The following is a 57671-nucleotide window of genomic DNA, read 5'->3' as shown; positions in this document are numbered from 1 at the left end:
TTTAAAATGTTTTACATTGAGCATAGCCATTAGCTTTTTGCTGTTTTGCTCTGTAGTAAATGCAGCAGCTATTAAAGGTGAGTTTAAGCAATATAAGCAATTTAATGGATTTGCTAAGCCTTTTATTTCGTCGGGTGTTTTTTCGTTAATTGATGAAAAGCTAATTTGGCAAGTGAAAATGCCTGTTGAGAGTATGCTCATAATAGAAAACGGCAAAGTGCTTGCACAAAATGCCAATGGTGAGTTAATACCACAACCCGGTAGCGAGCAATTTGTAGGATTACTGAGTGACTTACTTAGCGTAAATATGAGTGCTCTGGAAACACGTTTTGACATTGCTAAAATGCAAGACAGTTGCACACAGTTAATACCAAAAGAAGCGATGCTACAGCAATTATTTAGTGATTTTATTTTATGTGAAACTGCTAAGCAAGTGAGCAGTATTACACTAAATGAGCACTCAGGAAATAACACAAAAATTGAGTTTACTTATTCCAAATAAAATTATGTTTTTAAATAATGCAGTGGTTAATTAAGGGAATAGTGCAGTGACAAAACGAATTACCGTTATTGTAGGGTGGTTTAGCAGTTTAATTTTACTTTTTGCTGCAGCTTTTTGGCTGTCTAAACCAACGTTTAGCGCCGATATGTTTAGCTTATTGCCAAAGTCGCACTCCCAAATTGCACATGCGGAAGATGTTTTTTTTCAGCAAAATGCTAACCGTATTATGTTCTCGTTTGCAGGAAATAATAAAAATAAAGCATTTGATGATTTCCAAAAATGGCTCGACGATAATGCAATTAAAAGCACATTTAACTTTCCGTCCGTTAACGATTTAGCGCAAACATTCTCACCTTTCAAACATGCGTTATTAAGTGATACTTACAAGCAAACATTAAGCAAAAAAACAACGTTTGAACATTATTACCTTGAGCAATTAAATCAGTTAGGCAACCCATTTGTAAGTGCTACCTTAAGCAAAGATACAAGTTTGAGCCTAGCGGCATTTATAGAAGATAACTTAAAACAAAGCCAATTGTTTACGCTTGAACAAGGTCGTTTAACTCGACGTTTAAAAGGCGTTGAATACCGTGTCATTTTGGCAAACTTAGCGCCCGAAAATTTAGGGGTTAATAAATCAATTGATTTAGCTGGCGCGATAATTAAACAGATCAATATACTTAATAAAACCTACCCTGATTTAAGCATTACTTACTCTGGTGTGCTATTTCATACGGCTGAAAATGCTAAACAAGCTAAATACGAGATGAGCCTGTTTGGTGGCATTAGCTTATTAGCCCTTATTGCTATGGTATTTTGGGTGTTTAGGCGTTTAAACAGTATTTTATTAGCAAGCTTTACCGTACTGAGTGCACTTATTGGCGGCGCTATCGCTATGGTGTTGCTGTTTAATACTATTCATTTATTAACGCTTGTTTTTGCAGTTACCTTGATTGGTATTGCCATTGATTATGCATTTCATGGTATGACTGATTTAGCCAAAAAAGAGCATGAAAAAGGCTACAGCAAAGGGACACAATCTGCGCTTTTATTGTCTCTTATTACGACTACGTTGGGTTATTGCTGCTTACTAGGTGCGCCACTAACGTTATTATCTCAAGTTGGTGTGTTTGTTATTGCGGGTTTAGTGAGTGCTTGGCTATTTACAGTTTTAGTTTTGCCATTGTGGCAATCTACACTCACGTTATCGCCTTCGAGTTTATTGATGAGTCAAAAGCTCATTAAGGTTTTTTTATACTGCAATAGTTTAAAAAAACCAATACTCATTACGTTATTAGTCCTTATAAGTGCGTTATTTTTAATAAAACCTATTAGCTTTAATGATGATGTAAAGCTATTAAATGCAAGCTCCGAACATTTAATGCTAAACGAAAAAAAGCATTTGTTATTACTTGGGCAATGGGACACCCAAGTTGTTTTTATGTTTGCAGATAGCGACGAAGCGCTATTACAAAAGCAAGAACAGTTTTTAAAACGCTTAACCCAACTAAACCCTAATTTTAAACATAATAGCATTAGCCATTGGTTGCCTAGTTTACAAAAGCAGAGCGATAACCAAGCCTTGTTTGAACAGGCTAAAAACAAAGGGACTTTGGATATTGCAGAGCGCGTTACAGGGCAAGCGTTAGTAAGTACAAAGGCACCGTTACTCACTTATGAAACACTCGCCACGAGTACATTTAAACCATTACTGCTTTCTCAAATGGTTGTTGAGTCAGAACAATCGATAACGTGGGTGTCTATTTCGGGTATTTCATCTGATCAACTAATTAATGAGGTTGAAAAAAACAATGGAATTTACCTTTATAATAAACCTAAACAAATTAGTGCTTTATTAAGTGATTACCGTGAATATTTACTATTAAGCCTAGTGCTTGCGGGTTTTATTAGTTGGCTGCTTTTTAGTTGGCGATTTACGATTAAGATAGCGCTGCTGCAGGTGACCATTTTATCTGTTGTGGTGTTGAGCATGCTTTGGGTATGTAATGCGATTCAAGGTAGCTTGTCGTTATTTAATTTACTCGGTGCGTTACTTGTTATTGCCTTAGCAATTGATTACCTCGTTTTTTATCAAATAAATAAGTTAGAGCCCAAAAATGTGTTAGCGATTAGCTTATCGGCTGCGTCATCAATGTGGGTATTTGGCATGTTGAGTGCATCTGATACACCCGCTATTTTTAGCTTTGGGTTGAGTGTAATGGTAGGGATTTTAGCTATTTACTTTTTATCACCGCTGAGTGTTTTAAAGCCTCAAAAGGAACAATAATTTGAATAACCTTGAGCAGTACGATGTTGTTGTTATTGGCGCTGGGCCTTCGGGTGCATTGGCTAGTAGTCTTTTAGTTCAAAAGGGATGGCGGGTACTGGTACTTGAACAGCAGGTGTTTCCACGTTTTTCAATTGGTGAAAGCTTACTGCCGCAATGTATGGCGTACTTAGAAGACGCGGGTTTAATCGATACACTACATGACAATGCAGCGGCTTTAGGTTTTCAGTTTAAAGATGGCGCTGCTTTTCATCGGGCAGGGCAAAATACAACTATAAATTTCACTGAAAAATTTACTAAAGGCCCAGGCACTACGTATCAAGTGAAAAGAGCCGACTTTGACAAATTATTAGCAGACAAAGCACAAGGACAAGGCGTAGAAATCAGATATAAGCACACGGTGGTTGACTACTGTGATGAGCCAAATGGTGCATCATTAGTGGTACACAATGAACAGCAGCAAGCTTATCGCGTTAATGCCCGATTTGTATTGGACGCAAGTGGCTTTGGGCGTGTATTACCAAAATTGTTAGATTTAGAGCTTCCTTCTAACTTTCCTGTTCGAAGCGCTTATTTTAGTCACTTTAAAGACAATATTAGTGATACAAGCTTCGATCGAAATAAAATTTTGATTACCGTACACCCTCAATATTCAGACGTGTGGTATTGGCTTATTCCCTTTAGTGATGGTACTGCGAGTATTGGGGTTGTGGCCCAGTCAGAGCGTTTTAATGATGATGAATCTAGCGATTTACTAAATCAATTTATAGAGCAAGACCCTTATTTAAAAACACTATTAGCACAGCGTGAGTTATTAACTCCAGCAAAAAATATAAAAGGCTACTCGGCAAATGTGAGTAAGTTATATGGTAAGCACTTTGCTTTATTGGGTAATGCGGGGGAATTTTTAGACCCGGTATTTTCATCAGGTGTAACAATTGCACTCAAATCTGCAAATTTAATTGCCCCACTTGTTGATCGCTATTTAAAAAACGAAGTCGTCGATTTTGACGCTCACTACGCACAGCCATTACAAGCTGGGGTCGATTGTTTTAGAACATTTGTAACAGGGTGGTACGATACGCGTTTTCAGGATGTGATATTTTACTCTGAACAAAATACTCAGGTGCGAGAAATGATTAGTGCTATTTTAGCGGGTTACGCATGGGATACAAATAACCCATTTGTTGCACAAAGTGAACGCCGTTTAAATGTGTTGGCTCAGTTATGTCAAAATTAATTAAGTATGCGGTGTGTAGTGTATTTATATTTGCTGTATTGAGCGCATGTACGAGTTTTACAGCATCTAAAAATAGAGTGTATCTATCACCTAATATTCAATTAAATATTAATAGCGTGCCAGCACAAATGTTTGATAAGTCTTGGCAGCATGTTTTGTATATTACGAATCAGCAAAAAACACACACTGTATTTGCCCAATTAGCTATAAATGACAAAGGTGCAATTAAGTTATTGTTAATGACAGTGCAAGGCTTTCCGATTATGGAGCTTGAAAAACCTTTAAATGGCCCAGTAAAAACACGAAATATGCTGGCGGTAGAAGGGATAGACCCTCATTATATTTTGGCGGATATTGCATTAGTACATTGGCCAGTAGCATTTTTACAAAAGCAGTTAGAGGGTGCTTTAATAGATCAGGTTGGCTCTAATCGGCAGGTATTTAACGATGAGGGTACATTTATCACCATTGACTATAGTGATGAGTCGACAACGTTGAACAATATTTTACATCAGTATCAAATAACATTTAAAAAGGTAGAACAGTGACATATTGGCTGAATGATTTAGGCATTGTGAGTGCGATGGGCATAGGCCAAGATGCAACCACAACAAGCTTAAATAAATATAACCCTGCAACTCCTTTATTAACTTTAAATAAAAGTTTAAGTGCTGAGCAAACTCCGCTGTATGTCGGGCAAGTTCAGTCTATTGCTTTATCAAATAATAAACGTATCAATACATTTATTGATCTAGCTTTAGAGCAGATTAAGCCAACCTTAGATAAACTTTCGCATATTAATAAGTCGCGTATCGCAATTGTAATGGGTACTAGTACATCAGGTATTCATGATGGCGAAAGAGCGCGTAAAAGCTATGAAAGTACAAAACTCTGGCCTGATGACTTTAGTTACAGTGATCAAGAGTTAGCAACACCCGCTCATTATATTGCACATAAAATAGGGGCTCTAGGGCCTTGTTACAGTATTTCTACTGCGTGCACGTCGAGTAGCAAAGCGTTAATTAGCGCCCGAGCTTTGCTAAATGCTGATTTAGCCGATGTGGTAATTTGTGGTGGTGCGGATAGTTTGTGCCAATTAACAATTAATGGCTTTGACTCGCTCGCTTCTTTAAGCTCGGGTTTATGCCAGCCTTTTTCTAGCACCAGAGACGGCATTAATATTGGTGAAGGGGCCGCTTTATTTGTAATGACTAAAAATAAGCCAATAACAAATAACGGCGTTATGTTACTAGGCAGTGGCGAAAGCTCAGATGCGCATCATATGTCAGCCCCCGATCCTAATGGGATGGGCGCCCAAGCCTCAATGGAAAAAGCACTAAAAAGCGCAAAGTTATCCTGTGGTGATATTGATTATATTAACGCTCACGGTACGGCTACTGTAAAAAATGACGAAATGGAAGCACTTGCAATTAATCGCGTGTTTGGCAACAATACCCCGCTTAGCTCAAGTAAGCATTTAACAGGGCATACTCTTGGTGCTGCAGGTGCCATTGAAGCCGGTATATGTTGGTTATTATTAAAAGACAGCGGCCAACATATGCTGCCGTATAATGCGATTAAAGAAGGCAGTGATTTGGCTGATATAAAAATAATAAAACAAGCGTTTAAGCCCGCTCTTAAATACTGCTTATCTAATTCATTTGCGTTTGGCGGTAATAATGCCAGCTTAATATTGGGAGTTAACGTTGACTAATTACCCTATAGAGCAAGTAGTCCCGCATGATGCGCCTATGATTTTAATAGATAGCCTTTTAACACACAGCGAAGATGAAGCTCAATGCGGCGTTACTATCACTGAGCAAAGCCCTTTTTTTAGTCCTGTAATTAACGGCGTACCTAGCTATATTGGTGTTGAGTACATGGCGCAGTCTATTGCCGCTTACGCTGGTGCGTTAGCGAATGATGAAAATAAACCTGTAAAAATTGGTTTTTTAATTGGCACGCGAAAATATCAAACTTATCAACCGTGTTTTAAAAACGGCAGTAAGCTGACTATTGAAGTGAAAAAGCTATATCAAGAAGAGTCAGGTTTAAGTGTATTTGAATGCCAAATACTCGCGTGTGAAACTCTACTTTGCCAAGCAAAAATCAATGTATTTCAGCCTGAAAACCCGTTGGAATTTATAAGAGAAAATCAATGACAAAAAGAATTTTAGTTACGGGTTCAAGCCGTGGTATTGGTAAAGCTATTGCGTTAAAACTTGCTGAGCAAGGGTTTGATATTGCAGTACATTGCAGAGCGGGTGTTGAGCAAGCTCAAGCAACATGCGATGAAATTAATGCATTAGGTAGAGCCACCAGTTTATTACAATTTGATGTATGTGACAGAGAGCAGGCCAAAGCACAAATAATAGAAGATATAGCTCAGCATGGCGCTTATTATGGCGTGGTGTGTAATGCAGGTATTACTAACGATATGGCATTTCCTGCTATGCAAGGGGAAGACTGGGATTGTGTAATACGTACAGGCCTAGATGGGTTTTATAATGTAGTACACCCAACTGTAATGCCTATGGTACAAAGCCGTAAAGGTGGGCGAATAATTACAATGTCATCGGTGTCAGGTATTGCAGGTAACCGAGGACAAGTAAATTATAGTGCAGCAAAAGCCGGTATTATTGGGGCCACTAAAGCACTTGCATTAGAATTGGCAAAACGCAAAATCACAGTTAATTGTGTGGCACCTGGTTTAATAGAAACCGCGATGACTGATGAATTACCTATTGATGAAATGATGAAAATGATACCCCTTAAACGCATGGGGAGCGTTAAAGAAGTTGCGGGAACAGTCGCTTTTTTAATGTCTGATGATGCAGCTTACATAACACGCCAAGTAATTTCGGTTAATGGTGGTATGGTTTGATTAAACGCGTTGTAGTAACAGGGATGTCAGTGGTCACTGCACTAGGCGATGATTGGTCTGAATTCAAACAAGCCTTAATTAAAGGCGAAAATGCTGTTGTTACTATGCCAGAGTGGGATATAGCTGACGACCTCAATACTCGTTTAGCCGCGCCAGTTAAACACTTTGAGCGACCAAGTCATTACAAACGAAAACAAATCCGTTCAATGGGGCGAGTGTCACTTATGTCAACTCGTGCTACTGAATGCGCACTTGAACAAGCCAAACTACTCGAGCACGAAAGTCTAACAGATGGCTCTACGGGTATAGCGTATGGCTCATCTACTGGCTCTACTGAGCCATTACTCGCCTTTGCAAATATGATGGAAACGGGGTCGATGTCAGGTGTAACAGCCACGAGTTACATTAAAATGATGGCGCATACTGCCCCTGTAAATGTTGGTGTGTTTTTTGGTTTAAAAGGGCGTGTTATAACAACAAGCTCTGCTTGTACATCGGGATCTCAAGGAATAGGCTTCGCCTATGAAGCGATTAAGTTTGGCCGACAAAAAATAATGGTGGCTGGTGGAGCAGAGGAATTATGCATCACAGAGGCTGCAGTATTTGATACGCTTTATGCAACATCCACAAAAAATAAAACACCAAAACAAACTCCAAGACCTTTTGACAAAAATCGTGATGGCTTAGTGATAGGCGAAGGCGCTGGAACACTTATTCTAGAAGAATACGAACATGCCAAAGCTCGCGGAGCAACAATACTAGCTGAAGTTGTTGGCTTTGGCTGTAATTCTGATGGACAACACGTTACTCAACCAACATCAAAAACGATGCAGTTAGCCATTGAGATGGCACTTCAAGATGCCAATTTAAAGCCTGAAAAAATTGGATACGTTAATGCTCATGGCACATCAACAGATAAAGGTGATATTGCTGAGTCTCACGCTACGTTTAACGCATTAGGTCGCAAACCTATTAGCTCGTTAAAAAGTTATTTGGGGCATACATTAGGTGCTTGTGGTGCAATAGAAGCATGGGCAAGCATTAATATGATGGCTGATAACTGGTTTGCACCAACAATTAATTTAGATAACGTTGATGACGAATGTGCTCAGCTTGATTACATAAGGCATCAAGGGCGTGAGATTAATACCGATTACGTGATGAGTAATAACTTTGCGTTTGGTGGTATTAACACCTCTTTAATATTTAAACGCTATAAAGTAGATTAAACACGTTAAAAGATAAGTTATGACTAACTGTTAGCTCGTTTTTACTGTATAATTTGCGACCCTTGATAATGTGGCCGTAGGTTATACAGCATGAATTTTAAATCTTTTAGTTTCGCTCCTGAAATCATCCAGGCGTTGGACGAACTTAACTATCACACCCTTACGCCCATTCAGCGCGCAGCAATTCCTGCTGTTCGTAAAGGTAAAGACGTTTTAGCCAGTGCACAAACTGGTACCGGCAAAACTGCCGCGTTTGCTTTACCTATCATCCAAAAATTGGTTGAGTCTGAACTCAGCACAACTAATGCACCTCATGCATTAGTACTTGCTCCAACGCGTGAACTTGCAGAACAAATTGCAAATAATTTTAGAGATTTTGCAAAGCATACATCACTTAAAGTCGTTAGCTTATTTGGTGGTGTTAGCACTGCCGGCCAAGCAAATGCTTTAAAAGAAGGTGTAGATATTGTTGTTGCAACGCCAGGTCGTTTATTTGATCATATTCGTTTAGGTAACTTAAGCCTTGCAAGTGTTAAGCACCTTGTTCTTGATGAAGCTGACCGTATGCTTGATATGGGCTTTATTGAAGATATGCAAAACGTTATTAAAAGCTGTGCAGAAGAGCGCCAGATTTTACTTTTCTCTGCTACATTCCCTGCAGCAATTAAACAATTTGCATCTAAAGTATTGAAACAAGCTGAAATAGTGCGTGTTGATCAAACTAACAGTACAGCAAGCACCGTTGAGCATGTTGTTTACCCAGTTGAAGAACGTCGTAAGCAAGAGCTACTTTCTGAATTGATTGGTAAGAAAAACTGGCAACAAGTGCTTGTCTTCGTAAACATGAAAGAAACAGCTGATGAGCTTGTTAAAGAGCTTAACCTTGATGGTATTCCGGCAGGCGTTTGCCACGGTGATAAATCTCAAGGTAACCGTCGTCGTGCTTTACGTGAATTTAAAGAAGGCAAGGTACGCGTATTAGTGGCTACAGAAGTCGCTGCTCGTGGTATTGATATTGATGGCTTACCTCGTGTAATTAATATTGATTTACCTTGGCTTGCAGAAGATTACGTTCACCGTATTGGCCGTACAGGTCGTGCTGGTCGCCAAGGTCAAGCAATCTCATTTGTTAGCCGTGAAGAAGAAAACACTTTGTTTGAAATTGAAACGCTAATCGGCCAAAAAATCAAACGTGTATATTTAGAAGGTTATGAAGTAAGTAACCGTGAAGTACTAATTGATAAAATTGGTAAAAAACCAGCGCATTTACGCCGTACACGTTCTAACAAGTTATCAGGACAAGCAACCGGTGAAGCGAGAGCAGTAAATCGCTCACGTATTTCAAGCGTTCGTAAAAGCTTAAAAGGCGAAAAACTGTCACTTAAAAAGTCATAGTTAACGCCGTTTAGTTTAAAAAAACCTGAGTTTACTCAGGTTTTTTTGTGCCTGGTGATAACACCTCATCAATAATATTTGCGTATAAATAAGCCGCTTGCTCGTCCTCTTTATTTGCTATTATGGACAAACCAACCGGTAAACCACTTACTTTTCCGACTGGTAGGGTTATGTGCGTTGTGCCAGCAATAGCAGATAACGAACTACTACTGCCATTAAAATTATCACCATTAACTAAGTCAGTTTTCCAGGCGGGGGATACTGTAGGCGCTATAACAATATCAAGCTTGTTGTTTTTATATACATTAACAATGGCTGTCGTTGCTAAAGTGCGATAGCGTTCTTTAGTCTCTTGGTATTTTTGTTTGTTAGTTAAATCAATAGCCTGTGATTGAACTAGGATATCTTGCTCAAAATGGGGCATTTCTGTTTTTTTATTTTTAATATTAAAATTAATAAGTGCTTTTAGGCTTTTAACAGCCACTTGTGTTGGAGTGCTTGCGAGGTAGTGATTAATTTCGGCTTTGAAGTCATAAAGTAAAATATAGTATTCATCAACAAATAGCGTATCTAAGTTATCAGTAATATCTACATTTATAACAGTGTGTCCAGCCTGTTGTAATGCTTGTAACTGCTTGGCATAAAGGCGCTGCGTTTCAACTGTAAATTTGTCGCTAGGTAGTGCACCAATAATAAGTGACGATTTTGATTTTATATTACCTGTTTTTAATTCAAACCCTGTAGTTGTCGCATCAAGGGAGTCTTCACCTTGCAAAACAGATAAAACCAGCAGCGAATCTTTAAGTGAATGCGCCATCGGCCCTACTGAATCTTGGCTACTTGAAAGAGGCACAACGCCTGAGCGTGATACTTGGCCCATACTCGGTTTTATTGCATAAACTCCATTTACTGAGGCAGGGCACGTAATTGAACCGTCTGTTTCAGTCCCTAATGCTATAGGCGCAAAGTTAAGTGCTACCGCAACAGCAGAACCTGCGCTAGAACCACATGGGTTACGTGTTACATCGTGCGCATTATGTGTTTGTCCGCCTACGGCACTCCAGCCTGAAGATGAATAGGATGAACGAAAATTTGCCCACTCACTTAAATTAGCTTTACCTAAAATTATAGCGCCCGCATTACGTAGTTGTTTAACAACAAAAGCATCATTATCAGTAACGTTATTTTTAAGTGCTAAAGAGCCAGCCGTTGTGGGAAGTGTGCCTTTAGTTTCTATATTATCTTTAAGAAGTACAGGTATTCCATGTAATGGCCCAGCCCAAGTTCCTTTGACGGCAAGTTCATCTAACGTTTTAGCTTGAGCAATAGCTGTAGGCTCTAAACTAATAACCGCATTATAGTGTGGATTAAGTTTATTAATTCGGTCTATATAATTTTGGGTGAGTTGCTGTGCATTAATAGAATTATTTTTATATGCACTGTGAATTTCATCGATGGTTTTTAGCTCTTGTGCTTTAGCGTTAAAAATTGCTAATACACTAAGCAACGAAAAGGTAAATGTTTTGATCATTGTTGAGGTGCTTGAGGTGTTATTATTTTCTATACATTTAGCACAAAAAAGCCTCACAAAGTGAGGCTTTTCGATAAACGGCTTAAAAAAGAGGTTTAAGCGTTTTCTAACATAGACAGTGCGACCGCTTCAGCCGCTTTAATACCATCAATACCCGCTGATAAAATACCGCCAGCGTAGCCTGCGCCTTCACCTGCAGGGTAAAGCCCTTTGGTGTTAATACTTTGGAATGTTTTATCACGCTTAATACTAATAGGCGACGAAGTACGTGTTTCAACACCGGTTAGTAAACCGTCGTTAGTTGAAAAGCCGCGAATTTGTTTATTAAACGCTGGTATCGCTTCGCGAAGGGCATCAATAGCAAATTGTGGTAGCACTTTACTCAAGTCAGTTAACTTAATACCGGGTGTGTAAGAGGGTTGTACTTCACCTAAGTTTTCTGATGATTTACCTTTCAAAAAGTCGCCAATTAACTGGGCTGGTGCATCGTAGTTGCTACCACCAAGCTCATACGCTTGCTCTTCAAGTTTACGTTGTAAGTCTATTCCAGCAAGTGGATTACCTGGGAAATCTTGCTCTGGAGAAATACCTACCACAATAGCGCTGTTAGCGTTGCGCTCACTTCGTGAATATTGGCTCATACCGTTGGTAACAACGCGGCCCTCTTCAGAGGTTGCAGCGACTACTGTGCCACCTGGGCACATACAAAAGCTGTAAACTGTGCGGCCATTGTCGCAATGATGAACAAGTTTATAATCGGCAGAGCCTAAAATTGGGTTTCCTGCATTTGTACCAAAACGACATTCATCGATCATTGATTGTTTATGTTCGATTCTAAAACCGACTGAGAATGGCTTTGCTTCAACATAAATCCCCTTTTTGTGGATCATATCAAACGTGTCGCGTGCGCTGTGACCAACGGCTAATACAACATGGCGAGTGTTTAGTTGCTCGCCATTTGAAAGCGTTAAACCTGTTACTTGCCCGTCGTCTAAATGAATATCGTCAACACGTGTGCTAAAGCGAATTTCGCCGCCTAGTTCTATTATACGAGCGCGCATTTTTTCAATCATGGTGACAAGTTTAAACGTACCAATGTGTGGCTTACTTACGTATAAAATTTCATCGGGTGCGCCTGCTTCTACAAATTCAGTAATGACTTTACGACCGTAATGTTTTGGATCCTTTACTTGGCTGTATAACTTACCGTCTGAGAATGTACCTGCGCCACCTTCACCAAATTGTACATTTGATTCGGTATTAAGTGTGCGTTTACGCCAAAAGCCAAACGTGTCTTTTGTACGTTCACGTACCTCTTTACCGCGCTCTAATATAATGGGATTAAAGCCCATTTGAGCAAGTAATAAGCCTGCAAATAAACCACAAGGGCCAAAACCAATCACAACAGGGCGCTCTGTTATATTTTCGCTGGCTTGGGCTACAAATTTATAGTTTGTGTCTGGCGCTACTTTTACATGTTGGTCTTTTTCAAATGCCGCGAGTAGCTCGGCTTCGTTATCAACTTCTATATCGAGTGTATAAATCAGTAAAATAGCTGATTTTTTACGTGCATCATAACCACGCTTAAACACATTAAAACTGTGCAATTGTTCTGGTTGGATTTTTAGTTTATTTACAATTTCTTGACCAATTGCATCTTCGTCATGATCAAGTGGCAGCTTTATTTCGGTTAAACGTATCATTTATATCTCTTTTAGGTGTCATAGCGGGGTATTATTACCGCTCACAATAAGGGGATGCAGGGCACAACGGGTGTGCAAACATAAGGCGCGTATTTTACGTTAAAATAGGGTGATATGGCACTTATTTATTGTATTTTTGGAGTGGATGGGTATGATCCACAACTGTTGTTTAAAATCTTAGGTATTAAAATAGTATGGCGTTTGTAGTCACCGAAAATTGTATAAAATGTAAGTACACCGATTGCGTATCAGTGTGCCCAGCAGATGCATTTTTTGAAGGCCCTAATTTTTTAGCAATTAGCCCGATTGATTGTATCGATTGTGGTTTATGTGTCCCTGAGTGTTCAGCTGATGCTATATACCAAGAAGATGAATTACCAGAATCTCAAAAAGAGTTTACTGAATTGAATGCTGAACTTGCACTGGTCTGGCCGCGCATTACAGAGGTTAAACCTGCACCAGAGGACGCTGATGTATGGAATGGCATAGACGATAAACTTAAACTACTCGAAACATAATACGTAACAATTAGTTACTCCTTTATCATTAAATAGTTAATTTTTTATTTCAAAGTATTAACAAATGTACCTGGATAAATTACAATCCCCAGCTTAAGTTACTCCCTATGAGTAATTACAGTCTAAATGGATGTTTATGCAGTACTTTATAACTATAATAAAAAAGTTTACCTTCCTATTTTTAAGTTTCGTTTTATTACTCTCAAGCCTTGATGTAGCGGCTAGTAAACAGCAAGTATCCTTATCTCGTATTGATTCAAATATCACTATTGATGGTGTTATGGATGAAGCGCACTGGCAAAATGCGACACGTATACCTCTACTCTACCAAGATGAGCCTAACGAAAAAGGCACACCTCCTGTAAAAACTGATGCCTTTATTTACGAAGATGGCACAAACTTATATGTTGCCTTTATTGCAGAGGATCCAAACCCTGAACAAATTCGTGCATCACTTCGTGACCGCGATACGCTATGGGAAGACGACGTAGTCATTCTTGTTATTGATACATTTAATGATGAACGCAGTGGTTATGAATTTCATGTAAATCCCCTTGGTGCACAAGGCGATATAAGAATGACCGATACCGATGGATGGAGCTCAGATACCTCATGGAATGCTATTTGGGATAGCGCGGGACAAATTAACGACAAAGGTTACGTTGTTGAAATGCGTATTCCTTTTAAGGCACTGCGCTTTCCTGAAAATAAAAAAGAGCTAACGTGGGGTTTTTCAGTAATGAGAAACTACCAACGTGATGTTTTATATCAGCTATCAAATATGGGATTTGATAGAAATATAAAATGTAGCCTTTGTCAGTTTGATAAGTTAGTGGGTTTTAGCGATATTGAATCGAGTAAAAATATTCAATTAACACCTACATTGACAGCACTTCGTAACGATAATAAATCTGAATTACCGGGTAACTGGGATAATGGCGATATAGATACCGAAGTGGGCTTAGATTTGCGCTGGGGTTTAACCAAGGACGCTGTTTTAAATGCGACTATCAACCCAGATTTTTCGCAAGTAGAAACAGACTCTTTAGAGCTCGATGTAAATACAACCTTTTCTATTTATTATGCTGAAAAACGTCCTTTCTTTTTAGATGGAGCTTCTTACTTTAAAAGCAGCTTATTTGAGCTTTTATATACACGTACAATTGCAGAGCCTACTTTAGGTGCAAAATTAACGGGTAAAACGGGTGATCATAGTTATGCGTTAATGCTCGCTGATGACGATAATAGTAATATTTTACTGCCAACGAATCAGGGCTCTGGCTTTGCAAGCTTAAACGAAAAAACGAATACGGCCGCAGGGCGTTATCAATATGACCTAGGTCAGCAGGGTACTATTGGCCTTTCAAGCACGCACAGAGAAAGTGATGACTATCACAACACTGTATTATCAGTGGATGGTAGCTACTGGTTTAATCAATCCGATACTCTTTTGTATCAAGTATCATCTGCTGATACACGTAACTCTGAATTTTTAATTCAAAATTATAACTTATCTGAAACTCAGTCAGATGAAGCATATGCCCTGGAACTTACCCGCGATAAACGTGATTACAAATTATTTGCATCTTATGAAAATATTGGGCAGGACTACCGAACTGATTTAGGTTATCAAGCTAAAGTCGATTATGAAAAAGTAGGCTTTGGTGGCGGACAAACATGGTACAGAGATGAATCTGATTTACTTACCTCATGGTCATACGAAGCTGACTGGGATAAAACGTGGGCGCAAAACGGCGACTTACTTGAAGAAGAATACGAAGGCTTTTTAAGCTTTAAAGGCCAAAAACAATCTATTTTTGAAATTGGTTTAGTACACCGTTATGAAAATTATAATGACAATTTTTATAATCAAAATATTGGTTTTATTTATACGGGCTTTAAACCCACTAAAGATTTAAAGCTTTCGTTATATATTGAATACGCTAGCCGCATTGATTATGCAAATGAGCAATTAGGCGATGCGTTTGACACCCAAACCCAAATGGTGTGGGACATTAACGACCATTGGCAGCTCGATGTAAAGCATAACTACAGTCAATTAGATAACCCGCAAGGGAAGCGGGTTTTTACTGCTAACTTGGTCGACTTTAGACTTCATTATAAATTTAGCATGCGTTCAATTCTTAAATTAATTTTACAATTTGAAGACATTGATAGAGACGAAAACGCCTACTTTTACCAAGTGAGCCAAATCAATAAAGACTATGGCAGCCAGCTTGTTTACTCATATAAAATTAATGCGCAAACACTGTTTTATTTGGGTTACTCAGATAGAGGTTACCAAGACGATTCTCTTAAAAATATTGAGCGGGATCAACGTACATTTTTTACAAAAGTTAGCTATGCATGGCAGCTTTAAATATTAAAAATAAAAAAGGAATAAATATGAATACGTTAAAAATAACGGTTGCAGCAGCAATGGTTGCCACCTTGGCCGGTTGTGCTGCAAAGCAAGACATTACTCGGTTTGAAACAAACTTACCTAAAACAGTATGTATTGCTGAACATAAGGCTGTTAAAACTGGTGTTATAGATGCAATGAAAAAAGGTTTTGCAAAGCATGATGTTGAAACTCGGGTAATTCCAGCCAATTATGTATTGAAACACCAAGACTACCAGACCGAATTACCAGGTGCAGATACGACAGGATGTAATGCAGTGGCTTACTACGTAGCAAATTGGCGTTGGGATATAGCGCTCTATATGGCATACGCAAATATTTGGATTAAAGACGTTGAAACGAATGAAAAAATAGCACAAGCATCTTATCGCACCGGTGGTGGATTGGATAAGTTTATAGACGCTGAAGAAAAAATTATAGAGCTTATTGACGGTATGTATTAAATTTTAAACAATTAGAACCTTTTTGTTTATTTTTGTTAATCCCACCTATACTATATATCAAATATAATTAGTTAATCCGTTATTGTTACAATTTTTTGTTATTCTAATGGCTTAGGATTATATCAATGCTTGCGTAGTACTAAATGCAAGCGATATAATCCGCTTTTGGTAATAGGTTTGATAGGAGAAGCAAAGTAGATGGATTTTTTTTATGAGTAAACTTAAGCCGCTCGGTTTTATTTTCCTAATCATAATTCTATTTTGTTTTTGCATAAACATAGAGTTAACGAATCAGATTAATCGTATAAATTTATTTAGTACCAGTATTGATATACGAAATTTCGAAATAACGAATACCACCCTTGATATGGCTCCTTGGTATAATCCGATCTTAAATGGCCACTATATAATTGAGCAGCCCACTGCTGATTTTTTGCTTATTAAAACCACTGACACTCAGTTTGTAGCTGCTGATTCAAGTAAGTTAATTATAATGACACTTGCATCACCTATTAATTTTTTACTTTTATGTATCTTAATATTTGGTTCTGGCCTGTACTTACGCAGAGAGCGTAGAAAGCGCCATTATAAAAATCAAATAGCGGAGCTTAATCTTCAAGCCAATAGCTTACTCACTGCATTTAATTTGCAAGTAAAACCGGCAGAGAACCCTTTGGGTGTAAGCAGCTTAAGCCAATCAATAAATAGTTTAAATACGCATGTGGCTAATTATGTAAAACAAACTCAAACCAGTATATGCCAAGATAAACTGACGTTATTAATTGACCGTCATGCATATATTGAACATATCGACAGACAAATTAATCATGCTAATCAAGAAGATCTCAAGTGTGCGCTCCTGTTTATAGACCTTGATGGTTTTAAACAAGTAAACGACTCGTTTGGTCACAGTTTTGGTGATGAAATATTAGTTCAAGTTGCTAGCCGACTTGCGAATGTATTACGCCACCATAAATTAAGTAACATAAATAGTGCTAACCAATTAGAGCAAAACTTATCAAGGTTAGGAGGGGATGAGTTCTCCATTTTTATAGAATTACTTGATGATAGCGACAGAGTCGTTGAAATTGCTAAGCATGTGCTAAGTGAGCTTGAAAAAGACTTTGTGCTTGGCAATAAAATAGTAAAAATTAGTGCCAGTATTGGTATTGCGGCTTACCCAGAAAGTGCATCAACGCCTCAAGCGCTTTTACAATTAGCCGATGTAGCTATGTATAGAGCTAAAAGTGATGGTAAGGGAATATTTAAAGTTTACTCGCCAGAAATGGGTAACAAAATGCGCCGTTACCATTATTTACTTGAAGAGCTGCGTTTAGCGGTTGCGTGTAAAGATTTTTACTTATCTTTTCAGCCAATTGTGCATGTTGAAGATTGTATGATTGATTATTTCGAAGCACTTACCCGATGGGACCACCCAGTTGAGGGCATGATCCCCCCTTCAGAATTTATTCCAATAGCAGAGGAGTCTAATTTAATATTAGAACTTGGCGATTGGATTATGCTTGAATCATGTAGGCAAATGGCTGCATGGCACAATGCAGGTATGCGTAAAGTAAAAATATCAGTAAATGTTTCGGGCATTCAATTAAAGCACCGTGACATTTATGATTGGATAATGAAGAAGCTCAAAAAAACCGGTTTACCCGCTACGTCTTTAATGCTTGAAATTACAGAATCAACATTCATTAAAGCCAGCCCTAAAATAATTAAAGAGCTGAGCAGGCTAAGAGAAGAGGGCATTACTATTGCTATTGATGACTTTGGTACAGGTTTTAGCTCGTTGAGCACATTAGCAGATTTACCAATTGATGTTATTAAAATTGATCGCTCGTTTATAGCTCAAGCTAATAAAAGCCAAAAATATAATGATATATTAAATACAATTAGTGAGCTTGGACAAAAACTTGGCCTTAAAATTGTAGCTGAAGGCGTTGAAGAAATAGGGCAGTTTGAACTTGTTAAAAAAATGGGTGTGAGTTCTGTTCAGGGTTATTTAGTAAGCCGACCTGAGTCATCAGCTAATGTAGGTAATAAAGTATTACGCAATAACACCAGTAACCTTTCAGCATCGGGTACAAGTGCTTGGGATATTGTTAGTTAGTTAGTTAGTTAGTTAGTTAGTTAGTTAGTTAGTTAGTTAGTTAGTTAGTTAGTTAGTTTACAAATAAAAATGCCACTCTAAGTAGAGTGGCATTTTTTGTTTAATCAGTAATTATTGTATTAAAGATCAAATGTGCGTGAAACAGCAAGTACGATACGCTCATCAGCATAATCGTAATCTAAGCTTGTGTTTTCAGCGGCCACTTCAATACCAAACCCTTCATAACTAGTTTGATATGCTAAACGGTAATGGTTGTATGATTTTTTCTCGTTTACGTCCCACGCCCATTTTTGTCCATCAAGCGAGTTTGAAATATCAAAGCTTGCACGTAGTGCATGATTTGGAGCCAGCTCATAGGTGTGTGCAATCATTGAGATTACATGGCCTCCACCTTGACCAAAGTAATCCCAGCTGTACCAAAAATTAAGCTCAGTTTGGCCGTACTCACTTGCGAAACCAAATTTAGTGTAAGCCTCAGCGTAGTTGCCATCGCTGTTATTACCTTGATAAGTGTAATACGCAATACCGTAGTCAACGCTAAATTGCTCATCAAGTTGTACATACTTACCTACATAGGCATCAAGCTCAAAATCAGTGTCGTCACCAAAATCTACATTTGAAGCCCATACACCTGCGTAAACACCACTATCAAAGGCATAGTCTAAGCTACCTTGAATTGCAGGATCGTTATCTGTTTGAGTTACACCGTTAAAAGTGTAGTCAGACGCTGCCGTGATTGTTGTTGACCAATCAGCTGCTGCAGTCGTTGATAAAAGTGCAAATGGTAGTGCTACTACAAGTTGTTTTAGTTTGTTATTCATTATTAATCCCTAGTGTACTGTGTCTATTTTTGTGTAATCAATTACGTTTGCTTTTGGTGAGCTATCTATATTCGTTACTGTTTTAAATTTACTGTAACCAATGAAGCCAGCACAGATAAAGAACAAGCCAATAACTAATGCGCCTACCCATTGAATTTGTAAAAATTCTAATTTAAACAATAGTGTAAGTAGTGATAGGGCAACAACATTTCCGATTATGTATTTCATTTTGCCAAAACGCTTTACGGTAAAGTTTAGGTTATCTGTATATAAACGCACTAACGAATCGAGAGAGTTAATTACAAATATGATACCTACAAATACCATGGCAAAGTTTTTAATACCTTGAGTAGGGATGCCCGCCTCATGGTAGTGATAAAGTACGCTAAACCAAATCGCAATCGGAATAGAAGGGAAAATCAACATCGCACCCAATACTTGGTATGTTTTAAGTCCACCAACAAAGCGTGATGTAAATTGACCAATCATTATGCTCCACGCAAACCACCAGAATAAGTAAAACTCATGGTAATCATTAAGCGGTAAAACAAATTCATTAATGTTGGCAAAGTAAGTACCAATAGAGCCTAAGTTATTCGTAAATGCTGACATTTGACTATCACCAATTACAAATGCGCCAGCCCACATAAAGGCGATTAAAGCTAAAAATAACCACGTAGTAGAAATACTTAAAATACGCACATATTTAATATCAGTACTTGAGTAAACCGCAAAACAGATAGCCGCAAACACAATTAAATAAAACTCAGAAACTATGCTTGTTCCATCACCTAATTCGGGTAAATACCACGGTAGGTTTGTAAGCAGTAAATAAGCGGTAAATGCACATGTACCAATAATTACAACATTATTGATAAATTTAACCCAAGGAATTTCGAAAAATTTCACTTTAGGTTCTATTACACAGAAATAAAAGCACGTAAGAAAGTAAAATCCCCAGATCAAAAATCCCCAATAGCCAAACTCAATAGCCAGTGGATTTGCAAACGCGTATTCTGGGCTTGCTTTTATGTCTGCATAACCTGCAAACTCAGTTAAAGGAAACATAATAAGGCCAACATCAAGGCCAGAAGTAAATAATATTGCTATAAACGTAAAGGTTCGAACTGGTGTTACACCTACTACGCGAACATTACCCCATTTAATTAAAATAGTGATAATGGCAAGTAAGGTAAAAATGATGCCTGCATTAAGCCAAATAGTCATTGTTACCCTCCAGTAATGAATAAAAATAATTCATAAGCACTCCGTATTTTATTGTTTTATTCTCGCATTAACACAACGTAACCTATTTACATCGTGTGCCACTGCAAGGCACGCACAGGTTTAGCCCGACGAGACTAAACCTAAGCATGTGGCTAAAGTTAGATCTCCGAACTACGTTGTGTGTCTTGCCAGTTTGTTGTTATGGCAACATTCACATCCGATTTCTGTAATGGGTCTTTACCTAAAATTATGTCAGCTGCTTTTTCGGCAACCATGATAGTAGGCGCATTCAAGTTTCCGTTAGGAACTGTTGGGAATATAGATGAGTCAACAACACGTAATCCCTCAATACCATGCACTTGGGTATTAGAGTTAACAACGGCCATATCATCTTCACCCATTTTGCACGAGCAAGAAGGATGGTAAGCACTTTCTACGGCTTGGCGTACAAAGGCATCTATTTCTTCATCTGTTTGAATATGTTTACCGGGTTGAATTTCTTCATCGCGGTATTCATCAAAGACACTTTGTTCGATTATGTCGCGTGTTAAGCGAACGCACGCTCTAAAGCCTTCAATATCGTCTTGATGCTCAAGGTAATTAAATAAAATGGTTGGTGGTTGCTCAGGATTCGCAGAAGCAATAGTGACGCTACCACGGCTTTTTGGTTTGTTATGACCCACATGTACCTGAAAACCATGACCTGCAAATGCACTTCTACCATCGTAACGCATTGCCGCTGGTAAAAAGTGATACTGAATATCTGGCCATTCAACACCTGGTTTTGAGCGAATAAACGCACACGATTCAAAATGATTCGTTGCACCTAAACCCGAACGCGTTAATAACCAGCGTGCGCCAATCAACCCTTTTGAAACAATGCCTAGCTTGCCGTTAAGCGTGATAGGTTGCTTACACTTGTATTGAAAGTAAAACTCAAGATGATCTTGTAAGTTTTGACCAACACCTGGTAGATGATGCTGTACTTCAACGCCTGCTTTTTCAAGCGCTTGAGTATCACCAATACCAGAGAGTTGTAAAATATGTGGAGAACCAATTGGCCCTGCACTTAGTACAACGTCTTTTGCAGCATGTGCAGTTTTAATGTCGCCATTTACTTTGTATTCAATGCCAGTGGCTTTTTTGCCATCTAAAATCACGCGTTGTGCTAGTGCACCTGTAATAATTGTTAAATTACTACGCGATTTAACAGGGTCTAAATACTCACGAGAAGCAGAGCTGCGCACGCCGTCTTTTACGGTCATGTGCATTGGGCCAAAACCCTCTTGCTGCGACGCGTTGTAATCATCTGTTGAGGCGTAACCAGCTTGTACACCTGCTTTTATAAACGTGCGATAAAGCGGGTTTTGCATTTCGTTGCCGTTATTAACGCCAAGCGGGCCTTTGCCACCACGGTAAGTATTTTCACCAAGGTAAAAGCTTTCTGCCTTTTGAAAGTAGGGTAAACATGATTGGTAATCCCAATCGTTTGCACCGTGTTGCTGCCATTCGTCAAAATCTTTTGCGTGGCCACGTACATATACCATGCCATTAATAGATGACGAGCCGCCTAATACTTTGCCACGAGGACAATGCATTTCACGGTTATCTAAATGAGGCTCAGGCTGCGTATGAAACTGCCATGCGTATTTGTCACTATTCATAGGAATAGATAACGCAGTTGGCATTTTTATAAAAATACTTTTATCGCTACCGCCGGTTTCAAGTAGTAACACGCGGTTACTTGAATCTTCAGATAAACGGTTTGCTAAAACACAACCCGCCGAACCCGCGCCAACAATAATATAGTCGTAATGATTACTCATAGTAGGGCGCCTTAAAATGGGCTTTCTATGTCGGCCATACCAACATAAATAGACTTAGTTTGCGTGTATTGATCAAGAGTTTGTATACCATTTTCACGGCCAATACCCGATTGCTTATAACCGCCAACTGGCATTTCAGCAGGTGAGTTACCGTATGCATTAATCCAACAAATACCGGCTTGTAACTTATGAATCACGCGGTGCGCACGTTTAATATCGCTAGTAAATACGCCTGCAGCTAAGCCTAGGTGAGTCCCGTTAGCGCGTGCAATAACATCGTCTTCGTCGTCAAAAACAAGCACGCTCATTATAGGGCCAAATATTTCTTCTTTAACGATAGTCATATCGTCATTACAATCAATAAACACAGTCGGTGCTACAAAATAGCCATTAGGTGCAGATTTAGGTGAAAGCGTTGTACCACCGGTTAATAGCGTTGCACCTTCTTCGATGCCTTTATTAACGTAGCTCATTACTAGTTCTTGGTGCTTTTTAGAAATAAGTGCGCCAAAGTTAGTATTTAAATTTTGTGGGTCGCCAGCAATAATGTTTTTCTCAGTGCGCGCTTTAAGCTCATCAATAAACTGCTGATATACATTTTTATGAACGTAAATACGTGTACAGTTAGTACAAATTTCGCCTTGCGTATAAAAGTTACCTAACATAGCCGCGCTAACCGCTTGCTCAATATTGGCATCATCAAATACTAATAATGGAGATTTACCACCGAGTTCCATTGTTACATCTTTTAAAGTGCCCGCAGCGCTTGCTACTACTTTTTTACCTGTGCCTACTTCACCCGTAAACGATACTTTATCAATGTCGCTATGCTGTGTTAGCCACTGACCTACATCGCCAGCACCTTGAACAACATTAAACACACCTGCAGGTACGCCAGCTTCAAAAAACACTTCAGCAAGCTTAATAGCGCCAAGTGGTGTTTCCTCAGATGGTTTAAATATAAATGCATTACCAGCAGCAAGGGCAGGGCCCGACTTCCAACATGCAATTTGTAGTGGGTAGTTCCATGCACCAATACCCGCACAGATACCTAGTGGCTCTTTACGTGTGTAATAAAAGTCATCACCCACCATTTGCTGTTGGCCTACTTGTGCAGGCGCAAGGCCTGCAAAGTATTCAATTACATCAGCGCCGGTTTCAATATCAACACAATTTGCTTCTTGCATTGGTTTACCGGTGTCGAGTACTTCTACAAGTGCTAGCTCATCATTGCGCTCGCGTAAAATAGCCACTGCTTTTAATAAAATGCGGCTGCGTTCAATGGGTGTCATCGCTGACCACTGAGCAAAGCCTTGCTTTGCACTGGCAATGGCTGCGTTTTGAATAAATTCGTCGGCAATCTCTACTGCGTAAATAACCTCGCCCGTAGCTGGGTTTGTTACATCAAATGTTTTGCCGCTCTGGTTTGCAAGAAAATGGCCGTTAATAAAATTTTGATAGACAGGTGTAGTCACGCTAGGCTCCATATTGCTTGATAAGTGAAAGTACATAGCTTTTTGCTAACTTTTCACTGTGTTTAAACTGATTATTGTCTGATTTACTCAGCACTGCTCTTAACCATAGGCCATCGATCATTGCGGCGCTAAGTTCTGCAGCTTGCTTTGCTTGCTCAATAGGCATTAATTGCTTAAAAGAAAATGCTAAATTACTTTGCAAGCGTTTACTGTTTACGTTTTGTAGTCTGTGTAATTCTTCATCATGCATCGATTGCGCCCAAAAACTTAACCACGTTCGGGTTGTATCATTACGCTGTTGTACAAGCGCAAAGTTGGCTTCGATAATAATCATTAAACGTTCAATGGCATTCGTTTGGTTATTTACTTTACTTATTAAGCCTTGTTTTAAGCTTGTTAGTAAGTATCTAACAGTGGCTTCAATTAACCCCTGCTTACCACCAAAATAATGACTAATAATGCCTGACGATAAACCGGCATTTTTACTAATGCTGTTTATAGTTGTGCCTTGTAGTCCATTAGTTGCAACTGACTCTATAGTCGCGTCAATTAGCTGCTGACGTCTGACAGGTTCCATTCCGACTTTAGGCATAATTTTTATTAATTGAACGTTCAATAAACATAAGCTTAAGGTAATAGCTCTAACAATTCAAGGCTGAAGTAAATATCTAGATGCCAAAATGTAGATTAATCATTAATAAAAGCGCAACTAATTCGATAAAGAAGATAAGGTTTTACTTTGTTTTATTTTATTTAAAACAAAGGCTTGTGAATTTTATTTTGAAATTAAATAATAGTAATGATTTGTTTACAGCAATAAATGAATAAAATGATCAATAATCATTAGTGCAGTAATAGTTAGAGTACTAATAGTATTAAATTAATACAAAAGCGGTCTAAACCTGCAATTGCTTAGTGCTCTAATAAATTTATATAGAGAGTAAACTTTGTGGTTTTATCGTTTTAAAGGGCTTGGTTTTGAAAGGTCAGGCATTATTAATAACGCCTTTAAAAAGTAGGGGGTAACGTCTTAGTCTATTGCCAATATAGTCATCAGCTAAAATTTGCTGGCAAATAAAGTCTATATCTTTGCTTGCTTCAAAAACCCAATCAAAGCGCTCTATAGCCAGTAAAAAACCACGCTTTAGATGAGTTTGAGCACGGTACTGTTCTAAATTTTCTTGAATAATTGAGACTTTGCTTGGATCAGCTCTAAGCTCTTCTACTACTTGGTTTATAAAAGTAGTATTGAGCTTACTGGTAGGGCGGTGTCTGCGTTTTCGTGGTTGCATTAGCTCTCGTTTGCAATGTTATATAATTTTTTCAAAAAGTCGTCTTTATGCTTTTCATGTTCGTAGTCAAGGTGGTAAGTATTATGAAAACCAAAGCGCAGTTCAACGCCGCTACCTTGTAAATATATCGTATAGCCATCTACGTCTGAATAAGCTGTAACACCCTGATAATATTTACCTTCATTAGTCATTTCACCTTTTTGGATGATACGTTCATACACAGCCAAAATCTGTTTGTTATCGATTTCGTTTTTCATGTTTTATGCCCTTCCTTTAGTAACTCATACGATACAGATATGAGGGTCGATCATCTTAAAAACAATAGCTAAAAAAGTGTGATATTACTTTGTAATTTCGCTTTTTTAAATTATGCTCAAAACTCATTTATTGTTGAGCTTAGAGCATGATAGACAAGGCGTTACTACTAAAAACTCGTGAGTTATCGGATCAATTAATTGCATTGCAAACTCCAATTAGGATACTCGATGCTATTAATTGGGATAAACAAACTAAAGAGGAGTTTTTTAGACAGAAATGTCAAAAAAACCCACTCATCGATCGTGCATATTATCAACAGCGCGACCTTGGTTTTGTACCTAGCGAGTTACGCCAAGCATTTTCTACTTTGCACCGTAACATTATTAACCAATTGGGGCAGTTAAATCCGATTGCTCAATATATGGGAAAAATGTGCACCGAGTATAAAACGGTATTAAGTATGCTTGAGTATCGTGGAACGCCAGAGTTTCATGACTTATCGGTGGAGTTATTTGGTCACCCTAAAGACTTATTCCATGCTGGTGAGCCCTCACTTTCTGAGCTAGCTAATATGCTAGATAAACCGCTGCAAAATTTACTTATAGCCGACATACTGCCTGACGACCCTAAAAATATTGATGCTGTTGATGCTGTGCGTATTTTGTCTGAGCAAGTAAATGCCAGTATGACAGGGATAAACGTAGAGGTAATGCTTAGCGATGGTATTGTTAGTGATGCAGCCGCAGGTGCTAATAATATAAAGCTTAATCAAGATGTTAAGTTTTCTCAGCGTGAACTTGATATTTTAGAAGTTCACGAAGGGTGGATACACGTAGGTACCACTCAAAATGGTTTAGCACAGCCGTATTTAACATGTTTGAGTAAAGGCACGCCTAGCTCAACTATTACCCAAGAAGGCTTAGCAGTATTAACCGAAATTATTACTTTAAAATCGACACCAAGGCGTTTATCTAAATTAGTTAACCGTATTCAAGCGGTTACAAAGGTAATAGATGGCGCTGAATTTGTAGATATTTACCGTGACTATGTAGCGCAAGGTTTATCAAAAGATGACAGCTACACACTCGCGCAGCGTGTATTTAGAGGCAGTACGCCAACAGGTTTGCCTTTTACAAAAGATATTGCTTACATTAAAGGCTTTGTATTGGTTTATAACTTAATACGCGTTGCAATACAGCTTGGTCGAATAGATAGACTACCTTTATTACTGGTAGGTAAAATATCAATAGATGACTTTAGATTAATTTCGCAGCTTCATGATTTAGGTGTAATAGAGAGCCCACAATTTGTGCCTCCACACTTTAAAGACTTACGCGGTTTGGCAACTTGGTTGAGCTTTGGCCGCTTTATTGGCGATTTATCGTTTGAAAAGTTAGAAAACGATTATAAACCGTTATTTTTATAATTAATCAACATAACCTACCGACATAAAAAAAGCCCATAACGGGCTTTTTAAATAAAGTACTTTAGGTTTTGCTATCGAGCATTGGTGCTTTCAAATATTTTGTCAGCTGAGGCTGCAACAAAACCAGTATAAAGCTCACCGTCGGCTTTAGGGTAACGAATAGCAAACTCATAAAAACAGCTAGGGATGCTCATATCACCGTCACTAAAGGTAACAGAGTATTCATCAGCAAGTGTTGACGATTGCTCTAGTAACACCTCTGGTGAGCCTTTAACTTCACCGCCTGACGTATTAAGCGAAAAGCCGGCGTCTTTTAGGGCTTGGTTAACATCATGAATGTTATCAAACTTAGCAAGCGTATTAATATTTACTGTAAAGTGATTGGCGCGGTAACCCCACGCCGACATCCACGCTGCATACTCGCTTTCAGCTAGCAGCTGCTTATAAGTATCGGTGCTTACTTGCCAATGCGTGCCTGAATACAAAAAGTTATCAGCAGTAACAGCACTTTCATCAATTTTATCAACCATGTCGGTTACGATGGCTTGTAACTCAGGCGAGCATTTTTCTACTAGTAGCTCAGAGATAAACACTTTTGGCTGATTCGGATCGCTATGCTCGTAGTGCTTTGCGTAAAGTTTTTTAGCTTCAAAGTGGTACTCACCACATTCTTTGTAACCAATAGCTAAAAAGTGAGCAGCGAGCTTTTCAAGACCCACTTTTTCAATATTAAACGTACGCAGCGCAATATGATCGTTAATAATGTCATCTTTTTGCGTTGACCCTAAAAGGTCATGAATTTTGTCTGCCGATGGTGTTACGTTTAAGTAGTTTTTCCAAAGGCTCTCAAATAATGTGTTTACATCAGTATGCATGTTAAATCCTTAAATCTAAAATTTTGGTTTTATTGCTTATTCAATTACCAAGCCTGGCGCTAGGGTTTGCGGTAAGCTCACTTTGTCTGACTCAACAGATGCCACAGGGTATGCACAATAATCGGCGGCATAATAGGCACTTGCTCTGTGATTACCACTGGCGCCAATACCGCCAAATGGAGCCGCGCTAGAGGCACCCGTAATAGGGCGGTTCCAGTTAACAATACCTGCACGAATGCGCTTTAAGAAGTGAGTGTAATCATCTTCACTGTCGCTAAGTAAACCTGCAGATAAGCCAAAGCTTGTGTTGTTAGCTTCAATAATTGCGCTGTCAAAGTCGTTGTAACGATACACTTTAATAAGCGGTCCAAAATGCTCTTCATCTGGCATGTCGGTAATGTTTGTTACATCAATAATACCTGGGCTTACAAAACCGGTGCCTGATTTTAATTGCTTAAGTTCAACAAGGATTTGCGCGCCTTTTGACACTAATTCACTTTGCGCAGCGACCATACCCAGTGCTGCTTTTTCGCTTATCATTGCACCCATAAAAGGCTGCTCTGTAGCAAAACTGTCGTCTACAACTATGTTTTTAGTCGCGCTTATTAGCTTTTCTAAAATAGCATCGCCATTGAGCGATTTTTCAATAAATAAGCGGCGTGCACACGTACAGCGCTGACCTGAGGTAATAAAGCCTGATTGAATAATATCGTGCACAGCAGCGCTTACATCACTCACGTCTTTTACAATAAGAGGATTATTACCGCCCATTTCAAGTGCTAAAATTTTGCCAGGGTGCCCTGCAAATTGCTTATGTAGTAAGTGACCTGTGTTTGAGCTACCGGTAAAAAACAATCCATCTATATCTTTATGAGAAGCAAGCGCTTTGCCTGTTTCAATTTCACCTTGGACAAGGTTAATAACACCCGCTGGTAAGCCCGCTTTTAACCAAAGTGAGAGGGTGAATTCTGCAACGTGCGGTGTTAGTTCTGATGGCTTAAATACTACGGTGTTGCCTGCTAAAATTGCAGGAACAATATGCCCGTTTGGTAAATGCCCCGGAAAGTTATACGGGCCAAAAATAGCCACAACGCCATGCGGTTTGTGTCTAATAAACGCTTTAGCACCGGGCATTGGGTTTTCGGTTGTACCGGTACGCTCATGGTACGCTTTTACAGATATAGCTACTTTGCCTGTCATTGCGCCCACTTCGGTACGGGTTTCCCATAATGGCTTACCTGTTTCGCGTGCAATTATGGTCGCAAATTCTTCACTGTGTTCTTTTAATTGAGCTGCGAAGTTTTCAAGAATGGCTATACGCTCTTCAAGCGGCTTATCTGCCCATTGTACCTGTGCTGCTCTGGCTGCTTTTATAGCTGAATCTACTTGATCAGCGTTTGCGCCATTACCTTGCCATACCACATCGCCATTACTTGGATTGATTGACTCAAATGCTGGACCTTGCCCTGCATGCCACTGGTTATTAATTAGGTGTGTATTCATAAATAATTTACAGGCGGAAAAATCGCGCTGCATCTCCTTGACTTAAATTAAGTGCTTTAGCCACATCTTGGCTAATGACGAGAGTATGTTTTGCATGATTGTAATGTGCGTCTTTGGTAAATGTTGCTCTAAAGCCACTTACGCCTTGATTACATACAGCCAGCGTATCAGAGCTATTTTGTGATATGTGATCAAGCTCACCAATAGTAATAGGGCAAACTTGAGAGTCGCGAATGCTGCGAATATTACCAAGCTTTGCTTCAACCGTTGGGCCTGCGTCAAATAAGTCAACGTAGCCTCTGTGCTCAAAACCTTCTTTTTCTAATAATTTTAGCGCAGGTTTTGTTTTTTCATGCACATGCCCAATAACTGCTTGGGCTTTCTTGCTAAGCAAGTTCACATAAATAGGGTATTTAGGCATTAACTCGCTAATAAATACCTTATCGCCTAAGCCAACTAAGTGATCAGCTTCTGGAAATTCAATACTAAAAAAGTGCTCTTGCAGCCATTGCCAAAAAGGAGAATGGCCGTCTTCGTCGCTAACACCGCGCATTTCTGCGATAACAGTATCGGCAAAACGCTCGCTATGCTGAGCCATAAACAAAAAGCGTGAACGCGATAAAAATCGACCCGTTAAACCTTTACGGCTATTTTCGCGCAAAAATAATGTGCATATTTCAGAGCAACCTGTGTAGTCGTTACACATGCTTAAAATATCAACGGTGTTATATACATTTAAAGTAGGCGAGTGGTGTACTGTTTTACCTAAATGATAATGATATAAAGGCACCGATAAACCTACTGCGGCTTCTATAGCGGTTGTGCCAATAACGTCACCTGTTTCACTGTCTTCTAAAACAAATAAATAGCTTTCATCAAGTGGCTGGTTAATGTTTTTGGCAAAGCTTTTTTCAGCACGTTCAATTTTTTCTTTAAGCTGTGCATCGTCCACAGGTAAAGAGGTAAACCCATGACCGGATTCAATCGCTATTTGTTTAAGCGCGTCAAAATCATTGGCAGTAATAGGACGTAATACTTGCATTTATTGCTTGCTCCAATAGCACGCCAGTAGGCGTGCTAATTTAAACTATATTAACCGTTTACTACATCGCTAACGGCTTTTTCAAAGCGCGCTAAGCCTTCTTTAATATCTTCAAACGGGATAACTAAAGACGGTGTAAAGCGAATTACATTCATGCCCGCTACAAGGTTCATTAAACCATTATTAGCACTGGCTACTAAAAAGTCGCGTGCACGTCCTTCAAATTTGTCATTTAGTACTGCGCCAATTAATAAGCCTTTACCACGTACTTCGCTAAATACGTTGTATTTTTCGTTAATTGCGTTTAATCCGTCACGGAATAATTGCTCGCGCTCTTTAACACCGTTTAGTACGTCTGGTGTATTTACTGTATCAAATGCCGCTTCAGCAACAGCACAAGCAAGTGCGTTTCCGCCATAAGTAGAACCGTGAGTACCAATTTTTAAATGCTCAGCAATTGGTGTACGAGTGATCATAGCGCCAATTGGAAAACCACCACCCAATGCTTTTGCCGTTGTTAAAATGTCAGGAACAACGCCTAAACCTTCATAAGCGTATAAATCGCCTGTGCGACCAACACCCGTTTGTACTTCATCAAAAATAAGTAACGCGTTATGTTTAGTACAAAGTTCACGTACTTTTTTAGCAAATTCATCTGTTGGTGAAATAATACCGCCTTCACCTTGTAATGGTTCCATCATAACAGCACATGTTTTATCGCTGATCAGCGCTTCAAATGCTGCTATATCGTTAAAATCACAATGTACTATGTCAGCAGGTTTAGGACCAAAGCCGTCAGAATATGCAGCTTGCCCGCCCACAGTTACTGTAAAGAATGTGCGACCATGAAAACCTTTATTAAATGCAATAATTTGCGTTTTTTCAGCGCCATATACATCCAGTGCATAACGACGCGCTAGCTTAAGGGCTGCTTCGTTTGCTTCTGCGCCTGAGTTTGCAAAGTAAACTTTATCAGCGAATGTTGCTTCAACCATTTTTTGAGCTAAACGAAGTGCTGGCTCATTAGTCATAACATTCGATAAATGCCAAATTTTTTCGCCTTGCTCTTTTAATGCTTTAACTAATGCAGGATGACAGTGACCCAAACAGTTAACGGCAATACCACCAGCAAAATCGATAAACTCGTTATCATTTTGATCCCAAACGCGTGAACCTTCACCACGAACTGGAATGATTGCTGATGGATTATAGTTTGGTACCATTACGTCGTTAAATAAGTCTCTTGTTACTTGCATTTTTACACCTAAATTTAATGGGCTTAGATAAAAGATTAGTTGCTAACTCAAAGAAGAATATAGCCTTTATTCTTCAGCAAACACGTTATTATTTCTTGTAGAGGTCATTATCGAAGGTTAGCTATTAAAATTGCAGTGCTATTTTGTGAAAAATGATTAAAATAAAAGACAAAATAACGAATAAAATAACCATTATGATAACTCCACAAGATGAAAAGCTACTTTCTGTACTAAAAACAAATGCTAGAGCGAGTATTTCTGACCTTGCTCGTATGCTTGACTTATCTCGTTCAACGGTACAAAGCCGTATGCTCAAACTAGAAGAAACGGGTGTAATTAAAGGCTATAGCGTTGATTATGGTGACGACTACCTCAGTAAAATGGTATCAGCTCATGTGTCTATAAAAGTAAGACAAAAATTAACAACTAAAACAAATATCGAGCTTAAGCAAATTGATGCAATTTCGCAGCTCTATGCCATAAGTGGTGAGTTTGATTTAATTGCTGTAGTACAGGCTCAAAATTTAGAGCAGCTTAGCCATTTACTAGACGATATAGGAAATCTGGATGGAGTAGAGCGCACAACATCTTCTGTTATTTTAGAAACTAAATTTAAGCGCTAGAGTCAGTGAGTTTTTGTTTTAGTCGTTAAGTGAACACTCGGTATACTTTAGGTAAGTAATAGAAAGCCTAGGGTTTGTTGATCTTTCAAGGTTGAATTTCAGTAGCCTGTTTAGTATTCAGGCAAGGCAGAGCCTATGCAGTGTGGTTACTCCCCATAAATGGGCGATAACGTAGCATTAATGCCAAACAGGCGCTGCTCAAAGGGTCCTTCCTAGGCGCTATTTACTCTTTGCTCGGTTTTTACTTATTCTTACATGGATGTAAGCCATTAGAACAACGCAGGAGCAGTTATTGAACCCACTAGGTTACAAATCTCGCGCCGCGATTAAATAGCGCCTAGTTTGAACGAATTTTAATCCTCAAAGATCAACAGACCCTAGATATAAATGCATTAATTTAAATATTTAAGTGTACTTTTTATAAGCTAATAGCAGTAGAACATAGATTTAAATATTGAAGCCATTGATAAGATACAAAATTTTGTAAGGAGAATTTATGCTTTTTTAATATGGATGACTATACTCATTTTAATTTGTACAATATTTAGTAATGGATTATGCCTGCATATTTTTTTACCCTCTTATTGGGTTTAACTGAGCCTCTTCAGTTTGGAACAAACTTACCCACCACTGCACCTGATAATGCAGTCAACCAAGTTGAGTGTATTTTATTTGAAATGGGAGCCCCTTTTCAGCTACAAACCTTGCCATGGTTACGTGCACGTCGAGAAGTAAAGTTAGACCGCTTAGATGGTTATTTCACAACTCATTTAATGCCTGAAATGAAGGCCTATGGGCGCATATCATCCCCCATCTTTTTAGAAAGCTGGTACTGGTTTACTCATCCAGAGAGCATTAATAAACCAAAAAATAAAATGCGTTATGGTGCAGTAAGAGGGAGTTATCAGGCTAATTGGTTTAAAACTCAGAATATTATTGCTGAGGTAGAAGTAAATTCATTAGAAGAAATAGTAAATGTTATGCACCATAAGCGGATTGATAGAATTCTACTTGATTTAGACGATTTTGAATTAGCAGCCTCTAAGCTAGGCATTAATGAAGATGAGTATCAAAGAGAATTTTTTAGGTATGTGCCTTTGGGATTATTTGCTTCGCATTCACTTATTAAACGCTTCCCTAAATTTATGCAGCAGTTTGATGAAAATATAAATACTTGCGCGCAGGCTCCATTTTCACTATCAAAAAGTGAAGAAAAGCAAATACTTGATAGGTTGTCCAGTAGTGCTAAAATCTTACTAAACTTACCTAGTTTAGTAGAACAAGTTCAAATAAGTAATGAGTCTCCCTTAAGTGAATCTGAAATTAAAAAACTAGACCGGCTATGGATAAAAGAAAGTAAACAAGTTGAGCACCCTGATGGGTTAACTATGCTTAATTTACCGTTATCTAAAGTATTTAAAAAATGGCAATTACAATTTAAAGGTGTTGTTACTGAGCTGATATTGACTGATAACCAAGGAAAAAACATCGCTATTAGTAAGCTAACCAGTGACTACTGGCAAGGAGATGAAAATAAGTTTACTAAAATATTTAAACAGTCAAAAGATTTTAACTTTGATAGCGTCACATATGATGCATCAACACATCATTTTCAAGTTCAGCTAAGTTTTCCTGTTTTAGATGATAATAATAGTCATATTGGAGTGTTAATTTTAGGTGTTGATGTAGAAAAAGCACTTCATTCGTCAAACGCAAAGAGTAATTAACTCATTACCTTTCACATAAGTTAGCTAAGCTTTAATGCTTCAGCTTAGCTAACTATATGCTATGGAAGTGTTTTTTCTGAAATAGGTTTTTTTCTTATAACTTCTTTTTTGGCTTTATCAAGCTTTATAAAATAAGCATTACCGCCTATGCCTTTAAACTCTTCATCTGTAAATACAATCGTATTGTCATCAAAAAAGGTGACTGCTTCTTTTTGAGTAACAATCCCTAAGTCTATTTTTGATACATCACCAGAGAAAAACTTATCACCTTCAAAGTTTTCAAATAACCAAAGACTTGTTGAATCAAGTAAGACTAATTTTTTACGATCGGGGCTGAGCGCCGCAGAGGTTATCCAGCATAGTTTTTCAAGCGTGGTACACGTTTTAAAAGAGTCAATTAGCTCAGCATCAAAATTTGCTGCATGATCGCCCACTTTATACACTTTAGTAATACCATCGAAAGGTTCTGTGCGGTTTTTAGTAAATAAATATAAATGACGACCTAGTGCTACAAATGCTTCTAAATCAAAATTGCGGTCATTGGGTTTTATTGGACTGCCATCCATTTCAGGGTAGGTAAACTTAATTATTTCGGCTTGGGTTGTGTTTGTTTTTATATCTATAGGGTTTTCTATTTTATAAATAGTGAGCCATCTACGATCATTTTTGTTATTACCAAAATCCCCTAAAAAAAAGTGCCCAAATTTGTTTTGGGTCATGTCTTCCCAATCAATGTTTTTAGCGTTTTCAACCAAAATTTCTTTGGCGATAGAACCATCTTTGTTAAGGCGGTAAAGCTTGGGTTCGTTGCCTCCGTCGTTAATAGCCCATAGACGTTTTTGTTTATCAAATTCAATACCTGAGATTTCTTTTAATTTAGGATCAACTGAGATTTCTTTTTTACTATAAAGGGTATAGATTGAAGAACCAACAAGTGTGGCTATTATTAAAAAGATGATGGCTATAGTTATTAAAATGCTTTTTTTCAACATGAAAATTATGATATTTCAGAGTATTAAGATGCTGTGTATTATCGCTGATGAAAGTACAGAACAAAAGAATTTTATAAATTTAGGCAATACTTTTGGATTATTTAACTTTAAATTCGATTAAATAAATAATATGTGATGTACGCTTAGTTGGTTCAAATATTGCTCTGTACTACTGAGCTTTTTAAAAAAGATTGTTTATATACTAACCGCACTTTTTAAGTGCAGAAAAAATGAATTGTTGCACTGTAATAATGCGTAAATAAAGTTTTGGTTAACTTACAACGTGTTTAATGATTTTGAATGGAATCCACATCGCCTTTTTGTTTAGTTGTATGGCCTGTGGCAAAGATTAAGTACCCTTTTTGGTTTAGTTGGAGCCTGCTATGTTGAATAAACGTTTTTTTAAAACAAAAGATGAAGCTGAAGTAACCTTTGAATTTTCTCATCCAGAGGCAGAAGAAGTTTGCTTACTAGGCGAATTTAATGATTGGCAACCTGTGCCAATGAAGCTTAATAAAAAACAAGGTGTGTTTAAATTTAAGCAACGCTTACCTATCGATCAACAATTTCACTTTCGTTATTTAATAAATGGAGACATTTGGGATAACGACCACCAAGCTGATGGTTATATTGGCAATACATTTGGCACAGAAAACAGCATAGTAAATACTCAACGCATTAATTAAGGCGATTCAATGGATGCTCTTTCGCAGTTGTTTTACCTGCATGGTATTGGCTTTGAATTCACTAAGTATACAGGTGAACAGGTGTTCTTTAGCGAAGACACGCGTAAACGTGCTTTGCAATGTTGCGGTGTTGATACAAATAACGAAGCCGAAATAACTCAACTAACTTATGATTTAGATGCATCGCTTTGGCTGGATTTAGTACCCAGTGTGAGTTTGGTTGACCAAAAAAAATGCGCTTTAAAGCTTCGTATAGACGAACGTCAGCAGTATTTAGCCGCCAACATTAATGTCCCTTCTCTTGGGATTAATATAGCGGTTGAGAACCTTTATAATTTGGCAGTTACAGGTGAATATTACTTACATGGCGTTCGCTATATTGAGCTGGCACTACCCATAGATAATATGCCAATTGGCTATCATGACGCCAATGTTCAGGTAGGTGAGCAACACGCTATTACACAAATTTGGTGCGTGCCTGAGCAAGTCTATCAAGTTGAAGACACAAAGCGCACAGGGTTATCTATTCAGCTTTACACATTAAAAAATAAAGCGCATTTAGGTATTGGCGACTTTGACGATTTACTAACGCTTACAAAATTATGCAGCTCGCAAAATATGGATTACATATTACTTAACCCACTGCATTTGTTATTTGCTGATATGCCAGAGCGTGCAAGCCCTTATAGCCCTAGTAGTCGGGCTTTATTAAACCCTCTTTATATTTCTATAGTATTAAGCGAAGACGCACAAAATAACGCAGTTCTACATGACCTCATGCAACGAGACGATGTAATTACACTTATAAAAAGTAATGATCAATTTATAGATTATGAAAATGTAAGCCGTATAAAGTATGCGTTATTTGATGCGCTTTATAATCAGTTTGAATTAACGGCAAGTGATGAGCGTCGCCAAGCGTTTACTGATTTTTGTAATACTCATTCAACTACGTTAAATACCCTCGAATCAGACAACTTAACATTTGATTATTACCTGCAGTGGCAAGCGCATATGCAATTGGCACTGTGTCAAAAAAGTTGTGCAGAGCGAGGTATGGCTATTGGCTTAATAAACGACTTAGCTGTTGGTTGTGCTGGCGATGGGGCCGAGTTTAAAAATCAGCAGTCGTTGTTTAGCCAAGGTGCAAGTGTAGGCGCTCCACCTGATCCATGGGCCGAAGCTGGCCAAAACTGGGGGCTTCCAGCACTAAATCCTCAAAGTCTTAGTAATAATCACTACCAATTCTATCGCTCGCTCATTCGCGCAAACATGCAAAATGTAGGTGGACTTAGAATTGACCACGTAATGGCTATTAGGCGCCTATGGTGGTGCTTTGAAAGCAATAGTGAACAAGATGGCTGTTATGTTTACTACCCGTTTGAGCACTTACTCGCCATTTTAAAAATTGAATCACATATTAATCAGAGTATTGTTATTGGAGAAGATTTAGGCGTTGTGCCGCCAGAGGTAAGGCAGGCTTTGGCATCTAGCGGTATTTTTTCTAACAGCTTATTTTATTTTGAAAAACAACACAGTGGTGAGTTTTTATCGACTGATGAGCTAGCAACACAGTGTTTGTTAATGATAGCCAATCATGATGTACCGCCTTTTACAGGTTGGTGGCAGCATGCTGATTTAAATATTAAGCAACAATACAAGCTTATTACTTGCAATGAATACGAGCAATTAAAGCAACAACGAATAGAAGAGCAACATAGGATACTACGATTTATTAATCGCCATACCAATACAACCGAGCTTCTATTACATAGTAATTCAGTCGAAGTATATAACGCACTAGCATTATGTTTGGCGGGTTCTCAATCGCGTTTATTTGCAATACAAATAGATGATTTAGATGAGCAGAAGTATCCGGTTAATATCCCCGGGACAGACAAAGAATATCCTAATTGGCGACGTGTATTAACGCATACCAGTGAAGAAATTTTTACCAAAAATGCCTCACTTTTAGCTGCAATCGATTCAATAAGGAAAGGTTAAATGAGCAGTACAATTAATAAAAAATCTTCAGCGCAGGACAGCTCAGAGCTTGCTAATTCATTACAGGACAGCTCAGTACATGAAAATAGTTACGATGCACAAGTACATGCATTAAATACCGGACGATTTAAAGACCCATTTAGCTTTTTAGGGTCACATAAAACGGATGCTGAGGTTGAAATTCGTTTTTACTTACCTTGTGCAATAAGTGTGAGTGTTACATTAAATAATAAAAGTATTAAGGCGCAGCGCTACCAACAAAGTGACTTATTTATAGTCAAAGTTGATGCGCTGCCCACTGCGCCTTATCAATGCATTGCTCAGTACACAAATAGCAGCACTACCTTTTATGATGAATACAGCTTTGAAAGCACACTTGATGCAGAGGCAATGTATTTATTTAACGAAGGCAGCCTTGAACATGCTTACTCTCATTTTGGTGCACATTTTAGCACTCAACAAAATGTAGAGGGTGTGCGCTTTTGTGTATGGGCGCCTAATGCAGCAAGTGTCTCTATTATTGGTGAGTTTAATTTTTGGCAAGCTAATCGCCACTTTATGCGTTTCCATCCTGCAAGTGGTGTATGGGAGTTATTCGTACCAGGTCTTAAAGCCGACATGTGCTACAAATTTGCAATTACCGCCCAAAGTGGAGAAGTACTCGAAAAAGCTGACCCCTATGCATTTAAAATGCAACAAGCACCAGGTACTGCAAGTGTACTGCAGTATAAACCAGAACCTATAACGCTCGGCGCTCAGGCACTTCAAAACCGACAAAAGCGTAATCATATTGATGCGCCAATTAGTATTTATGAAGTGCATTTAGGCTCATGGCAACGCGCTGAAAACAACCGCTATTTAAGTTACACAGAGCTTGCTGACAAACTCGTTAGCTACGCCCTTGAAATGAATTTTACCCACCTTCAACTTATGCCAATAAGTGAATACCCGTTTGATGGTTCGTGGGGGTATCAGCCTGTTGGTTTATTTGCACCTACCAGTCGTTTTGGCGATTACAACAGCTTTAAATACTTTGTAGAGCAATGCCACAAAGCTAATTTAGGTATTTTACTTGATTGGGTGCCTGGGCATTTCCCCAGCGATCCGCATGGCTTACATCGATTCGATGGCACTCATTTATATGAGCATGCCGATAAGCGCCAAGGTTTTCATCCTGATTGGAATACCTACATTTATAACTACGACCGCCCTGAAGTTAAAAGCTTTTTGATTTCAAATGCTATGTATTGGTTACATCAATTTGGTTTAGATGGTCTGCGTGTAGATGCCGTAGCCTCTATGTTGTATTTAGATTACAGCCGAAAAGAAGGCGAGTGGATTGCTAATTGTTATGGCGGGCGCGAAAACTTAGGTGCAATTGAGTGCCTAAAGCAAGTCAATATGCGCAGCTATAAAAACAACCCAGGCATTATGATGGTGGCTGAGGAGTCAACAGCGTGGCCGGGTGTCACCCAAAGTGTTGAGCACAACGGCTTAGGCTTTGGCTATAAGTGGAATATGGGTTGGATGAACGATAGTTTGCATTACATGCAGCACGACCCTTTATACCGTCAGCATCATCATCACGAAATGACTTTTTCGATGGTATACGCTTTTAGTGAAAACTATATATTGCCATTAAGCCACGATGAAGTAGTCCACGGTAAAGGATCGTTAATTGAAAAAATGCCAGGCGATGATTGGCAGAAATTTGCTAATTTACGCGCTTACTACGCATTTATGTGGGCACATCCGGGTAAAAAACTCTTGTTTATGGGCGGTGAAATTGCACAGCGAAAAGAGTGGGGACACGATCATTCTATCGATTGGCATTTACTTGAGCACCAAAGCCATAACGGTATAAAGCACACCGTAAAAGCGCTCAATACCGTTTATAAAAACCAACCCGCATTGTATGAGTTAGATTCGAGCGCGGCTGGTTTTACCTGGATAGATAACAATAATAATCAGCAGAGCATTTTAAGCTTTGTTCGCTATGCTAAAAACGCAAAAGACTTTGTGGTTGTTATTGCTAATTTTACCCCCGCGTCATATGAAAACTACGTTATTGGCGTACCGAGTAAAGGGCGTTATAAAGTTGTTTTAAATACAGACGATACTCAGTTTTTTGGCTCTGGCGTTGAGGTAACTAAAGATTCATCGCAGATAGTTCAGGCAATAAATGAATCAAATCATGGCTTTAAACACAGTATTTCAATTGCCATTGGTGGCTTAACAACTATTTACTTACAAAAGGTTGATGATGAGTAACCAATTTGATGTAGCCCCCGGTAATGTAGAACCGCTAGGTTCTAGTGTTATTAATAATGGGGTTAACTTCGCGCTTTATGCGCCAGGTGCAAGCCAAGCCTATGTGTGTTTGTTTGATAAAAGTGGCCATTCAGAAATCCTAAAAATGGCGATGAATATCAACGAAGGGGGGGGTTGGAGTATTCATATTTCGCCATTAAGCGCAGGCGCACTTTATGGCTTTAGAGTTGAGGGTGAATATAACCCTAAAAATGGTCAACTATTTAACGAAAATAAGCTACTTATAGACCCGTACGCAAAAGACTTGTTTGGTGAGTTTACTTGGAGCGAACGCCATTACGGGCAAATGCCAATTGGCACTAAAAGCACCGTAAATAATGCCATTGATATACCTAAATCAAAAGTAGCGGCTCCTACTTTGTATGCGGATAAAAAGCCAAACCACCGTTGGTCAAACACGGTTATTTACGAGTGTCATGTTAAGGGCACAACGTGTCGTCATCCTAAAATCCCTAAATCTCTTCAAGGAAAGTTTTTAGGGATAAGCCACCCAAGCTTTATTGAGCACTTACAAAGCTTTGGCGTTACAGCAGTTGAGCTTTTACCTGTTCATTCATTTATTAGTGAGCAATTTTTAACAGGAAAAGGGCTGCAAAACTACTGGGGTTATAACACGCTTAACTTTTTTACCCCTCATAAAGACTATTTGGTAAACGACGATATAAACGAGTTTAAGCAAATGGTGCAAGAGCTTCATGCAGCCGACATAGAAGTTATTTTAGATGTTGTTTATAACCATACAGCAGAGGCGGGGGCAGATGGCCCTATATTATCGCTAAGAGGCTTTGATAACTTAGCGTATTACCGCACAGTAGAGGGGCAGCCTGATGTATATATAAACGATACCGGCTGTGGCAATACCATAAATATTGACCACCCTAAAACACTGCAACTTGTACTTGATAGCCTTCGTTATTGGGTTGAGGTAATGGGGGTTGATGGTTTTAGGTTTGATTTAGCGACCATTTTAGGTCGCTCAAAAACAGGCTTTAGCTCCGCACATACTTTTTTACAAGTGGTAGCTCAAGACCCTGTGCTAAACAAGGTTAAGCTAATAAGCGAGCCGTGGGATATCGGCCCTGGTGGCTATCAGTTGGGTGCATTTCCGCCGCCGTGGCGAGAATGGAACGATCAATACCGCGATGTAATTAGGCGTTTTTGGCAAAGTGAAAAAGGCATTATAGCAAGCGTTGCAAAACGTTTGCATGGATCGTTTGATATTTTTGAGCACAGCCAGCGCGGACCACTCAATAGTATTAACTTTATAACGAGTCATGATGGTTTCACGCTTGCTGATTTAGTGAGTTATGAGGAAAAACATAACGAGGCTAATGGTGAACAAAACAGAGATGGGCACAGTGCAAATCATTCGTTTAACTGCGGAGTTGAAGGCTTTACCAGTGACTCAAAAATAAACGCACTGCGTTTGCAACAACAAAAGAACTTTTTACTTACTTTAATACTCTCAAAAGGTGTTCCCATGATTGCCGCTGGCAGCGAAATGGCGCACTCTCAAGGGGGTAATAACAATGCTTATTGCCAAAATAATCGCACTAGCTGGCTTGCCTGGAAAGATTCTCAACTTAATCATTCGCTAACACGATTTATTGATGATGCTTTAAAAATTAGACGCGGGCACAGTGCGTTCAAACACAGTGTATTTTTAGATGATATAGACGAGCGTTTTACCGTTAAGTGGTTTACCGAACAAGGTAAAACCATGACCGACGCTCATTGGCATGAAGATACCAGACAGTTTTTAATGTATAGCTTACTTGATAAGCAAAACAATCATGCATTACTGATGGTATTTAATGCCAGTAAAAAAACAGTTTTTTGCCAAATGCCGCCTTCGCCTATTAATGCGCCGTGGCAAATGGTTTTATCAAGTGTAAATAATGCATCTGTGAGTAGTAATGAAGATGTGATGGTTGAAATTTCAGCACAAAGTAGTTGGGTTTTTAGTGCTAATTTAGAGGATGTAAGTCATGGCTAAACAAAGTGAACAAGTGTGTGTAGTAAAGGGCTGGCAAGAAGGTCCTGTTATAGATGAAAGTACGCTTAAAGATGACTTAACACGGCATTTTTATTATACCCTAGGTCGCGATAAGGTCGGCGAATCAAGACTGTATTTATACCATGCTTTAGCGCTGACTATTCGCGACAGACTTGTTGCCCGCTGCAGAGAAACGAATCAACAAATTAAGCAAGAGAAACGCCGCAAAACGGCTTACCTTTCTCTTGAATTTTTAATGGGACGTGCGCTAGGTAATGCAATACTAAACCTAGATTTAGACGACCAAGTTGCTGCTGCATTACAAGAATACTGCACAACAGTAGAAACGCTTGAAGATGCCGAGCACGACGCAGGTTTAGGTAACGGTGGTTTAGGCCGCCTAGCTGCTTGTTTTTTAGATAGTTGTGCAAGTCTAGCGTTACCTGTCATTGGTTATGGCCTTCGTTACGAATACGGCATGTTTAACCAATCAATCAAAGATGGCAATCAAATTGAGCAACCAGATAATTGGCTACGCGAAGGACACCCGTGGGAGCTAAGCGCACCAGAGCACGCTAAACGTGTGAAATTTGGTGGCTACGTGCAAAGTTACACAGATAAATTTGGCCGAGAGCATCGCCAGTGGATGAGTTCACAAGATGTATTAGCAGTCCCTTACGACGTTCCTGTCCCGGGTTATAAAAACAATATTGTAAATACGTTACGCTTGTGGAAATCAGAAGCGACGGATGAATTTAACTTAACCGAATTTAATGCCGGTAGTTACTCAGAAGCCGTTGCACAAAAAAACCTAGCTGAACAAATTACCATGGTGCTGTATCCAAATGACAGCAGCGAAAATGGTAAGGAGCTTAGGTTGCGCCAACAATACTTTTTATCATCTGCGAGTATTCAAGATGTAGTAGATCAATGGGTTTCTCAACATGGCGAGAGTTTTAGTGACTTTGCTGATTTTCATGTTTTTCAGTTAAACGACACGCACCCAAGTATTGCCGTTGCAGAGCTGATGCGCATTTTAATTGATGATTACGAACTTGACTGGAACGATGCTTGGCAAATCACTACTAAAACAATGGCCTATACAAACCATACGCTACTTCCTGAAGCGCTTGAAAAGTGGTCAGTTTCGTTGTTTTCAAAGCTATTGCCACGTATTTTAGAAATAGTTTACGAGATAAACGCACGCTTTTTAGCACAAGTAGCACAGCAATGGCCGGGTGATGTTGAAAAACAACGTGCCTTATCGTTAATTGAAGAGGGCGACGAGCCGCAAATTCGTATGGCTTATTTAGCCATTGTAGGTAGTTACTCTGTAAATGGCGTAGCAGCACTGCATACCGAACTGTTAAAAGCGGGCTTATTTAAAGAGTTTTACGCGCTTTGGCCAGATAAGTTTAATAACAAAACAAATGGTGTTACCCCAAGACGTTGGCTTGCACATTGTAATCCCGTTTTAAGTAAATTAATCAGCGAAAAAATTGGTCATGGCTGGGTTAAAGACTTTTCAACTATTAGTGACCTACGCCGCTTTTTTGATGACAAAGCATTTCATGGGCAATGGCAAAACGCTAAACGTGAAAACAAACAACGTTTAGTTGATTTAGTTAAGGCGCGCTGCGATGTAGATTTTGATGTATCAATGATGTTTGACGTACAAGTAAAGCGTATTCACGAATATAAACGTCAGCTATTAAACATACTTCATGTGATTCATTTATACGACCGTATTCGCCGTGGTGATACACAAGGGCTTGTTCCTCGCTGCGTTTTATTAGGTGGTAAGGCAGCGCCTGGTTATTACATGGCTAAAAAAATTATTAAGCTTATTAATAACGTGGCAGAGGTTATAAATAAAGATCCGTTAGCGGCCCCGTATTTACGCGTCGCCTTTTTACCTAATTATAATGTAACCGCTATGGAAGTGATTTGTCCTGCAACCGATTTGTCAGAGCAAGTATCTACCGCAGGTAAAGAAGCATCTGGTACTGGCAACATGAAGTTTATGATGAATGGTGCATTGACGATAGGCACGCTAGATGGTGCTAACATTGAAATTAGGGACGCTGTTGGCGCAGATAATTTCTTTTTGTTTGGCGCACAAGCGCATCAAATTGATGATATTAAATCGCGCTATAATCCTGAGCATTTAATCGCGCAAAATAGCGATTTAAATAATGTAATGCAACTACTCGAAAGCGGTCATTTTAACTTGTTTGAGCCGTGCTTATTTGACGATATAACCAATGCAATTAAAAGCCCGCACGATCCATGGCTTGTTGCGCACGACTTTGAAAGTTACGTAGCAGCTCAAAAAGAAGTAGATAAAGCGTACGCAGATCAAACCTACTGGACACAAATGAGTATTTTAAATACGGCAGCCAGTGGAATGTTTTCAAGTGATAGAACCATAAGCCAATACAGTGAAGACATTTGGCATTTAGAACCCCTCAATATTAGTGAAACAGACTTAACGACAACTAAAAGCCATGCCACTAACAGCCTAGACTAAATGGAGAGAGTATTATGCCTAATTATGCAAATCGCTACATAAGTAGCTTAACCCGAGAAACTTACGCGTTAATACTGGCAGGGGGTCGCGGCTCTCGTCTGCATGAGCTAACCGACTGGCGAGCAAAGCCCGCAGTTTACTTTGGTGGTAAGCATCGAATTATCGATTTTCCACTATCAAACTGTATTAACTCGGGTGTGAGACGCGTTGGTATCGCCACACAATATAAGTCGCATTCACTCATTCGCCATGTAAACCGCGCGTGGGGGCACTTTAAAAAAGAGCTGGGTGAGTCGGTTGAAATACTCCCTGCATCTCAGCGTCAAGGCGATGATTGGTACTGTGGAACCGCAGATGCAGTTTTTCAAAATATAGATATTATTCGTCACGAATTGCCTAAATATGTAATGATTTTATCAGGAGATCATGTGTATCGCATGGACTATGGTGCTTTACTGGCTGAACACGTGCAAAAAGGCGCTGATATGACCGTATGTTGTATTGAAGTGCCCGTAGAGGAAGCCGCAGATACGTTTGGTGTAATGACCGTTGATGAGCAAAACAGAGTGTGTCGTTTTGATGAAAAACCAGCCATGCCTAGCTCTGTACCGGGTAAGCCAGGTACTTGTTTAGCATCAATGGGGAATTACATTTTTAATACTGAATTTTTGTTTGAGCAACTTAAAAAAGATTCTGAAAATGAAGGCTCAGGCCGCGACTTTGGCCACGATATTATTCCGGCGATTATAGAAGAGCATAATGTATTTGCTTTTCCGTTTAGAGATCCAGACCAAGAAGGGCAACCTTATTGGCGCGATGTAGGTACGCTAGACTCGTTTTGGGAAGCTAATATGGAGCTGGTAATGCCAGAGCCACAACTCGACTTATACGATCCAACGTGGCCAATATGGACATATCAAGAGCAACTACCACCTGCTAAATTTATTTTTGATGACGATGACAGACGCGGAATGGCATTAGACTCTACCGTGTCGGGTGGGTGTATTATTTCGGGCTCTGCAGTAAGAAAGTCTTTATTGTTTTCTAATGTGCATGTTCGTTCTTTTTGTACCATTGAGCAGTCGGTAATTTTACCTGGTGCAGTTATAAACCGAGGTTGTAAAATTAAGCGTGCAATAATAGATAGAAGCTGTGAAATACCTGCAGGTCTTGAAATCGGTTTTGACAAAAAAACAGATGAAGAAAACGGCTTTAGGGTCTCTAAAAAAGGCATCGTTCTTGTTACCCGTGATATGCTCACTGAGCTTGCAAAAAAGTTAGAGCGCCAAGCGCGTGAGAATAAAAAGCTAGCGTAAAATACGTTAAATATTAAGCACGACAACAAAGCTTGCTCATTCATGAGCAAGCCCACACAGGTCTAAAGGAAGTAGTAAATTAATGCATGTATTAATGGTTGCAGCAGAAAATGACGCGTTACCAGGCGCAAAAGTAGGCGGTGTGGCAGATGTAGTACGCGATGCCCCAAGGGCGCTCGCAAAGCAAGGTATAACGGTTGACGTTGTTATTCCTGACTACGGGTTTGAGCCGCTTGAGCGTATTTATATAGGTGAAGTAACCGTTGCATTTAATGCTCAACCGCATGTATTAACAGTTTTTGAAGTACAACAAGCCCAAAATAATGTAAGCCAAATTGTTATTAGCCACCCGCTATTTAGTGAATCAGGTAGTGTATATTGTAATGATGCACCGGGGAGGCCTTTTGCAACCGATGCCACAAAATTTGCTCTATTTAATGCAGCTGTCTGCGAAGCATTATTACAAGGTGTATTAAAGCGCCCTACAGCGCTACATTTACATGATTGGCACAGCGCCTGCGTTGCAGTTTTACTTAAGTTTGAGCCACGTTATAGCTCACTTAATACCTTACCGATTGCCTACACAGTGCATAATATTGCACTGCAAGGTATAAGACCTTTTAAACACGACGACTCAAGCTTAGAGGCATGGTTTCCGTCACTTAGTTATAATGGCCAGCAACTATGCGACCCGCGTTACCCTCATTGCTTTAATCCTATGCGCAGTGCAATAAATCTTTGCGATAAAATACATGTTGTATCACCAACCTACAGCCAAGAGGTACTTGAACCTAGCAATTACGAGCATGGTTTTTTTGGTGGTGAAGGGCTTGAGCAAGATCTTCAAAACGCAGCAAGGCAAGGTAAGCTTGTTGGTATTTTAAATGGCTGTGAATACCCAAGTAACACTTTAGAAGAGGCTACAATCGCTGATTTTTATAGCCAAGCAGAAAACACATTGTTTGGTTGGATGGCAAATAGCGAGCAGTTACAAAGCGGCTATTATATTGCTCATCAACGACTACAACAATTTAAAGCTGTGGCTAATGATGGGCCACTAGTCACAAGCGTTGGCCGGCTTACAGAGCAAAAGGTTTTGTTATTGTGCCAGCAGGTAAATGGAACTTTAGCGATTGATAAAGTGTGCCAAGTAATTAATGAATATAACGGCAGGCTTATTGTTTTAGGCTCGGGTGACAAAGAACTCGAGAGCATATTTACAAAAGCAATGGCACGTAATTCCAATCTTTTATTTTTGAAAGGTTATGGTCAAGGTGTTGGCGATTTAATGTATCAATTAGGTGACTTATTTTTAATGCCAAGCTCATTTGAACCTTGCGGTATTAGCCAAATGCTAGCAATGCGTGCGGGGCAACCGTGTTTAGTTCACAGTGTTGGCGGACTAAAAGATACAGTTAAACACCACGAAAATGGTTTTAGCTTTAATGGAGATACGTTAGCAACGCAAACGAGTAATTTAATTAGCTGTTTAGACGAAACTCTCTTAATTAAAAAGCAAAATCCTAAAAAGTGGCATAAAATTAAGCACAGCGCAGAGCAAATGCGTTTTTCGTGGCCACAAGTGGCAACTGATTATATAACAACCTTATACCGGTAAATCGTTGCTGTACTTTAAAGTTTAGTGACAAATGTACCTGCTTAGGGTTTAATTACTTAGTATTATATAAAAACTAAGAAGTAGGTAATGTGTCTGTATTTGTTGCAAGGCAAGCAATATTCAATCGAAGTAAAAAAGTAGTAGCCTATGAGCTACTTTTTCGTGATAGTCCAAAAAATTATTTTCCAGATATTGCAGAAGGCCAAGCAACAGCAAGGCTTATTATGGAAAATCAATTAAATTTAGGTACACGCCATATTACATCAGGCAAAAAAGCGCTTATTAATATAGGACCAGAATCATTAAAACTCGATTTATGTGCTTTCCTACCATGCCAAGACGTTGTGATTGAGTTACTCGAAACCATAGAACCCACCGACGATAACTATGAACTATGCCGAGGTTTATTTCATAGTAACTACAAACTCGCACTCGATGACTTTGTATATAAACCACAGTGGGATCGTTTTTTAAAGCTTGTGAAGCTCATTAAATTTGATATTGCAATTACACCTCTTAGCGAAATACAGCCCATAATTAATAAGTTACAAGCGCATAAACAAATAAAAATACTAGCGGAAAAAATAGAAACCCAAGACGATTACAAGCTCGCCTTTGATATGGGATTTGATTATTTTCAAGGCTATTTTTTTGCAAAACCCACCATGATCAAACAAAATGACATTGACTATAACTATGGTTTAGTCGTCGCTATTTACGCCGAAATAATGAAAACAAGTCCAGATATAAAAGCTATATCGGGTCTGTTTGAGCTTGATGCTGCACTTGCATATAAATTGCTGCGTTTAATAAACAGCGGTGTGTTTCCTATACAAAGCCAAATATCGTCACTCAAGCAAGCGCTTGTGTATTTAGGGCATGAACGCCTTAAAAAGTTTGTGAGCCTTATTGTTACTGCTCATACCGCAGGTAAAAAACCGGCAGAGCTAATGCAAGTGTGTGTTGTACGCGCACGTTTTTGTGAGTTATTAGCAAAAAAGGTTAATAAGAGCCAGCCAGGCGAAGCATTTTTAACCGGATTATTTTCACTGCTCGATGCAATCCTTGATCAACCCATGAGCTTACTTGTTGAAAAGCTCCCTTTTCCTGATGAAATAAAAACGGCATTATTAGGGGATAAAAACACACTGTATTATATTTTAAATGTTGTTAAAGCATACGAAACAGGAAGCTGGTGGGCACTTGAGCAAGCGGTACTTTTGCTAAATATAGATAGTGCTATACTACCTCCACTTTACCAGCAGTCAGTCGATTGGGCTGACAGTTATAAGAATAATATTTAACGGATAATAGCTTTAATGCGCAATTATAATATGGACTTTATTCGCGGCGTTGCCGTGCTTGGCCTAGTTTACATGAATGCTTACGCCTTCGGCCTTTTTGAATACGGGTATACCTCTTTAACTAATCCTCCTGTTAGCGACTCAATTATTCACACCTTTAGCAGCGTGTTTGTAGATGGGCGTTTTAGAACGCTGTTTAGTTTGCTTTTTGGCGCCGGGCTTTACATTCAATGGCAACGTTATAAGTCTGAGGTGCAATTAAAAAGTAGGCTTTATTGGTTAATACTCTTTGGTTTAGCGCACGGGTTTTTACTTTGGGCAGGTGATATTTTATTTGTTTACGGTGTATCTGGCTGGTTTGTTATTAAATATTTAGAGAGTGATAGCAACGTACTTTTAAAAAGAGGACTTGAGTTTATTTTGTTATCGGGTGTAGCTACCGTGCTTGTTATATCTAGCGTACCCGATGAAGTGATTTACCGCGATTCAGCACAGTTTATAGATTTATATAACCCACACTATATTGATTACTTTATTAGTAACCTCGCCATGAACACATTGATGCTTGTTATGGTGCCAATAATGATAATGTGGATGTGCGTGGGTCTTATGCTCATTGGTATTTATTTATATAAACAAGATGTTTTTAGTAAAGGCTTAACGACTCAGCAATTAATAATTTGCGTTGCAATAACCATTATTTTTTGTGGTGTTAGGCTTTATGCATCACAGCTTAGTGGCAGCTTAGGGTATGGAGTGCAAGAATTTGTAAATATGTTTGCGGCGCTAGGTATGGCTACGCTTTATATTCATTTAATTGTTAAATTTTGCAATAACAAGGCACACGTCGGCACGCTTATTCAACAAGCAGGGCGCTTAGCATTTACTTTATATATTAGCCAAACACTCATGCAATTATTGTTATATAAAGTGCTATTTACGCACTGGGTACTCAGTTTTGATCGTATTGATTACTGGTTAGTAGCAACGGGTTTAGTTGTGCTGCAGCTCATATTTACCTTTATATACAGCCGCTATTTTAATCAAGGTCCGCTTGAATATGTATGGCGTAAATTAACGAAAGCAAAAATTAGTGCTTAAACGTCTATAAATAGTAAATTAGGGGCGAAAAAATAGTGTGGGTGGTTTACACTACTCGCCTTAAAAATTACTACGCTATAAGTGCCATGACCGAATTAAAACGTTTAAATAAATTTATTAGTGAAACAGGATTTTGTTCACGCCGCGAAGCCGATAAATATATTGAGCAAGGTCGTGTCAGCGTTAATGGCTACTCACCAGGAATGGGCGTAAAAGTAGCCGCTACCGATGTTGTATTAATTGATGGTAAGCCGCTTAAAGCCACGCCAAAGCGCGTTTACATTGCCTACAATAAACCCGTTGGTATAACGTGTACTACCGAAAGTAAAATTCAAAGTAATATTATTCGCGCGGTAAATTATCCTACGCGTATATTCCCAATAGGGCGCTTAGATAGACCGTCTGAAGGGCTTATATTTTTAACTAACGAAGGCGATATCGTTAATAAAATTTTACGTGCGGGCAATAATCACGAAAAAGAATACGTTGTTACGGTAGATAAACCGCTTAATCGTCAGTTTGTTACAAAAATGGCGAATGGCGTGCCTATCTTAGATACCGTTACTAAAGAATGTAAAGTAACGCAAAGTGGCCCCAAAGAATTTAAAATAGTACTTACTCAAGGTTTAAATCGTCAAATACGCCGCATGTGTGAATACTTAGGCTACGAAGTGGTAACCTTAAAACGTACGCGCATAATGAACGTAACACTTAAAGGTTTAAAAGTAGGGCAGTGGCGTCACTTGTCAGATATTGAAATGGCGCAAATAAACGATTCGATTTCTGATTCTGGCAAAACCCAAGAGCACTCGGTTGATACTAATAAGCAATCAGAAAATAATGCACCTTTAGCACCTAAAAAACGTGATTTTCAGGGCGAAAACCCTCGACGCTTTAATAATGGTGATCGAAATAATGAGCGTAGTACTGAGCGAAATACAAATCGTAACTCTGAGCGCAGCAACGCTAACGGAGAGCGCAAAAATGAGCGCAGTAATACTCCTTACCAAAAGCGTTCTACAACGTATGTGGGTAAGCCAAAAAGCATTAAAGAGAACAAGTCGTCTAATGCTAAATCAGACTCAAAACCAAGTTCGGACCGTATTCTCAGTCTAAAAAAATAATGTGCAGCTAAGTGGTATTCTACTACCACTGTATTTCTTGTACTATATTACCAAGTGGGCTTTTAACGCCCACTAAGTTTATGTTGTTATTTTGCAAACTCACCAATCTACCTTTATCTAAATACCATCTAAAAGTGTGCTTTTTATAGCTTTTTAAATCCAGTACAGTCAGTTTTGCGCAACTGTATTCATAATCAGTTGGGCAAGTACCTACTTCGAGTAACTGATATTCTTGCTGCCATATATTATCGCCGTATTTATTAGCCAGTAACTTTACTGAAATACATACTGACGTCCACAACCATAAGTAAATTAAAATAGGTAAACCGATTGGTATAAATACTGAACGGAATTTCCCGTGCTCAACAATATAATCTTTAACCGTATGTTTAAATTCAAAGTTATTATTGTATTTTTTATATAAGTGCCTAAATAAAGCAACCGATAACACGATCGTCATTATTGGAAATAACGTAAATGTTAAGGTGTTATATATACCGTTGGGAATAAAAGCGGGATCGGCTTGTTCATCCCATGCAAGTAAAACCAGCGGAGGTGCTGTTACTAAAAGTAATAAGGCGCTGTTGAATAGTTGTTTAAAGGTCACAGGTATTCACTTATAAAATGCTGCTTGTATAAAGCCCAAATTAGCGCTTAATGTTTAGCTATTGAATGCTAAAGCCAATATAAAATAAGAGTATACCTAAATAAATTGTAATCGCCGATAACGAGTTTTTAGAGCGCAGGCGCTTAACAAGGTCGCGTGTGCCATCAACCATACCGGAAATAACCAGTAGTATGCCCCCTGTAAAACGGTAGTTGTTTAAGTTCACGTTACCACTATCGTCAGTTATAAAGCGTAAATAACCAAAAAGTATAAAAAGACTGCCTGCTATTAGTACTGCAATTTTAAAGTTTTCCAAGGCTTTTCCATAATATTGAGTTAGATATTAAAACGCCACTGAGTCTAGTCAGTGGCATTTAACTATATTACGAATTTAGTATTTATCCATATTTACTTTGCAAAACCACCTAGAGGCTTTAATAGAAGTGGTGACAGTGCAGCATGTTTATCGGTTAGTTCTTTAGGTAAATCACCCAAATGAACCATACGTGTTGGTGTTGCTGCAGCAATCCAGCGCTCTGCATGATCATCCCAGTTTTGAATGTGGATATGCGATGCTTCTAAATCTCTAAAGCGCTCATAAACCATAATATCGCCATCGTCAGACATGTAATATTGGTAATTTAGTGTACCAGGCTCTGTTTTTGCACGTTCTACTTGTGAATTCATTACTTCACGAAAGGCATCTAACTGGCCAGGGTTTAGCTTGGCTTCAACAATCCAGCCAAAATTATCAAATGTCGTATCACCGTTTTTGTTAATTTGACTCGTTTGTTCTTCTTCGCGAGAAAAGCCACCAAATGGTTTTAGCCAAAGAGGGCTTAAAGCCGCATGACGCTCACGAACATCATCAGGTAATTCGCCTAAATGCACCATGCGTGTAGGTGCAGCCGCCGCCATCCAACGTGCTGAATGATCGTCCCAATTTTCAATATGTTCGTGTGAAGAGTCTGCATCAGCAAAGCGTTCGTAAACTAAAACATCGCCAGCATCAGACATATAATATTGATAATTTTTAGTGCCAACTTCATTAAGTGCGCGATTAACTTGTGAATTCATCACCGCTTTAAAGTTTTCAAGTTCACCAGCATTAAGTTTAGCTTCTACTATCCATCCAAAATTTTTAAACATGACTTTCTCTACTTAAATAAATTGCCTCTGTATAAGTGAGGCTAAAAAGTTAAAGGCAATTTCTATCGCCCTAGTTAGCATACCTATCGCTTAATTGGTAAGTGCTTAGATAACGAAGCTAAGTGTACAGAGTATTTAAATATTGATAATAATCGCATTTACTTAATCAGTTTATAGTAAATGTATATAATAGTGGTTAGCCTATTTTGCAGGCCATTTAAATTTTTAAGTTAAAATTGCTTTATAGACGTGTTGTTAAGCTATTTACAAGTACACTTAGTTATATGAAGGGTAAGCTGTTAAGATGCGCCGTCTTAATAATGTAGAAAGGTTATAGAAGTAACATGTCAAAATTTTTCTTTATGGGTAAGCCCGACATAATGGGTAAAAATAACAGTAATGGATTTGCGCCAAATCGTACCGCAAAGGTAGGCACAGAGTTGCACCCGTTAACGCTAATTGTAAACTCAGCTGAACGACAATCAGAAATAGAAGCAATACTAGAAGAGCATTCGCTGTTTGCTTCAATTGAAGTTAAAGCAGACGTACCAGAAGATATTCGCGAACTAGACTTTGCGCTTAGCAAGTCAACACCACAAGTATTTGATAAAGTACCAGAGCGTAACGCACCTTGTGTATGTGGTAGCGGCAAAAAATATAAGAAGTGTTGCGGTTAGTTTCTTAACAACTAAATATGTAGCCTTTCTTTTTTCATCGGTATTAAATAAAAATGCCACAGGATTTTGAGCCTGTAGCATTTTTTAATGTTAACCAATTATATGTTTAACTACTTACGTGGCTCGTAATCAATTCTAAATATAACCGTGTAAAGTACTGGCACTACAATGAGGGTTAGTATGGTAGCAAAGCCTAAACCAAACATAATCGTTACCGCCATTGACTGAAAAAACACGTCAAATAACAGCGGGATCATACCCAAAATAGTCGTTATAGCTGCCATTGCAACTGGTCGCACACGGCTCACACCAGAGTCAAACACGGCTTCATAGGGCGATTTACCTTCCCTTAATTCAAGATTTATTTGATCAACTAATACAATACCGTTTTTAATTAGCATACCGCTTAAGCTTAACAAACCAAGTAGCCCCATAAAGCTAAACGGCGCATTCATAGCTAACAAACCCGCGCTTACACCAATAATAGCCAACGGCACAGTTGCCCAAATAACAAGTGGCTGTTTGAGCGAGTTAAAAAGTAGTACGGTTACTGCAAACATAGCTAAATAACCCAGCGGTAATGAGCCAAATATTGCTTTTTGCGCCTTGCTTGATGACTCAAACTCGCCGCCCCATTCTAGTTGGTAACCACGCGGTAGTTCCATGTTCTCTATCGGACCGCGAATACGGGCAAATAGTTTTGCAGGTGTTTCATCCCCTAATACATTATTATCGGCCATTACTGTAATAGTACGTTTGCGATCGCGGCGCATTATTAGGCTGTCTTCCCACTGCACATCAAATTCGTCTACAACTTGAGTCACTGGTACAAATACACCAAGAACTGGGCTGTATATTTGAAGGTCGTGTACGCTTTCTACGTTTAAGCGCTCGTTAGCAGGAGAGCGAGCAATAATGGGTAGCAATTGCGTGCCATCGCGATATACGCCCACTTGTTTACCCGATAAGCTCGTTAGTAATACATTGTCTAAGTCTGATTTACTAATGCCTAATCGACGTGCTTTTTGCTCGTTAAATTGCGGGCGAATCATTTTAGTACGTGCGCGCCAGTCATCACGAATATTATAGGCGCCATCGTCGCTACCAATCAATTCTTCGGCTGTAGCAGCGAGTTGTCTTAAAATAACAGGATCAGGGCCCGAAAAACGTGCTTCTATTTTTGCATCAGTAGAGGGGCCAATTTCCATCGGTTTAATTTTAAGCTGTGCAGAGAGTGCATGATTGCTTGAGTAATCACGCACTGTTTGCATTACAGTTGCTACGGCTTCTCTGTCGGCAACACGAATAATTAATTGCCCGTACGCGGGATATGATTTTTCTGGCGCGTAGGTAAGCATAAAGCGCGGTGCACCTTGGCCTGTTGTACTTGTTACTTCTTCAACAAGGTCTTCTTTTTGTAAAAACTCTTCAAGTTTTTTAACGCCCTCAAGGGTTGATCGAATATCAGAGCCTTGCTCTTGCCAGTAATCTACATAAAACATAGGTGTATTAGAGGCAGGAAAAAACGACTGTTTTACAGAGCCAAAACCAATAACCGCAGTACACAGTAAAACAACCATTAATATAAGCGTGGTTTTTCTAAAGTGCAGCGCTAAATCTAAAATCGCTTTGTAACCATTAAAAATAAAGCCTTTGTATGGGTCTTCATCTTCTTGGCCTTCTTCGTTTTTAAATTCGTTTTCTTTAAACATTAAATTGGCAAAAAATGGCGTTAGCGTAATGGCTGTTATCCAGCTTAATAAAAGCGAAATAAACAACACCCAAAACAAGCTACCGGCAAATTCACCACTGGCATCAGAGCTTAAACCAATTGGCGCAAATGCAGTTACTGCAATAACTGTTGCACCTAGTAAAGGCCATTTTGTTTGCTCAACAATATTAACAGCCGCTTTGAGTTTTGTTTGGCCACGTTTGAGGTTTATCAGTATGCCTTCGGTGACGACTATTGCGTTATCGACCAGCATACCAAGAGCAATAATAAGTGCCCCAAGCGATATACGTTGCAAGTCGATAGCAAACAACTTCATAAATATAAACGTACCCAGTACAGTAAGCAGTAAAATACCACCAATTAAAATGCCGCTTTTTAAACCCATAAATAACAGCAGTACAACAATAACAATCGCAATGGCTTCAAGTAAGCTGATAATAAAACCATCAACCGATTTTTGAACCTCTTGTGGTTGGTTGTATACCGAATTTATGTGAATACCATGAGGGCGTTGATATTCAAGTGATGCTAAATGCTCGTCTATGTTTTTACCCACATCAACCACGTTAACACCCGACATAAACGACACGCCAATAAGTAAAGCTTGCTGAGAGTTATAACGAATAATGTTATTTGGTACTTCTGCGTACTCTCTGTAAACCTTTGCTACATCGCCTAAATAAATAAGCTCATTGGCACCTGATTTTGAAATTAATAAGGTTTCGAGCTCTTTTACATCTTTAAATTCACCAGTAGGATGCAAGCGAATTGATTCATCGCCCACGCGAATTTTACCCGCGTTAGATACCGTATTTTGCGATTGCAATAACTGGAATATATGGCTTGGCGCAATACCTAATTGAGCGAGTTTACGCGTAGAAACTTCAACCATTACTTGCGCTTGTTGTTGGCCCGCAACGGTTACTTTACTAACGCCTTTAACCAATACCAGTTCGCGCTTTAAAAAATCGATGTAATCTTTAAGCTCATCATACGAATAACCATCGCCGGTTACCGAATACATAACACCGTAAACATCGGCAAAGTCGTCCAAAATAGTGCTTGGGTAAACACCACTGGGTAATGACGGAGAAAGGTCGTTAATTTTACGACGCATTTCATCCCAAATTTGGCGAAGCTGTTCTTTACGATAATTGCTTTTCATTTCTACAGAAATTTGTGATTTACCGTTAGATGAAATAGACGTAACGTAATCGACATAAGGCAATTGCTGAATCGCGTTTTCAATCGGAAAAGTGACTTCTTCTTCAACTTGCTGCGGCGAAGCGCCAGGGTACATGGTAATAACCATGGCTTTTTTAAGCGTAAACTCAGGGTCTTCTAGTTGCCCTAAATCAAAGTACGACACACTACCGCCAATTAATAGCAGCAGCGTAAACATCCAACTGATTACTTTTTTCTCTATGGAGAGTTGTGCAAAGCTCATAATTATAAGCCTCGCTCTTTATTCCATGCTCTTACTTTCATGCCTTCTTTTAGTGAATGCACACCGGCAGAAACCACAATTTGGCCTTCTTCAATACCGCTTAATACTTCAATGCCATCGCGGTGCAACTGGCCAACCTTTACAGCTTGTTTATGCACTTGGCTAGTTTTTGAATCAAAAAGCCATACGTAGGCGTTATCTTCAATTGATTCTTGCGGCTCAGAAAACACCGACTCGATAGGTAAGATTGTATAAGCAACTTGCGAGCGCGTTACTTTACTTAAATCAATAAGCACGCTACCCGTCATACCGGCTAGTAAATTAAAGTCCTCAGGTACTGGTAGCGAAAATACAACTTTATAAGTAAGTGTTGCAGGATCTGCTTGGGTATCCCACTCTTTAATATCAAGTATGTATTCTTTGTCGTCAAAGCCATCAAACTTTACAGTAGGGTGGTAATCGGTGCCTTTTTTAAAGCGAGCGACTATTTTTTCAGGAACCTGAATTTCTACGTCCATTAAATCGCGTGTTTCTAAGCGTAATATATTTTGCTTTGCTTGAATATTTTCAAAGTTTTTAACAAACACCTTAGCCACTGTGCCTGAAAATGGTGCGCGTAGTTCACTGTACTCAAGGTTCGTTTGTGCAATTCTAAATGCAGATTCAGCAATTTGCATATTAGCAGTGGCTTGATCTAATTCTGATTGGCTGGTGATTTTTTTCTCAAACAATTGCTCAATACGACCAAGTTGTGATTTTGCCAGTTCAAAGCGTGCTTTACGCTCGTCAAACTGTAGCTGAAAATCTTCTGGGTCTAGCTTTGCTAATAAATCACCTTTTTCAACGTGTTCACCAGCAAGAACCGGAAACTTAATAAGTTCGCCATTTACTCTAAAAGCAAGGTACGAGCCTTGGTTTGCAACAACTTCAGCAGGAAAACTACGAATGTTAGTTTGAGAATCATGACCTATGTTGAATAATTTAACTGGGCGAATGGGCTCTTCTTTAACTTGTTGTTCTGGCTCAGAACAGGCTATTAAGCTAAGTAAAGTCGTTGTTAATAAACATAGACGAAAGAGTTTCATGTCTTCTCCGTTGCAATGATGGCAAAATAATTAAGTGCAGCATACGCTGCAAACATATAAAATAAAAATCATTAAATTTTAGAAACTCAATAAGTTTTACTTATAATGTTGCAGAGTGCTATATGAAGCTGAATCAATTAATAATTTTAGATGCCATAGTGCAAAGCGCGAGCTTAAGCGGGGCAGCACTAAAGCTACATAAAACACAGCCAGCGCTTACACTCGCTATTAAAAATCTAGAAGAAAAAATAGGGTTTGAGTTACTAGACAGAAGTAAGTACCGATTACAGCTTACTGAAAAAGGGCGTATTTTTCATCGCGAAGCGAAGCAACTCTTGCATGCCA

At 39.0% G+C, this 57671-nt stretch carries 47 protein-coding genes (1 of these 47 running past the window's edge); 28 read left to right on the top strand and 19 right to left on the bottom strand.

Annotated features, from left to right (window positions below):
* The 9 genes from I6F45_RS17185 to I6F45_RS17145 form a co-directional block, all read left to right on the top strand.
* Positions 1–502, top strand: the 3' portion of a protein-coding gene (locus tag I6F45_RS17185) for an outer membrane lipoprotein carrier protein LolA (protein WP_101216993.1). It extends 8 nt beyond the left edge of the window; only the last 502 of its 510 coding nucleotides appear in the window; its start codon lies off the left edge, out of view; it ends in the stop codon at positions 500–502.
* Positions 503–548: 46 nt separating this feature from the next.
* On the top strand, positions 549–2789 hold the full coding sequence (locus I6F45_RS17180) for an MMPL family transporter (RefSeq protein ID WP_197161318.1): 2241 nt from the start codon (positions 549–551) through the stop codon (positions 2787–2789).
* A gap of 1 nt (position 2790) precedes the next feature.
* On the top strand, positions 2791–4029 hold the full coding sequence (locus tag I6F45_RS17175; protein ID WP_197161315.1) for an NAD(P)/FAD-dependent oxidoreductase: 1239 nt from the start codon (positions 2791–2793) through the stop codon (positions 4027–4029).
* Positions 4017–4577, top strand: coding sequence for a DUF3261 domain-containing protein (locus tag I6F45_RS17170; protein ID WP_197161312.1), 561 nt, complete (start codon positions 4017–4019; stop codon positions 4575–4577). Before I6F45_RS17175 ends, I6F45_RS17170 begins: the two co-directional genes overlap by 13 nt.
* Positions 4574–5743, top strand: a complete 1170-nt coding sequence (locus tag I6F45_RS17165) for a beta-ketoacyl-ACP synthase (RefSeq protein ID WP_197161309.1) — start codon at positions 4574–4576, stop codon at positions 5741–5743. Before I6F45_RS17170 ends, I6F45_RS17165 begins: the two co-directional genes overlap by 4 nt.
* Entirely contained in the window at positions 5736–6191 is a 456-nt protein-coding gene (locus tag I6F45_RS17160; protein WP_197161306.1) for an ApeP family dehydratase, read from the top strand. Before I6F45_RS17165 ends, I6F45_RS17160 begins: the two co-directional genes overlap by 8 nt.
* Entirely contained in the window at positions 6188–6913 is a 726-nt protein-coding gene (gene fabG / locus I6F45_RS17155; protein ID WP_007580797.1) for a 3-oxoacyl-ACP reductase FabG, read from the top strand. The genes I6F45_RS17160 and fabG overlap by 4 nt, the downstream gene beginning before the upstream one ends.
* Positions 6913–8142 (top strand): beta-ketoacyl-ACP synthase, encoded by a 1230-nt coding sequence (locus I6F45_RS17150; protein ID WP_197161356.1) that lies wholly within the window; start codon positions 6913–6915, stop codon positions 8140–8142. The genes fabG and I6F45_RS17150 overlap by 1 nt, the downstream gene beginning before the upstream one ends.
* Positions 8143–8232: 90 nt before the next feature.
* Positions 8233–9537, top strand: coding sequence for a DEAD/DEAH box helicase (locus I6F45_RS17145; RefSeq protein WP_002958629.1), 1305 nt, complete (start codon positions 8233–8235; stop codon positions 9535–9537).
* A 31-nt stretch (positions 9538–9568) separates the two neighbouring features.
* Here I6F45_RS17145 and I6F45_RS17140 read toward each other — a convergent pair whose 3' ends face one another.
* Positions 9569–11068, bottom strand: coding sequence for an amidase family protein (locus tag I6F45_RS17140; RefSeq protein ID WP_197161304.1), 1500 nt, complete (start codon positions 11066–11068; stop codon positions 9569–9571).
* 95 nt (positions 11069–11163) lie between these two features.
* Positions 11164–12771 carry an NAD(P)/FAD-dependent oxidoreductase gene (locus I6F45_RS17135; protein ID WP_197161302.1) on the bottom strand — a complete coding sequence of 536 codons (1608 nt, stop codon included), beginning with the start codon at positions 12769–12771 and terminating at the stop codon, positions 11164–11166.
* A 194-nt stretch (positions 12772–12965) separates the two neighbouring features.
* Here I6F45_RS17135 and fdxA point away from each other — a divergent pair, with 194 nt between their 5' ends.
* The 4 genes from fdxA (at position 12966) to I6F45_RS17115 (ending at position 18276) form a co-directional block, all read left to right on the top strand.
* Entirely contained in the window at positions 12966–13289 is a 324-nt protein-coding gene (gene fdxA, locus I6F45_RS17130) for a ferredoxin FdxA (protein WP_002958626.1), read from the top strand.
* Between the two features lie 136 nt (positions 13290–13425).
* Positions 13426–15669: a carbohydrate binding family 9 domain-containing protein gene (locus tag I6F45_RS17125; protein ID WP_197161300.1), complete on the top strand. Its 2244-nt coding sequence runs from the start codon at positions 13426–13428 to the stop codon at positions 15667–15669.
* A 26-nt stretch (positions 15670–15695) separates the two neighbouring features.
* Entirely contained in the window at positions 15696–16154 is a 459-nt protein-coding gene (locus tag I6F45_RS17120) for an Sbal_3080 family lipoprotein (protein ID WP_197161298.1), read from the top strand.
* 367 nt (positions 16155–16521) lie between these two features.
* Positions 16522–18276, top strand: a complete 1755-nt coding sequence (locus I6F45_RS17115; protein ID WP_165741158.1) for a bifunctional diguanylate cyclase/phosphodiesterase — start codon at positions 16522–16524, stop codon at positions 18274–18276.
* Between the two features lie 119 nt (positions 18277–18395).
* On the opposite strand, the gene I6F45_RS17110 is transcribed toward I6F45_RS17115, so the two are convergent.
* The 7 genes from I6F45_RS17110 to I6F45_RS17080 form a co-directional block, all read right to left on the bottom strand.
* Positions 18396–19097 carry a TorF family putative porin gene (locus tag I6F45_RS17110; RefSeq protein WP_197139368.1) on the bottom strand — a complete coding sequence of 234 codons (702 nt, stop codon included), beginning with the start codon at positions 19095–19097 and terminating at the stop codon, positions 18396–18398.
* Between the two features lie 9 nt (positions 19098–19106).
* Complete coding sequence (locus I6F45_RS17105) at positions 19107–20324, bottom strand: BCCT family transporter (RefSeq protein ID WP_197161296.1); 1218 nt, start codon at positions 20322–20324, stop codon at positions 19107–19109.
* 158 nt (positions 20325–20482) lie between these two features.
* A complete protein-coding gene (gene betA / locus I6F45_RS17100) occupies positions 20483–22150 on the bottom strand; it encodes a choline dehydrogenase (protein ID WP_197161294.1) in 1668 nt (555 codons plus the stop codon).
* 11 nt (positions 22151–22161) lie between these two features.
* On the bottom strand, positions 22162–23625 hold the full coding sequence (betB, locus tag I6F45_RS17095; RefSeq protein ID WP_197161291.1) for a betaine-aldehyde dehydrogenase: 1464 nt from the start codon (positions 23623–23625) through the stop codon (positions 22162–22164).
* 1 nt (position 23626) lies between these two features.
* Positions 23627–24202: a transcriptional regulator BetI gene (gene betI / locus I6F45_RS17090; RefSeq protein WP_010553010.1), complete on the bottom strand. Its 576-nt coding sequence runs from the start codon at positions 24200–24202 to the stop codon at positions 23627–23629.
* Positions 24203–24611: 409 nt separating this feature from the next.
* Positions 24612–24917, bottom strand: coding sequence for a hypothetical protein (locus tag I6F45_RS17085; RefSeq protein ID WP_007580773.1), 306 nt, complete (start codon positions 24915–24917; stop codon positions 24612–24614).
* A complete protein-coding gene (locus tag I6F45_RS17080) occupies positions 24917–25174 on the bottom strand; it encodes a DUF3081 domain-containing protein (RefSeq protein WP_101216982.1) in 258 nt (85 codons plus the stop codon). The genes I6F45_RS17085 and I6F45_RS17080 overlap by 1 nt, the downstream gene beginning before the upstream one ends.
* A 146-nt stretch (positions 25175–25320) precedes the next feature.
* On the opposite strand from I6F45_RS17080, the gene I6F45_RS17075 reads away from it, so the two are divergent.
* Positions 25321–26601 carry a flavohemoglobin expression-modulating QEGLA motif protein gene (locus I6F45_RS17075; RefSeq protein WP_101216981.1) on the top strand — a complete coding sequence of 427 codons (1281 nt, stop codon included), beginning with the start codon at positions 25321–25323 and terminating at the stop codon, positions 26599–26601.
* Positions 26602–26672: 71 nt separating this feature from the next.
* On the opposite strand, the gene I6F45_RS17070 is transcribed toward I6F45_RS17075, so the two are convergent.
* Genes I6F45_RS17070 through I6F45_RS17055 form a run of 4 tightly spaced genes read right to left on the bottom strand, consistent with a single transcriptional unit; the run spans position 26673 to position 31277 of the window.
* Positions 26673–27476, bottom strand: coding sequence for a DUF1338 domain-containing protein (locus I6F45_RS17070; RefSeq protein ID WP_007580767.1), 804 nt, complete (start codon positions 27474–27476; stop codon positions 26673–26675).
* Positions 27477–27512: 36 nt separating this feature from the next.
* Complete coding sequence (gene astD, locus I6F45_RS17065; RefSeq protein WP_101216980.1) at positions 27513–28979, bottom strand: succinylglutamate-semialdehyde dehydrogenase; 1467 nt, start codon at positions 28977–28979, stop codon at positions 27513–27515.
* A 7-nt stretch (positions 28980–28986) separates the two neighbouring features.
* Positions 28987–30021 carry an arginine N-succinyltransferase gene (astA, locus tag I6F45_RS17060; RefSeq protein WP_007580762.1) on the bottom strand — a complete coding sequence of 345 codons (1035 nt, stop codon included), beginning with the start codon at positions 30019–30021 and terminating at the stop codon, positions 28987–28989.
* Between the two features lie 50 nt (positions 30022–30071).
* A complete protein-coding gene (locus I6F45_RS17055) occupies positions 30072–31277 on the bottom strand; it encodes an aspartate aminotransferase family protein (protein WP_007580760.1) in 1206 nt (401 codons plus the stop codon).
* A gap of 194 nt (positions 31278–31471) precedes the next feature.
* On the opposite strand from I6F45_RS17055, the gene I6F45_RS17050 reads away from it, so the two are divergent.
* Together I6F45_RS17050 and I6F45_RS17045 are read left to right on the top strand one after the other, a co-directional pair.
* The gene (locus I6F45_RS17050; RefSeq protein ID WP_002958609.1) at positions 31472–31900 is read left to right on the top strand and encodes an Lrp/AsnC family transcriptional regulator; all 429 of its coding nucleotides are present in this window, start codon (positions 31472–31474) and stop codon (positions 31898–31900) included.
* Positions 31901–32457: 557 nt separating this feature from the next.
* Positions 32458–33627, top strand: a complete 1170-nt coding sequence (locus I6F45_RS17045; RefSeq protein ID WP_197161288.1) for a cache domain-containing protein — start codon at positions 32458–32460, stop codon at positions 33625–33627.
* A 59-nt stretch (positions 33628–33686) separates the two neighbouring features.
* On the opposite strand, the gene I6F45_RS17040 is transcribed toward I6F45_RS17045, so the two are convergent.
* Positions 33687–34619, bottom strand: coding sequence for a hypothetical protein (locus I6F45_RS17040; protein ID WP_007580756.1), 933 nt, complete (start codon positions 34617–34619; stop codon positions 33687–33689).
* Between the two features lie 383 nt (positions 34620–35002).
* Here I6F45_RS17040 and I6F45_RS17035 point away from each other — a divergent pair, with 383 nt between their 5' ends.
* The 10 genes from I6F45_RS17035 to rluF all read left to right on the top strand — a co-directional run bounded on the left by I6F45_RS17035 (position 35003) and on the right by rluF (position 50629).
* A complete protein-coding gene (locus tag I6F45_RS17035; RefSeq protein WP_007580752.1) occupies positions 35003–35305 on the top strand; it encodes an isoamylase early set domain-containing protein in 303 nt (100 codons plus the stop codon).
* A gap of 9 nt (positions 35306–35314) precedes the next feature.
* The gene (malQ, locus tag I6F45_RS17030; protein ID WP_197161285.1) at positions 35315–37309 is read left to right on the top strand and encodes a 4-alpha-glucanotransferase; all 1995 of its coding nucleotides are present in this window, start codon (positions 35315–35317) and stop codon (positions 37307–37309) included.
* Positions 37310–39580: a 1,4-alpha-glucan branching protein GlgB gene (gene glgB / locus I6F45_RS17025; RefSeq protein ID WP_166376572.1), complete on the top strand. Its 2271-nt coding sequence runs from the start codon at positions 37310–37312 to the stop codon at positions 39578–39580. It begins immediately after the preceding gene.
* Positions 39573–41636: a glycogen debranching protein GlgX gene (gene glgX / locus I6F45_RS17020; RefSeq protein ID WP_197161281.1), complete on the top strand. Its 2064-nt coding sequence runs from the start codon at positions 39573–39575 to the stop codon at positions 41634–41636. The genes glgB and glgX overlap by 8 nt, the downstream gene beginning before the upstream one ends.
* Positions 41629–44166: a glycogen/starch/alpha-glucan phosphorylase gene (locus I6F45_RS17015; RefSeq protein ID WP_197161278.1), complete on the top strand. Its 2538-nt coding sequence runs from the start codon at positions 41629–41631 to the stop codon at positions 44164–44166. The genes glgX and I6F45_RS17015 overlap by 8 nt, the downstream gene beginning before the upstream one ends.
* Before the next feature lie 14 nt (positions 44167–44180).
* Positions 44181–45482, top strand: coding sequence for a glucose-1-phosphate adenylyltransferase (gene glgC / locus I6F45_RS17010; RefSeq protein WP_197161274.1), 1302 nt, complete (start codon positions 44181–44183; stop codon positions 45480–45482).
* A gap of 82 nt (positions 45483–45564) precedes the next feature.
* Positions 45565–47100, top strand: a complete 1536-nt coding sequence (locus tag I6F45_RS17005; protein ID WP_165728032.1) for a glycogen synthase — start codon at positions 45565–45567, stop codon at positions 47098–47100.
* An 89-nt stretch (positions 47101–47189) separates the two neighbouring features.
* The gene (locus I6F45_RS17000) at positions 47190–48404 is read left to right on the top strand and encodes an HDOD domain-containing protein (protein ID WP_165728031.1); all 1215 of its coding nucleotides are present in this window, start codon (positions 47190–47192) and stop codon (positions 48402–48404) included.
* Positions 48405–48434: 30 nt separating this feature from the next.
* A complete protein-coding gene (locus I6F45_RS16995; protein WP_165728071.1) occupies positions 48435–49505 on the top strand; it encodes a DUF418 domain-containing protein in 1071 nt (356 codons plus the stop codon).
* Positions 49506–49591: 86 nt separating this feature from the next.
* Positions 49592–50629 carry a 23S rRNA pseudouridine(2604) synthase RluF gene (gene rluF / locus I6F45_RS16990; RefSeq protein WP_197161271.1) on the top strand — a complete coding sequence of 346 codons (1038 nt, stop codon included), beginning with the start codon at positions 49592–49594 and terminating at the stop codon, positions 50627–50629.
* Between the two features lie 22 nt (positions 50630–50651).
* Here rluF and I6F45_RS16985 read toward each other — a convergent pair whose 3' ends face one another.
* The 3 genes from I6F45_RS16985 to I6F45_RS16975 all read right to left on the bottom strand — a co-directional run bounded on the left by I6F45_RS16985 (position 50652) and on the right by I6F45_RS16975 (position 52385).
* Positions 50652–51236, bottom strand: coding sequence for a hypothetical protein (locus tag I6F45_RS16985; RefSeq protein WP_197161269.1), 585 nt, complete (start codon positions 51234–51236; stop codon positions 50652–50654).
* A gap of 58 nt (positions 51237–51294) precedes the next feature.
* Positions 51295–51552 (bottom strand): hypothetical protein, encoded by a 258-nt coding sequence (locus I6F45_RS16980; RefSeq protein WP_007580737.1) that lies wholly within the window; start codon positions 51550–51552, stop codon positions 51295–51297.
* A gap of 92 nt (positions 51553–51644) precedes the next feature.
* Positions 51645–52385 carry a putative quinol monooxygenase gene (locus tag I6F45_RS16975; RefSeq protein WP_149603664.1) on the bottom strand — a complete coding sequence of 247 codons (741 nt, stop codon included), beginning with the start codon at positions 52383–52385 and terminating at the stop codon, positions 51645–51647.
* Between the two features lie 344 nt (positions 52386–52729).
* Here I6F45_RS16975 and I6F45_RS16970 point away from each other — a divergent pair, with 344 nt between their 5' ends.
* Positions 52730–53062, top strand: coding sequence for a PBPRA1643 family SWIM/SEC-C metal-binding motif protein (locus I6F45_RS16970; protein ID WP_010552992.1), 333 nt, complete (start codon positions 52730–52732; stop codon positions 53060–53062).
* A gap of 110 nt (positions 53063–53172) precedes the next feature.
* Here I6F45_RS16970 and I6F45_RS16965 read toward each other — a convergent pair whose 3' ends face one another.
* Together I6F45_RS16965 and I6F45_RS16960 are read right to left on the bottom strand one after the other, a co-directional pair.
* On the bottom strand, positions 53173–56241 hold the full coding sequence (locus I6F45_RS16965; protein ID WP_165728028.1) for an efflux RND transporter permease subunit: 3069 nt from the start codon (positions 56239–56241) through the stop codon (positions 53173–53175).
* 2 nt (positions 56242–56243) lie between these two features.
* A complete protein-coding gene (locus tag I6F45_RS16960; RefSeq protein WP_165728027.1) occupies positions 56244–57326 on the bottom strand; it encodes an efflux RND transporter periplasmic adaptor subunit in 1083 nt (360 codons plus the stop codon).
* Between the two features lie 122 nt (positions 57327–57448).
* On the opposite strand from I6F45_RS16960, the gene I6F45_RS16955 reads away from it, so the two are divergent.
* Positions 57449–57671: LysR family transcriptional regulator (locus tag I6F45_RS16955; protein WP_197161266.1), on the top strand; the 223-nt coding region annotated here is incomplete at its 3' end.

The organism is Pseudoalteromonas sp. SWYJZ19 (assembly GCF_015864375.1).
GTDB lineage: Bacteria > Pseudomonadota > Gammaproteobacteria > Enterobacterales > Alteromonadaceae > Pseudoalteromonas > Pseudoalteromonas arctica.
This window is presented reverse-complemented; position numbering and strand designations above follow the sequence as displayed.

Excerpts from the sequence above, each read along its gene's own strand:
- I6F45_RS17170 (WP_197161312.1), top strand. The coding sequence starts at position 4,017 with ATGTCAAAATTAATTAAGTATGCGGTGTGTAGTGTATTTATATTTGCT.
- fabG (WP_007580797.1), top strand. The coding sequence starts at position 6,188 with ATGACAAAAAGAATTTTAGTTACGGGTTCAAGCCGTGGTATTGGTAAA.
- I6F45_RS17145 (WP_002958629.1), top strand. The coding sequence starts at position 8,233 with ATGAATTTTAAATCTTTTAGTTTCGCTCCTGAAATCATCCAGGCGTTG.
- I6F45_RS17140 (WP_197161304.1), bottom strand. The coding sequence starts at position 11,068 with ATGATCAAAACATTTACCTTTTCGTTGCTTAGTGTATTAGCAATTTTT.
- I6F45_RS17135 (WP_197161302.1), bottom strand. The coding sequence starts at position 12,771 with ATGATACGTTTAACCGAAATAAAGCTGCCACTTGATCATGACGAAGAT.
- fdxA (WP_002958626.1), top strand. The coding sequence starts at position 12,966 with ATGGCGTTTGTAGTCACCGAAAATTGTATAAAATGTAAGTACACCGAT.
- I6F45_RS17125 (WP_197161300.1), top strand. The coding sequence starts at position 13,426 with ATGCAGTACTTTATAACTATAATAAAAAAGTTTACCTTCCTATTTTTA.
- I6F45_RS17120 (WP_197161298.1), top strand. The coding sequence starts at position 15,696 with ATGAATACGTTAAAAATAACGGTTGCAGCAGCAATGGTTGCCACCTTG.
- I6F45_RS17115 (WP_165741158.1), top strand. The coding sequence starts at position 16,522 with ATGGCTCCTTGGTATAATCCGATCTTAAATGGCCACTATATAATTGAG.
- I6F45_RS17110 (WP_197139368.1), bottom strand. The coding sequence starts at position 19,097 with ATGAATAACAAACTAAAACAACTTGTAGTAGCACTACCATTTGCACTT.
- I6F45_RS17105 (WP_197161296.1), bottom strand. The coding sequence starts at position 20,324 with ATGACTATTTGGCTTAATGCAGGCATCATTTTTACCTTACTTGCCATT.
- betA (WP_197161294.1), bottom strand. The coding sequence starts at position 22,150 with ATGAGTAATCATTACGACTATATTATTGTTGGCGCGGGTTCGGCGGGT.
- betI (WP_010553010.1), bottom strand. The coding sequence starts at position 24,202 with ATGGAACCTGTCAGACGTCAGCAGCTAATTGACGCGACTATAGAGTCA.
- I6F45_RS17085 (WP_007580773.1), bottom strand. The coding sequence starts at position 24,917 with ATGCAACCACGAAAACGCAGACACCGCCCTACCAGTAAGCTCAATACT.
- I6F45_RS17080 (WP_101216982.1), bottom strand. The coding sequence starts at position 25,174 with ATGAAAAACGAAATCGATAACAAACAGATTTTGGCTGTGTATGAACGT.
- I6F45_RS17075 (WP_101216981.1), top strand. The coding sequence starts at position 25,321 with ATGATAGACAAGGCGTTACTACTAAAAACTCGTGAGTTATCGGATCAA.
- I6F45_RS17070 (WP_007580767.1), bottom strand. The coding sequence starts at position 27,476 with ATGCATACTGATGTAAACACATTATTTGAGAGCCTTTGGAAAAACTAC.
- astD (WP_101216980.1), bottom strand. The coding sequence starts at position 28,979 with ATGAATACACACCTAATTAATAACCAGTGGCATGCAGGGCAAGGTCCA.
- astA (WP_007580762.1), bottom strand. The coding sequence starts at position 30,021 with ATGCAAGTATTACGTCCTATTACTGCCAATGATTTTGACGCGCTTAAA.
- I6F45_RS17055 (WP_007580760.1), bottom strand. The coding sequence starts at position 31,277 with ATGCAAGTAACAAGAGACTTATTTAACGACGTAATGGTACCAAACTAT.
- I6F45_RS17050 (WP_002958609.1), top strand. The coding sequence starts at position 31,472 with ATGATAACTCCACAAGATGAAAAGCTACTTTCTGTACTAAAAACAAAT.
- I6F45_RS17045 (WP_197161288.1), top strand. The coding sequence starts at position 32,458 with ATGCCTGCATATTTTTTTACCCTCTTATTGGGTTTAACTGAGCCTCTT.
- I6F45_RS17040 (WP_007580756.1), bottom strand. The coding sequence starts at position 34,619 with ATGTTGAAAAAAAGCATTTTAATAACTATAGCCATCATCTTTTTAATA.
- I6F45_RS17035 (WP_007580752.1), top strand. The coding sequence starts at position 35,003 with ATGTTGAATAAACGTTTTTTTAAAACAAAAGATGAAGCTGAAGTAACC.
- malQ (WP_197161285.1), top strand. The coding sequence starts at position 35,315 with ATGGATGCTCTTTCGCAGTTGTTTTACCTGCATGGTATTGGCTTTGAA.
- glgB (WP_166376572.1), top strand. The coding sequence starts at position 37,310 with ATGAGCAGTACAATTAATAAAAAATCTTCAGCGCAGGACAGCTCAGAG.
- glgX (WP_197161281.1), top strand. The coding sequence starts at position 39,573 with ATGAGTAACCAATTTGATGTAGCCCCCGGTAATGTAGAACCGCTAGGT.
- I6F45_RS17015 (WP_197161278.1), top strand. The coding sequence starts at position 41,629 with ATGGCTAAACAAAGTGAACAAGTGTGTGTAGTAAAGGGCTGGCAAGAA.
- glgC (WP_197161274.1), top strand. The coding sequence starts at position 44,181 with ATGCCTAATTATGCAAATCGCTACATAAGTAGCTTAACCCGAGAAACT.
- I6F45_RS17005 (WP_165728032.1), top strand. The coding sequence starts at position 45,565 with ATGCATGTATTAATGGTTGCAGCAGAAAATGACGCGTTACCAGGCGCA.
- I6F45_RS16995 (WP_165728071.1), top strand. The coding sequence starts at position 48,435 with ATGGACTTTATTCGCGGCGTTGCCGTGCTTGGCCTAGTTTACATGAAT.
- rluF (WP_197161271.1), top strand. The coding sequence starts at position 49,592 with ATGACCGAATTAAAACGTTTAAATAAATTTATTAGTGAAACAGGATTT.
- I6F45_RS16975 (WP_149603664.1), bottom strand. The coding sequence starts at position 52,385 with ATGTTTAAAAATTTTGGATGGATAGTAGAAGCTAAACTTAATGCTGGT.
- I6F45_RS16970 (WP_010552992.1), top strand. The coding sequence starts at position 52,730 with ATGTCAAAATTTTTCTTTATGGGTAAGCCCGACATAATGGGTAAAAAT.
- I6F45_RS16965 (WP_165728028.1), bottom strand. The coding sequence starts at position 56,241 with ATGAGCTTTGCACAACTCTCCATAGAGAAAAAAGTAATCAGTTGGATG.
- I6F45_RS16960 (WP_165728027.1), bottom strand. The coding sequence starts at position 57,326 with ATGAAACTCTTTCGTCTATGTTTATTAACAACGACTTTACTTAGCTTA.